Raw genomic sequence first — 56455 nt, 5'->3', positions numbered from 1 at the left:
GCGCGGGCCCGTCCGCTGCCATTCGACCTTGGTCGGGGGGGGGGGCGGGGGTCTGCCGCGATCCTGCCCCAGCCGCGGTCGGGGGCGTATTGGCCATTGGTCTAATAGGAAGGCCGGGGGGGCGCGGTTAGCCTCTGCGCACCGAACGAGGGAGGACACGATGATCAGAATGACGCGCCGGGCCGCGCTGGCCTGCGGTCTTGCGGCGATGCTGGCCGGGGTCGCCCCCGCGCGGGCGCAGGATCTTCCGGTGCTGACCGTGGCGGCGCTGGAAGGCGGCACCGTGAACTGGGAACTCGACACGATCCGGCATTACGGTCTGGACCGGGCGAACGGGTTCCGGCTGCAGGTGCTGGCCGTCGCGGGCAACCCCGCCGCCGAGGTGGCGCTGCAGGGGGGCGCGGCCGAGGCGATCGTGACCGACTGGTTCTGGGTTGCGCGGATGCGTGCCGAGGGCAGGGATTTCACCTTCATCCCCTATTCGCGCGCGGTCGGCGGGCTTTTGGTCCGGCCGCAAGCGGGGATCGTGGATCTGACGGATCTGAAAGGGAAAAAGATCGGCATCGCGGGCGGGCCGCTGGACAAGAGCTGGCTGATCCTGCGCGCCTATGCGCTGCAGACGTTCAACCTCGATCTGGCGGCCGAGACCGAGCAGGTCTTCGGCGCGCCGCCGCTGATCATGGAGGCCGCGCTTTCGGGCGAGGTCGATGCGGCGATCAACTTCTGGCATTTCGGCGCCAAGATGCAGGCGCGGGGGATGGAGACGCTGGTCTCGACCTCTGACGCGGCGACGGCGCTGGGGCTGGATCCGGAAACGCCGCTTCTGGGCTATGTCTTTTCGGAGAAACTCGCGCAGGACAAGCCCGCCGCGGTGGCCGGTCTGCGCGCGGCTTCAAAGGCGGCCAAGGCGTTGCTGGCAAGCGATGACGCCGCCTTTGCCCGGCTGCGCGAGATCATGAATGCGACATCCGACGCGCAATATCTGGCGCTGGTGGCGGGCTATCGGGCGGGCATTCCGACCGAGGCGCCGGTCGATGCGGCCGCGGCCGACAAGATGCTGAAGCTGATGGCCGGGATTGGCGGCGAGGAGCTTCTGGGCCCGGTCCGGGACCTGCCCCCGGGCACGTTCCTGACGAACTGATGGCCAGCATGGCGCGCAAGCCGCAACCCGTCGCGGGGGGGGCGATCACCGCCCCTCCTGTCGTGCCGGGCGGGCGGGAATGGCGCGCGGTCGGGCGCGTGGCGGTCTCGATCCTGGCGGCGCTGCTGCTTTGGGCGGCGATCGCGGCGGTGCTGGGCGATCCGTCCCATGCGCCCGGGCCGCAGCAGGTCTTGCCGGAACTGGCCGAGGGGATCGTTTCGGGCAAGATGCTGCCCGATCTGGGCGCGACGCTTTTGCGGGTGGTGACGTCCTTCGGGCTGGCGATGCTGGGGGGGACGGTCCTGGGGATCGTGCTGGGCCTGTCGCGGCGGCTGAACGACTGGTTCGACCCCTGGCTGACGATCTGGAACAACATCCCGGCGCTGGTGCTGATCGTGCTGTGCTACCTCTGGATCGGGTTGAACGAGACCGCGGCGATCACCGCCGTCGCCTTGAACAAGGTGCCGCTGGTGGCGGTGATCCTGCGCGAAGGCGTGCGGGCGCGCGATCCGGCCCTGTCGGAAATGGCCCGCGTCTTCGGCATGGGCTTTGTGGCGCGCCACCGCCACATCCTCATTCCGCAGCTGATGCCGCATCTGATCGCCGCCGCGCGGGCGGGGCTTTCGCTGATCTGGAAGGTCGTGCTGGTGGTCGAATTCCTGGGCCGCTCGAACGGGATCGGCTTTCGCATCCATCTGAATTTCCAGATGTTCGACATTGCCGGGGTGCTCGCCTGGGCGGCGGCTTTCGTCTGCGTGATGCTGGCCGTGGAATGGCTGATCCTCGCGCCGCTTTCGGTGCGGGCGAACCGCTGGAGGCGGGAATGATCGCGCTTGATCTGACGGAAAAGCGCTTTGGCGAGACGGTCATTCTGGGCGCGCTGCGCCTGCGGGTCGAACCGGGCGAGGTGCTGGGCATCGCGGGGCCCTCGGGGTCTGGCAAATCGACGCTGCTGCGCATCCTGGCCGGGGTGGACACGAAATTTCGCGGCGCGCTGCAGGGGCCAAGCCGCCGCGCGATGGTGTTTCAGGAGCCCAATCTGATGCCCTGGCGGCGGGTGGTGGACAATATCATCCTGCCGACCGGGGTCGATGCTGCAACCGCCGAGGCCTGGCTTTCGCGCGTCGGTCTGGCGGGCTATGGCGCGCATTGGCCGGGGCAGCTGTCGCTGGGGCAGGCGCGCCGGGTGGGGCTGGCGCGGGCCTTTGCGGCGCGGCCTGAGCTGCTTATTCTGGACGAGCCTTTCGTGTCGCTCGATGCCGGGCGGGTCGAGGAACTGCTCGAGCTGACGGCAGATCTGATCGCCGAGACGCGCCCGGCGGTGGTGCTGGCCTCGCATGCGGCGCTGGAGCTTGATCGGCTGGCGACGCGGCGGGCGCGGCTGACGGGCCGTCCGGCGCGGCTGAGCGAGGGGTGAGCGCGGTTTCGGGCGGATCAGGAAAGGCACTGCCTTTCCCCGCCCGTATCGCAACAGCCGCGGCACGACCGTTTCCCCAAGCGGGACAGAGGCCTGCGCTCCGCCCCGGCGGCGCGAATGCGCCCGCCATGGGCGGGGCGGGCGCAGGCCGAGGGCCTTTGGGGCCCTCGGCGGTCAGGGGGCCAATGTCCCGCGGGGCCTCGGCGATGGCCTCGGCCAAGGCAAGTCACTCCCCCCTCGGCGGCCGTGTCCGCGCCGGTTCATAGCCCCAAAGCGCCAGCGCGAAGAACACCGCCGCGGCCCCCGCCGTCACCGCCAGCGACAGCGCATTGCCTTGCAGATAAAGCGAAAACCGGATCAGCTCGACCGCATGGGTAAAGGGGTTGAGACGGCAGATCCAGGCGAGAGCGGGCGAGGCCTCCTGCATCTTCCAGATCGGGTAAAGCGCCGAGGACAGGAAGAACATCGGGAAGATCACGAAATTCATCACCCCGGCGAAATTCTCCAGCTGCCTGATCCGGGCGGACAGAAGCAGGCCGAGCGATCCCAGCATCAGCCCCGAAAGAAGCAGCGCGGGCAGGGCGGCCAGATAGCCGAGCGGCGGCAGATGGATGCCGTAAACCCAGCCGATGCCCAGAAAGACCGCCACCTGCACCAGCCCGACCAGCGCCCCGGCGACCAGTTTCGCCCCCAGAAGGAACCAGCGCGGCCAGGGCGCGGTCAGCATCAGCCGCATCGTGCCGCTTTCGCGGTCATTGACCAGCGAGAGCGCGCTTTGCATGGCGGAAAACAGCAGGATCATCCCGCACAGCCCCGGCGCGATGTAGGTTTCATAGGTGATATAGGTGCGATAGGGCGGAATGATCGACATGCCCAAAGCGGCGCGAAAGCCCGCGGCAAAGACGAAGAGCCACACCAGCGGGCGCACCAGCGCCGCCAGAAAGCGTTCGCGCTGGGTGAGGAAACGGGCCAGTTCGCGCGACAGGATCGCCCCCGCGGCGCGCAGGGCTCTGGTGGTGGCGGCCCTCATGCGGCGGTCCTTGTGTGCGACAGGAACCAGTCGGGCAGGGGCGTTTCGCCCCGCAGCGGCCCGACCTGACCCGTGGCGGCCACCCGGCCGCGATGCAAAAGCACCATCGCATCCGTGTCGCGCAGCTCATCGACCAGATGCGTCGCCCAAAGCACGCTGATGCCGGTTGCGGCCAGATCATGCACATGCGCGGTGATCGCCGCGCGGGCGGGCGCATCCAGCCCCACCGTCGGCTCGTCCAGCAGCAAAAGCCGCGGCCGGTGCAGCAGCGCGCGGGCAATCTCCATCCGCCGCCGATGCCCGCCGTTGAGCTTGCCGACCTTTTCCCCCGCCCGTTCCGCCATGCCAAGCCGGGTCAGCGCCTCCTCGATCCGGGCCTCGGTCTCGGGGCGCGTCAGCCCCTGCAGCGCCGCGAAATAGCGCAGGTTCGCCGCCACCGTCCGGTCCAGATCCTGCGTCGGCTGCTGGAACACCACGCCGATCCCGGCCAGCGCCGCGCGCGGGGCGCGGCCCATGTCCACCCCCGCCACGGTGACGACGCCGGGGCGCGGCCGGATCAACCCGGTCAGCACCGCCATCAAGGTCGATTTCCCCGCCCCGTTCGGGCCGAGAAGCGCGCAGAACCGCCCCGCGGGCAGGGTGAAGCTGACGGCGTCGAGCGCGGTCTTCGCGCCCCAGCGGTGGGACAGTCCCGCAACGGAAAGGGCAACGGCGGGGGCGGGGCTAGTCAATGGTGATCGCCAGCCGCTGATCGGCCCCCTTTGCGCCCGGGATTTCAAGCACATAAGACCCGGGCTTCACCGCGACGAAGCCGATCTCCATCGTGCCCGCCTGATCGAATTCGATCGAATGCAGCCCCATCGGGCGGATTTCCAGCCCCTCGATCACCACCTCGTCGACCCAGATCGCGCGGAAGAAATCTCCCCCCGAAAGCCCGATCTCGCCCGAGCCGTCGGCGGTGATCTCGACCTCGTAATAGCGGCCCGATTTCAGCGCCCAGGGCCCGCCCAGGGGCTCGCCGACCGACAGCACCACCTCGGGCAGGGTCTGTTTGTTCGGTCCCGCCAGAAGCCCGGCGGGGGCGTCGTCATCTTCGGCCAAGGCCGGGGTGGCCAGGGCAAGGGCCAGCAGCAGCGGGAACAGGCGCATCGGATCTCCTTATTTCGGGGTCGGGCGGGCGGCGGCCCCCCAGGGGAAGCGGCCGACCTTGATCGTGGCGAGGGGCTCAAGCGAGGCGAGGTCGATCACCGTCACATCGCCTGAAACCCCGTTCGTGGTGAAAAGCCGGGTCTGATCGGGCGAAAGCGCCATGTGCCAGACGCGGCGGCCGACCATGATGTAGCGCTCGACCTGCAGGGTCTTCGCATCGACCACGGCCAGATGATTGGCGGGGCCAAGCGCCACGAAAACCCGCGTCGCATCGGGCGAGAACCTCATCCCCACGGGCTGCAGCTTTTCCGGCCGCACGCCCGGAATTTCAAAGGAAATCTTGCCCTTCTCGGTCTGCGTCGCGGTATCGAACACCGTCACCGTGCCGCCGATTTCGGAACTCACCCACAGTTCGGCGCCATCGGGAGAAAATTCCGCATGCCGCGGGCGGCTGTCGACCAGCGTGTTCGCGACGATCCGATGCGTCGCGGTGTCGATCCAATGCGCCATGTTGGTGGTTTCCGAGGTCGTCACCTGCAGCTTGCCGTCGGGGGAAATCCCCATCCCCTCGGGCTCGACGCCGACATCGATCTGCGCCACCACGGCGCGGCTTTGCGTGTCGACGACGGTGGTGATCGCGTCATCCTCGTTCGCGATGTACAAAAGCCGGTCATCGGGGGCGAGCACGAATTGCTCGGGGTCCTCGCCCGAGGGCAGGTCATGCAAGATCGCCCCGGTGTCCGGGTCCATCACCTGCACCGCGTCGCTGTCCGAGGCGCAGATGTAGAGCCGTTTGAAATCGCGTGAAAAGGTGATGCCGCGCGGGCGTTCGCCGGTGGGATAGGTTTTCGTGACCGCCAATGTGGCGACGTCGATCACGCTCACCGTGTCGTCGGATTCGTTCGTCACCCAGATTTCATCGGCCATCGCGGGCGTGGTCAGCAGGGTCGTCAGCAAAAGGGCGCGGATCATGGCGTGGCTCCGAAGGCTTTGCACAGGGTTTCGGGGCGGTCGCTGCCCAGCGTGTCAAGCTCGTTCGTCTGGTGCAGGAACCCTTCCAGCGGGGCCATCGCCACCACGGCGCGCTCGGTCACCAAGGGCATCGGCTGGCGCATCTGCCCGTCCCAGGGGCGGAAGCTGACGGGCTGGCCCAGAAAGGCGGCGATCCGCGCCTTGTCCGAGATCAGGAAGCTGCGCAGCGTGGCGGGATCGGCGGTGCCCGCCCGGGTGCGCGCGTCCGAAATCGCGGCGATGGCGACCCAGGCCGAGAAATCCGCGTCCTGCATCGGGCGGCTTGCGGTCTGGCGAAAGCGCACTTGCAGCTGCGCCGCGCCGTAATCCTCGACCACCTCGGTCCAGCCTTTCGCCGTCAGCCCCTCGGAGCCCGCGACCGGGCGGGGCAACCAGGTGTTGAAGGGGATGTAACGGGCGAAATCGCCGCGTTCGTCGGCCACAAGCAGCAGGTCATGCTCGGGCAGGTCTTGCGTGAACAGGGGCACTTCGGCCGCGCCGGACCGGCGCATGTCGGCGGTGAGCGGCCAGTCCTTTTCGCCCGCAAGCGTCAGGCCGAATTTCGTCAGGCTGGCTTTCAGCGCCACGGCAAAGGCGCGGTCCTCGGGCTGCGGGCCGGTGATCAGCGCGAGGCTCTCCCAGCGTTTCGCCCGCAATTGCTGCGCCAGCGCATCGGTCCGCATCGCGGTTGACGGCAGCGTGTGCAGCACATTTCCCCGGCAGTCCTCGTTGCGCAGCCGCGGCTCGGGCGCGGCGGTGTTGAAGATCAGCGCCCCCGCCGCCTCGGGCAGATCGGCGAGCGCGAGCAGATCGGCGGCCGGTGCGCGCACGATCAGCACCCGGGCGCCCGCCGCCAGCGTCTTTTGCGCCGCGGCCAGGAAATCGCCTTCGGGGGGCACGACGGTTTCGTGCAACTCCCAGTCGATCTTGAGGAATTTCCCCGTCGTCGCGATATCGGCAAGGCTGAGCCGCGCCCCCGCAAGGCCCAGATCGGGCGGATCGCCGGTCAGGTTCGACAGCACCGGCGGCGGCGTCAGCTGCCGTTCCAGCCAGTCCAGCCGGACCGTCTCGGCGGCGAGCGGCGTGCAGGCCAGCATCAGGGCTGCGGATGCGACAAGGTTTTTCATGGTTTCCCCCCGGGCTCAGGCTTCCCGCCCCGGCGCGCGGGCGCAATACGACCAAGGTCTAAGGCGGGCGCATCGGGCCGCGTGCTAGCCTGCGCAAAAGCCCGGAGGGGATGATGCGAAAGATGCTTCTGTGCGCCGGGCTGATGCTGGCGCTGGCTGCGCCGGTTCAGGCTGAGGAGGCGGGGGCCGAGGCGGTCGGGCAGGGTGATCTGAACCCGCCCGAGATGAGCCTGGATCGTGTGTTGCGCGATGTCGGGCGGGGCGAGACCTCGATGACCCATTGCGCGAGCGGGTATTTCATGACGAAATCGGGCGATCATGGCGCGGCGCGCGCGGTGTTCGGGCTTTGTGCCGAACGCGGCTGGACCGGGGCGATGACCTGGATGAGCCAGCTCGACGACAACGGGCTCGGCGGTCCCGAGGATCCGGCGGCGGCGGCCGAATGGAACCGGCAGGCCGCTGCGGCGGGCGATCCGGTCGGGCTGTTCAACCGCGGTCTTGATCTGTTGCGCGGGCGCGGCGTTGCGCGCGACCCGGCGGCGGGGCGGCAGTATGTCGATCGGGCGGCGGCGGCGGGTCTGGGCGATGCGCAACGGCTGCAGCGCGCGGGCTACGATTGGCGCGAAGTCACCCCCGATGCCGACGAGGCGCGGTACCTGCCGCAGGGCTGAGGCGCCGGTTTCGGCCTTCCCTGCGACCAAAGTCCAATGGCGCGTTTGATGCGGATCAACCGAGGGTGCGGCAAGCGGAATAGACTGGCGCCGAATGATCAGGAGAGTTGGCCATGAGAAAACGTTTCATCCTTGCCGCCGTGCTGGCCGCGGCCCTTGCCTCTGGCGCGCAGGCGGACCCGACCGAGCGCATCAAGATCGACGCCGGGCGGCAGTTCTTCGACGCCAACTGCCACCGCTGCCATTCGGTCGAGGCCGACAAGAAAAGTTACGGTCCGCTGCTGGAAGGCGTTGTCGGGCGCCGCGCCGGGTCGTTCCCCGGCTATCCCTATTCGAAGGCGCTGCAGGCGGCAGGCTTCGTCTGGACCAAGGGGGCGATCCGCGCCTGGATCGAGGCGAATGACCAGCTCGTGCCCGGCACGAAGATGCGCCATGTCGGCATCACCGATCCGACGGTGCAGGATTTCATCGTCGAATATCTGGCCAGTTTGAAGCCCTGAGACGGCTTCGGTTCGGTCCCGTTTCGGGCGGATCAGGAAAGGCATCGCCTTTCCCCGCCCGTGTCGCAGCGGCGGTGACAAGACCGTTTCCCCGGGCGCGACAGAGGGCAGCGCCCGGCCCGGCGGGCGAGAAGCGCCCGCCATGGGCGGGGCGGGCGCTGCCCGAGGGCCTTTGGGCCCTCGGCGGTCCCGGGGCAAAGGTCCCGCAGGCCTCGGCGATGGCCTCGGCCCGTCGGCGCCACGGGGGTCGTAAGACCAATGGACAATACCCGCCGCCGCCGCCCCCGCCGATACTTCGCGAAGCCGTGATCAGACCTTTGCGGGGCGGCGCGGGACAACAGGGAGGAATACGACAGATGAACCGTTTCGTTCTGGCCGCGGTGGTGGCCCTGACATGTTTCGGCACCGCGCAGGCGGGGGGCGTGACCGAGGACGATCTGCGCAATGACCAGCAGACCGCGGGCGACGTGGTGACGAACGGCATGGGGCGCGATCTGCAGCGGTTCAGCCCGCTTGCCACGCTCAACCGCGACAACGTCAAGAACCTGATGCCCGCCTGGGCCTTCAGCCTGGGCGGCGAGAAGCAGCGCGGCCAGGAAAGCCAGCCGATCGTCTATGACGGCGTCATGTATATCACCGGGTCCTATTCGCGGCTTTACGCGATCGACATCCACACCGGCAAGGAACTCTGGCAATACGACGCCCGCCTGCCCGAGGGCATCCTGCCCTGCTGCGACGTGATCAACCGCGGCGCCGCGATCTATGGCGACAATGTCTATTTCGGCACGCTCGACGCCCGCATCGTCGCGCTGGATCGCAAGACCGGCGACGTCAAGTGGAACAAGAAGATCGCCGATTACAAGGAAGGCTACAGCTACACCGCCGCGCCGCTGATCGTGAACGGGCTGGTCATCACCGGCAATTCGGGCGGCGAATTCGGCATCGTCGGCGAGGTGCAGGCGCGCAATGCGGAGACGGGCGAGCTGGTCTGGACCCGGCCGATGATCGAGGGGCATGTCGGCACGCTGAACGGCAAGCCCTCGACGATGACGGGCACGCTGAATGCGACCTGGCCGGGCGATCTGTGGAAGACCGGCGGCGGCGCCACCTGGCTGGGCGGCAGCTATGATGCCGAGACCGACACGCTGATCTTCGGCGCGGGCAACCCCGCCCCCTGGAACAGCCATCTGCGCAATGCGGGCACGCCGACCGAGGGCAACAAGGGTGACAACCTTTACGCCGCCTCGCGCGTGGGGATCGACCCGGCGACGGGCGAGATCAAGTGGCACTTCCAGACCACCCCGCGCGAGGGCTGGGATTTCGACGGCGTGAACGAGGTCGTGGGCTTTGTCGACAAGGACGGCAACAAGCGCTTTGCCACGGCCGACCGCAACGGCTTCTTTTATGTGCTCAACCGCGCGGACGGCAAATTCGTCAACGCCTGGCCCTTCGTGAAGAACATCACCTGGGCCAAGGGCATCGATGAAACCGGTCGCCCGATCTACAACGAGGACAACCGCCCCGGCGCCCCCGATGCCGCGGCCGAGGGCGGCAAGGGCCAGCAGATCTTTGCCGTGCCGAGCTTCCTTGGCGGCAAGAACTGGATGCCGATGGCTTACAGCCAGACCACGGGCCTGTTCTACGTCCCCTCGAACGAATGGGGCATGGACATCTGGAACGAGCCGATCACCTACAAGAAGGGCGCGGCCTATCTGGGCGCGGGCTTCACGATCAAGCCCCTGTTCGAAGATTACATCGGCTCGCTCAAGGCGATCGACCCGAACACGGGCGCGGTGAAATGGGAATACAAGAATGACGCGCCGCTTTGGGGGGGCGTGATGACCACCGCGGGCAAGCTGGTCTTCACCGGCAACCCCGAGGGCGAGTTCATGGCGCTGGACGCCGAGACCGGCGAAAAGCTCTGGTCGTTCCAGACCGGCTCGGGCATCGTCGGCCAGCCGATCACCTGGGAACAGGACGGCGAGCAATATGTCTCGATCATCTCGGGCTGGGGCGGCGCGGTGCCGCTTTGGGGCGGCGAAGTGGCCAAGCGCGTCAACTATCTGAACCAGGGCGGCACGGTCTGGACCTTCCGGCTGCCGAAACAGCTCGCCTCGGTCAACTGAGGGGAGCCTCACAGAAAGGGGGCGTCCGGGGGACCCCGGGCGCCCTTTGCCTGCGCCGGGCCAATGCGACCATTGGACAATACGGGGGCGGCGCTATGATTGTTAGGGTGGAGAGACACTTATCGCCCAGGGGGCGGAGAGAGACAGGACAGGCCCGATGACCCCGGAACCCGCCGCCGCCGCCAGCCCGCGCACCGATTTCCGCTCGGCGCTGATCGTCGATGACCACCCGCTGTTTTGCGACGCGCTGGCGATGACGCTGCAGGCGGTGGCCGGGATCGAGGAGATCGCCAGCGCCGACAGTCTGGAAACCGCGCTGATCCGCGTCGAGACCGCCGCGGGGGCGCCCGCCGACGTGCTGGTGCTGGATCTGAACCTGCCCGATGTGAACGGGCTGGACGGGCTGATGCGGCTGCGCCAGGCCGCGCCCGACATGCCCATCGTGGTGGTGTCCTCGATCGACGATCCGCGGGTGATCCGCGCCGCGATCTCGGCGGGGGCGGCGGGCTTCGTGCCGAAGCATTCGCGCCGGGAATTGTTCCGCGCCGCCTTTGCCGCCATCGCGCGCGGCGAAATCTTCGTGCCGGAATCGACCGGCGACAGCCTTGCCACCGGCGACGGCATGAGCCCGCAGGACGAGGCCATTCGCCGCCTCAGCCTGCTGACCCGGCAACAGGCGAACATCCTGGAACAGATCTGCGCGGGCAAGATGAACAAGCAGATCGCCTATGACCTGTCGATTGCCGAAACCACGGTCAAGGCGCATGTGACGGCGATCATGCGCAAGCTGGGCGTCTATTCGCGCACCCAGGCCGTGCTGCTGGCGCGCGAGGCGCAGATCAATGCGCCCTTGCCGGAAGGCTGGCGCAAGCCGTAGGATGCGCGCGGAAGTTGAAATGCCAAAGCGGCAGGAGGAGGCTGCGATGGATCACCCCGACAGCGGTCTTTGGCGGGGGCCTGCCGCTGCCGTGCCCGTGCGTGCGGCGGTCTCGGCCGCGCTGCCCGATCCCTTGCCGCGTCTGGCGCGGGCGCTGGGCCCCGGGCCTTTCGCGCAGGTCTTCCTGTTCGTCAGCCCCGAGGCCGATCTGGCCGCGCTGGCCGCCGCGGCCCCCGCGGTTTTCGGCGCGGCGCGGGTCTGCGGCTGCTCCACCTCGGGCGAGATCACCGCAAAGGGCTATGACAGCGGCCAGATCGTCGCCTTTGCCCTGCCCGCCGCCGGGTTCGAGGTCGAGCAGCTGGTGATCGAGCGGCTGGATGCGCTGGATCCGCGGACGCTGATTGCCGAGGCCCTGCGGGCGCGGCAGGCTTTGGGGCGCCGCGCGCCGGACTGGACCCATGAAGCGGCGGTGCTGCTGATCGACGGGCTTTCGGGGCAGGAAGATGCGCTGGTGGCGGCGCTGTCGGGTGGCTTGGGCGCGGTGCCGGTCGTCGGCGGCTCGGCGGGGGATGCGGCGCGGTTCCGGACGGCCCCGGTCTTTGCCCGCGGCGGTCTGCACGAGAATGCGGCGGTGCTGACGCTGATCCGCTCGGCCTGGGAATTGCGGCCGTTCAGCTTTGCGCATCAGCGCCCGACGGCGCGGCGGATGGTGGTGACGCGGGCCGATCCCTCGCGCCGGCTGGTGGCGCGGATCAACGACGAACCGGCGGCGCAGGAATATGCCCGCGCGCTGGGGCGGCTGCCCGAACAGCTGACGCCGTTCCTGTTTGCGGCGCATCCGCTTCTGGTGCGGGCGGGGGGGCGGCATCATGTGCGCTCGATCCAGCAGGTCGAACCCGATGGCGGGCTGACCTTCTTTGCCGCGATCGACGAGGGGCTGGTGCTGACCTTGGCCGAGCCGGTCGACATGGTGGCGCATCTGCGCGCGGAGCTGGCCGGTCTGTGCGCGGGCGGGCGTCCCTCGGTGATCCTGGCCTTCGACTGTTTCTTTCGCCGCCTTGAGGCCGAGGGCCGCCAGCTTGGCCGCGAGATCTCCGAGGTGTTGCTGCAGCATGGCGTCTGGGGGCTGTCGACCTATGGCGAGCAGGTGGGGGCGATGCATGTGAACCAGACCATCACCGGCCTGGCCTTTTACCCGCCCGAGGTCGGCAGATGAGCCCCGATGACCTGCAGGCGGCCCGCGCGCTGGTCGATCCGCGCGATCCGCCCGAGCGGCAGACCGAGAAGCTTCTGACCATCGTCGGGTCGCTGATCCGCCATGCCGAGGAAACCCCGAAGGATCGCGGCGCCGCCTGGGTGCAGTTCGAACGCGCCGCGATGCTGGAAGAACAGGTCCGCGACCGCACCCGCGATCTGGAACGGGCGCTGGATCTGCTCAATGCCTCGAACGCGCGGCTGGCCGAGGCGCATCGCGAAACCGAAGCGGCGCGGCTCAACCTCGCCTCGGCGATCGAGACGGTGCAGGAGGGATTCGCGCTGTTCGATGCGAATGACGTGCTGGTGATGTGCAATTCGCGCTTCAACGCGCTGTTGCCCGACATCCGCGCGCAGATGCAGCCGGGGCTGACCTTCACCCGTTATGTCGAGATCGCCGCCGGGTCCCGCCATCTGGGCATGCCCGACGGGATGACGCGGAACGACTGGGTGCGGATGCGGCTGATGCGGCATCAGCAGCACCATTTCATCCTGACCCAGCAGATGGGCGAGGATCGCTGGGTGCAAGTGTCCGAACATCGCACCCGCGAGGGCGGCACGGTGATCCTGCAGACCGAGGTGACCGATTTCATCCGCCGCGAACGCGAGGCGCGGGGGCGACGGCTGGACGATCAGGCCGCGGTGCTGCGCCCGACGCTGGAACATCTGAAGATCGGCGTCTGTCTGTTCGACGTGCGGCTGCATCTGCTGGTCTGGAACGAGCGGCTGGCGGAATTCCTGACCCTGCCGCGCAACCGGCTGTGGCGGGGGATGCATTTCGATGCGCTTTTGGAACAGGTGCGGGGCCAGTTCATCTTTCCGGGCGGTCATTCGGCGCGGCAATTGTCGGATTGGGTGCGGCGCGCGCGCAGGCTCGAGACCTTTCAGATCGAGGTCACCCGCGACGGCGGTCAGGTCTACGAGATCTTCGCGCAGGAATTGCCCGATGGCGGCTTCGTGGTGTCGCTGGAGGACATCACCGAGGTGCGCTCGACGCTGGCGGAACTGAGCCGGGCGAACGAGACGCTGGAGGCCCGGGTGACCGAGCGCACCTGCGAGCTGGAAGATGCGCTGGCCAGCGCCGAGCGGGCGAATGCGTCGCGCGCGCGGTTCGTGGCGGCGGCAAGTCACGACCTTCTGCAGCCGCTCTCGGCGGCGAAGCTTTATCTGGCCAGCCTTGGCGATGACGCGCTGACCGCACCGGCACGGCGGACGCTCGACAAGGCGCAGAACGCGCTGCTGTCGGTCGAGGGGATTCTGGGCGCGCTTCTGGACATCTCGCGGCTCGAATCGGGGCGGGCGGCGATCGACCCTGCGGCCGTGCCGCTTGGCCCGGTGTTCCGGCAGCTGGCCGATGAATTCGCCCCGGCGGCGGCGCTCAAGGGGTTGCGGCTGCGGGTGCGCCCGACCGAAGCGGTGGTGTTTTCCGACCGTGCCTATCTGCGCCGGATCCTGCAGAATCTGATCTCGAATGCGATCCGCTACACCGCGCGGGGGTCTGTTCTGGTGGCGGCACGCCGACGCGGCGGGCTCTGGCGGGTCGAGGTGCGCGATTCGGGGCAGGGCATCGCCGAGGAACATCAGGACCTGATCTTTCGCGAATTCCAGCGCATCGACGCCCATGCCTCGGCTTCCGAGGGGATGGGGCTGGGGCTGGCCATCGTCGAACGGGCGGCGGCGCTTTTGGGTCATCCGCTCTCGTTGCGCTCGGCGCCCGGGTGCGGCGCGACCTTTTCGCTCGATCTGACCCAGGCGGCCCGGCCGGTCACGCGCGCCGAACCGGGGCGGGCGGTGCCGCTTATGCGCGATGCCGAAGCCGGAGAGCTGGTCGTGCTGCTGGTCGAGAACGACCCGGATCTTTCGCGCGCGATGGTGCAGCTGCTGGAGAAATGGGGGGTGAGCGTGCTTGACGTCCCCTCGGGCGAGGAGGCGCTGGCGCTGGTCGCGGCGACCGGGCTGGTGCCCGACCGCTGTCTGATCGACTATCAGCTCGGCGCGGGGATGAGCGGGCTGGACTGTCTGGCGGCCCTGCGGGCGCGGCTGGGGCCGGTGTCGGCGCTGATCGTCACCGCCGACCGCAGCGAGGCGCTGGGCGCCGAGGCCCGGGCGCTGGGCGTGGCGATGCTGCAAAAGCCGATCCCGACCGAGGCGCTGTCAGAGTTCCTCTTTGGCGCCGGATCGGCCGGGCAGCCCCTTACGCCTTGACGATCCAGCCGCCGCCGAAGATCCGGCTGCCTTCGGTTTCGTAAAAGACGCAGGCCTGACCGGGGCTGACGCCTTCTTCGGGCTCGATCAGCTCGACCTCGGCCGTCGTGGCCGAGAGCGGCCGCAAGATCGCCGGACGCGGCGCCCGGGTGGAGCGGATCCGCACCGAGACCTCCCAGTCCGGGCGGCTCTCGAAGGGGGCATCGCCGAGCCAGTTGATCTCGGCCACCTGCAGCACCCGCGTGGCGAGCGCCTCTTTCGGGCCGACGATCACCCGGCGCGCGTCGGGATCAAGCTTCACCACGTAAAGCGGATGATCGCCGAGGCCCCCGATGCCCAGGCCGCGGCGCTGCCCGATGGTGTAATGGATCACGCCCTTGTGATGGCCCAGCACCTTCCCCGCAAGATCGACGATCTCGCCCGGATCGGCGGCACCGGGGCGCAGCTTCTCGATCACGCTCGCATAATTTCCGTTCGGCACGAAGCAGATATCCTGGCTGTCGGGCTTGTCGGCGACAACGAGACCGAATCTGGCGGCGAGTTTGCGGGTCTCCGCCTTCGACGGCAGATGGCCCAGCGGGAATCGCAGGAAGGCCAGCTGCTCGGGCGTGGTCGAAAACAGGAAATAGCTTTGATCGCGCATCGGATCGGCGGCGCTGTGCAGCTCGGGCCCCTGGGCGCCCAGCTTGCGCTGGATGTAATGGCCCGTCGCCATGCAATCGGCGTCGAGATCGCGGGCGGTTTCCAGCAGATCCTTGAACTTCACCCGTTCATTGCAGCGGATGCAGGGCACGGGCGTCGCCCCGGCCAGATAGGCATCGGCGAATTCCTCGATCACGGCTTCGCGGAAAGTGTTTTCGTAATCAAGGACATAGTGGGGGAAGTTCATCGCCTCCGCGACGCGGCGGGCATCGTGGATGTCCTGCCCCGCACAGCAGGCGCCCTTTTTCGCCAGTGCCGCGCCGTGATCGTAAAGCTGCAACGTCACGCCGATGACATCGTAACCTTCCTCCTTCAGCATCGCGGCCACGACCGAACTGTCGACGCCGCCCGACATGGCAACGACCACGCGGGTCTCGGCCGGCGCCTTGGGCAGGCCCAGCGAATTCAGGGGGAGATCTTTCGGCATCGCAACAGTCCTTTAACCAGACCTGCACGAATATAGGAAAATGCGATCTACTCTCAACCCTTGGCTAAACCCAGCGTTAAGGCCCTCGGCGCATTCTGCCCCCATGAAGACGAGGGGGGTGAGCCCATGTATCTGAAAAAAGTGGATGGTCCGCGCGCAGTTACGCTGCCCGACGGGACGATTCTGACCCGGGCCGATCTGCCGCCGAAAGAAACGCGTCGTTGGGTGGCGTCGCGCAAGGCGATCATCGTGCATGCGGTGACGCATGGGCTGATCGGGCGTTCGGAAGTGCTTGAACGTTACGGCTTATCGGAGGAAGAATTCGATATCTGGGCCGAAGCGGTCAAGAAACACGGCATTGCAGGGCTGAAAGTGACGGCGATCCAAAAGTACCGACAACTTTAAGTTGCAAATAAACAGAATCCTGCGACAGTAACTACGTGTTAACCATTTGGTGCCAAGGTCGAACGTGATCGAGGGATTAATGCGGAGAACCCAGGATGCGGATTTTGTTGGTGGAGGACGACCCGACGACCTCTCGCAGCATCGAGCTGATGCTGACCCATGCCAACCTCAACGTCTACTGCACCGACCTCGGTGAAGAAGGCATCGACCTTGCGAAGCTTTACGACTACGACCTGATCCTGCTCGATCTGAACCTTCCCGACATGAACGGGCTCGAGGTGCTGCGTCAGCTGCGATTGGCGCGGGTCGATACGCCGATCCTGATCCTGACCGGTGCCGATGACACCGAGAACAAGATCAAGGGCTTCGGCTTTGGTGCCGATGATTACATGACGAAGCCCTTCCATCGTGAAGAGCTGGTGGCCCGGATCCATGCGATCATCCGCCGCTCCAAGGGGCATTCGCAGTCGATCATCCGCACCGGCAAGATCTCGGTCAACCTCGACGCCAAGACGGTGGAAGTGGGCGGCAAGCCGGTGCATCTGACCGGCAAGGAATACCAGATGCTGGAGCTGCTCAGCCTGCGCAAGGGCACGACGCTGACCAAGGAGATGTTCCTCAATCATCTTTACGGTGGCATGGACGAGCCCGAGCTGAAGATCATCGACGTCTTCATCTGCAAGCTGCGCAAGAAGCTGGCCGAAGTGACGGGGGGCGAGAACTATATCGAGACCGTCTGGGGCCGGGGCTATGTGCTGCGGGACCCTGATCAGGGCGACCTTGACCGCCGCATGGTCGTGGGCGCCTGAGCAGCGGCTTCGCACTGGACGCTCCTTGCGGCTGCCCCTAAATGGGACAGCCGGAGGAAAGACATGATGAGCGCAGCACCGTTTTCTGACCTGGACAGCCTGACCCGCGCCGAGGCAGAGGCAGAATTGAACGCACTTGTTGCGCAGCTCGACGCGGCGAATCATGCTTACCACACCCTTGATACGCCCGAGATTTCCGATGCCGACTATGACGCGCTGAAGCGGCGTCTGGCGGCGATCGAGGCGCGGTTTCCCGATCTGGCGCAGGCGGACAGCCCGACGACGCAGGTTGGCGCCCCCGTGGCCGAAGGATTCGCCAAGGTCGCGCATGAGATTCGCATGCTCAGCCTGGAAAACGCCTTTCTGGATGCGGATGTGGCGGATTTCGACGTCAGGATGCGCAGCTATCTCGGCCTTGGGCCCGAGGTCGCCTTGCCCTGCACCGCGGAGCCGAAGATCGACGGGCTCTCGCTGTCCTTGCGCTATGAAGACGGCGTTCTGGTGCAGGCTGCGACCCGGGGCGATGGCGAGCTGGGCGAGAATGTCACCGAAAACGCCCGCACGATTGCCGATATTCCGCAGCGCCTGACCGGGGCGCCCGCCGTGCTGGAAGTCCGCGGCGAGGTTTACATGAGCCACGCCGATTTCGCGGCGTTGAATGCGCGGCAGGCGGACCGGGGCGACAAGAGCTTCGCCAATCCGCGCAATGCCGCGGCAGGCTCGCTGCGCCAGCTCGACGCCCGGATCACCGCCTCCAGACCGTTGAAATTCTTCGCCTATTCCTGGGGTGTTCTGTCCGAACCGCTCGCCGATACGCAATTTGGCGCGATCGAACGGCTCAAGGATCTCGGGTTTCAGACCAATCCGCTGACCCGGCTTTGCGCCGATACCGCCGAGATGCTTGCCCATTACCGCGCAATCGAGGCGCAGCGGGCGACGCTTGGCTACGACATCGACGGCGTCGTCTACAAGGTCAACGATCTTGCCCTGCAGGCGCGGCTCGGCTTTCGGTCGACCACGCCCCGCTGGGCGATCGCGCATAAATTCCCCGCCGAACTCGCCTGGACCCGGCTGGAAAAGATCGAGATTCAGGTCGGCCGCACCGGGGCGCTGTCGCCGGTGGCGCGGCTGGCCCCGGTCACCGTCGGTGGCGTCGTCGTCGCGAATGCGACGCTGCACAATGAAGATTACATCGCCGGGCTCTCCTCGAAGGGCGAGGTGATCCGCTACGGCAAGGACATCCGCGAGGGCGACTGGGTGCAGGTTTACCGCGCCGGGGACGTGATCCCCAAGGTCGCCGATGTCGATCTGTCGCGTCGCGATCCCGCCACACAACCCTTTGTTTTCCCTCATCTTTGCCCGGAATGCGGCTCCGAGGCGCTGCGCGAGGAAGGCGATGCTGTGCGCCGCTGCACCGGCGGTCTGATCTGCCCGGCGCAGGCGGTGGAGAAGCTGAAACACTTCGTCTCGCGCGCCGCTTTCGACATCGAGGGGCTGGGCGCAAAGCAGGTCGAGGCCTTTTACAAGGATGGCTGGATCCGCGAACCGGCCGAGATCTTCACCCTGCAGGCACGCTTCGGCGCGGGCCTGCAACAGCTGAAAAACCGCGAAGGCTGGGGCGAGAAATCCGCGCAAAACCTGTTTCAGGCGATTGAAGAGAAACGTAAAATCCCGCTTTCCCGGCTGATCTTCGCGCTTGGCATCCGCCATGTCGGCGAAAGCTCGGCCGCGCTTCTCGCCACGCATTATCTGAGCTGGGAGCGGTTCGAAGCCGCGATGAGCGCCGCGCTGCCGGACAGCGCCGACTGGCAGGAATTGCTCAGCATCGATGGCGTGGGCGAGACTTTGGCCGCCTCGGTGACCGCGGCCTTCCATCCCGGCGCCGAACGCGACGCGATCGACCGGCTCGTGACGCATCTGAGCGTCGAGCCCGCCACGCCGCGCGCAAGTGACAGCCCGGTGGCCGGTCTGACCGTGGTCTTCACCGGCACGCTCGACCGGATGACCCGGGCCGAGGCGAAAGCGCGGGCCGAGGCGCTGGGCGCCAAGGTCGCGGGCTCGGTTTCGGCCAAGACCGACATTCTGGTGGCCGGTCCGGGTGCCGGGTCGAAGGCGAAGAAGGCCGCGGATCTGGGCGTCAAGGTGATCGACGAGGAGGCCTGGATCCGCCTCATCGGGGCGACATGACCGGGCGGCCTGCCGCGCTCTTTCCGCTTTTCGCCGCGATCGAGACCCTGCCGGGGATCGGGGCGAAGACGGCCAAGGCCCTGGAAAACCTTGGTATTACCCGCCCGCGTGATGTGCTGTTCACGTTGCCGCAGGCCGTGATCGATCGCCGTCCGGTGAGCTCGATCCGCGATGTGACACCGCCGCTGACGGTGACGGTCGAGGTCGAGGTGCTGACCCACATGGCCGCGCGCAACCGCGCGGGTCCCTCGCGCGTGCTGGTGCGCGATGGCGCGGGGGGGGAATTCACCCTCGTCTTCTTTCACGCGCGTGGCGATTATCTGGAGAAATTGCTGCCCAAGGGCGGGCGGCGGCTGGTCTCGGGGCGGCTTGAGCTGTTCGACGGCTTTGCGCAGATGGTACATCCCGATCACGTCCTGCCGCTGGCCGAGGTCGAGAAACTGCCGCGCTTCGAGCCGGTCTATCCGCTGACGGCCGGGGTGACACAACGTGTCATGGCAAAGGCGGCCGAGGGGGCGCTGACCCGCTTGCCCGAGCTGCCGGAATGGATCGACACCGCGCTAAAGGCCCGCGAAGGCTGGCCCGACTGGGCCGCGGCACTGCGCGCGGCGCATGCGCCCGAGGCGCAGGCGGACACCGGGCCGACCGCCCCCGCGCGCCAGCGTCTCGCCTATGACGAGCTTTTCGCGCATCAGATGACCCTGGCTCTGGCCCGCCGTCAGGCCCGGCATCCGAAGGGGCGGATCACCGAGGGCACCGGGGCGCTGACCGGCAAGGTGCTGAAATCGCTTCCATTTCAGCCCACCGGCGCGCAGTTGCGTGCCAGTCGCGAGATCGCTGCCGACATGGCGACGCCAAGCCGGATGAACCGGCTGTTGCAGGGCGATGTGGGCGCGGGCAAGACGCTGGTCGCCTTCCTTGCGCTGCTCACCGCGGTCGAGGCGGGCGGGCAGGGCGTCTTGATGGCGCCGACCGAAATTCTGGCGCGCCAGCATTTCGAGGGGCTGGGCACGCTGGCCGCGGCGGCAGGCGTCCGGATGGAGGTTCTGACCGGCCGTGACAAGGGGGCGGAGCGGGCGCGCAAGCTTTCGGACCTGCTTGAGGGGCGGATCCAGATCTTGCTGGGCACCCATGCGGTCTTTCAGAAAGACGTTGTTTTTCAGGATCTTCGGCTGGTCATCATCGATGAGCAGCACCGCTTTGGCGTGACGCAAAGGATGGAGCTGGGCGCCAAGGGCGAGATGGCCGATGTGCTGGTGATGACGGCGACGCCGATCCCGCGCTCGCTTGCGCTGGCGCAATATGGCGACATGGATGTGAGCCTGCTGGATGAAAAACCGCCGGGGCGGCAACCGGTGACGACGGCGCTGATCTCGACCGCGCGGATCGGCGAGGTGGTGGCGCATCTGGCGCGTGCCGTGGCCGAGGGGCGGCAGGCCTATTGGGTCTGCCCGCTGGTCGAGGAAAGCGAGCGCGTCGATCTGGCCTCGGCCGAGGAGCGCTTCGCGCATCTGCGCATGGTGCTGGGCGACGGCACCGTCGGGCTGGTGCATGGCCAGCTGCCGCCCGCCGAAAAAGACGCCGCGATGGCGGATTTCGTGGCCGGCAAGACCCGGGTTCTGGTGGCGACGACGGTGATCGAGGTGGGGGTGAACGTGCCTGCCGCTTCGATCATGGTGATCGAACGGGCCGAGACTTTTGGTCTGGCGCAGCTGCATCAGCTGCGCGGCCGGGTCGGGCGCGGGGCGGCGAAATCGACCTGCCTCATGCTGTATCAGGCGCCGCTGAGCGAGGGCGGCGAGCGGCGGCTGTCGATCCTGCGCGACAGCGAAGACGGATTTCGCATTGCGGAAGAAGACCTTGCGATGCGGGGTGCGGGCGATGTGATTGGCACGGCGCAATCGGGTCTGCCGCGGTTCCGCATCGCCGATCTGGAACGGCAGGCCGGATTGATGGCGCTGGCACAAAGCGATGCGCGAACGTTGCTGGCGATGGACCCGGGGCTCGTCAGTCCGCGCGGGCAGGCGGCGCGGATGCTGATGTGGCTCACCGAGCAGGATCGGGCGATCCGGCTGATCGAGGTCGGTTAACTGTTCTTAAAATGTTCTTGACGCATCGGGCGGAACATGAGAACAAAATGGCAACAGGAAGGAGACCTGAGATGCAGCACCGTCCGACCCCGTTTTTCGCCCGTGAGACCGCCGAATTGGCGCAGGATATGCTCGGGGCGCTGTCGCTTTGCGCCACTTTCCTTGCCGTGCTCTACCTGCCCGGCCTGTTCTGACCTTCACTGCCACGCGCTTTCGCGACCCTGACGTCACATCACGGCCGCCTGTCCCCAAGGGCTTTGCCCGGAAAGCGCTTCCTGCGCCGCCATCTTCGGATGGCGGCGTTTTTTTACATCCGATAGGCCAGACGCAGCCCGCCCCAATGCCGCCCCGAAACGAAGATCGGCGCCGAGAGATCCTTCATCAGCACGAAATTGCCGCCACCCATGTCGCGCCGGTAGATCTGCAGCAGGAAGGGCGCGGTCGATTGCCCGGCCCGCAGCCCGACGCGGTCGTTGAAAATGCGCCGGTTGCGGCAGTTCGCAGCGTTCCAGACCGGGTCCGACCCCTGCGGCTGCGAGAATTTCCGATTGTGCGTCGGCAGATAGCCGTTGCGATCGACGGCGGCGCAAAACACGATTTCGGGCGAGAGGCTCAGCACCCGTTCCTGCACCGCGGGCAGGACGGCATCGGTGAAGCCGGTGAAGGGCGCCATCACCTGCGCCGGATTGCTGCCCGCGATCGGGCTGTAACGCGCCTCGAACAGCGTGCCGACACCGATCCGGCCAGCGGAAATGCCCGCCTCGAACAATTGGCCCACCTCTTCGGCGGCGGATTTCACCGCCTCGATGAAGGTATTGTCGGCCAGCGCGCCGCCCAGCTCGACCGCTTCCTGCACGATGGTCTCGCCCGCGATGATCAGGGTCCGGGTCTTTTGCGTCGCCGCGTGCACCTCGGTCGAGGTTTGCTGCATGCCATCGGCCATGCGGCGGAACGCGGGGCCGAAGGAGGCGTTGGCGCTGTTCACCTCGGCGGCGCGGGTGGCGATTTCGGTCACCGCCGCGCGGGTCTGCGTCAGCCCGCCGAGCATCCGCCCAAGCGCCGCATCGGTGCCCGAGGCCCCGGTCAGCACCGCATCGGCATCGGTCGAAATCGCCCCGGCCTCGTCATGCAGGGCGCGGATCGAGCCGGTCAGCCCGCCCACGGCACTGCCGATCCCCTCAGAGGCGGCGGCGGTCTTGCGCGACAGCTCGTTGATCGCCTCGGCCACGACGGCAAAGCCGCGGCCCGCGTCGCCCGCCCGGGCCGCCTCGATTTTCGCGTTGATCGCCAGGATGTTGACCTGCATCGCCACGGATTTGATGCCGGCGTTTTCCGCCTGCACCCGGGTCAATGTCTGGTTCAGCTCCTCCATCCGCGCGATCGCCGAGCGCACCCAGCTGGCGATCGTCTGTGCATGGGCCGAGGTTTCGCGCAGCTGCGCCGCCGTCTCCTCCACCATGCCCAGCGTGGCATCGGCGCTTTGGCCGACGCGCTGCGCACCGTCCAGCACCCGGGCATTCGCGTCCTGCACCGTCTCGGCCGCCGTTTGCGCGCTGCGCAACAGCGCAAGCTGCGAATCCGCAAGCTTTTCCAGCGCCTCAAGCGCACCGGCCACCTCGGCGACGTCCCGGCCCAGGTCGAGCGCGTCGGTCGCGATGCGGGTGATGCGCCCTTCGGAGCTGGTCGGAAGGGACGGGGAGGAAGCGGGCTGGGTCATGCAAGGTCCGGATGAGTTTCAGCCCACCATCGCATGCGCCCCTTGCACAAGAGTTAAGGTCCGTTCTCAAACTGCCGACAAGGCCGCCAAAGTCGCTTCGGGCGCGAGCAGAATCGAGGCATGACGGTTCGGATAGTCGCGCGCGGCGGTCAGGACTTCGTAGAGCGCGAAGGGCGCGGCGGGCACCGCGCCACCCCGGAGCATCGCGGCCAGAGCCTCGCACAGCGCCGCCACTTCGGAGTGCGAGCGCCCGATCACTTCGGCGCCGAAAATCGCGGCCGAGGCCTGGCCCAGCGCGCAGGCATGCACGCTCTGCGAAAAGGCGGCGATGCGCCCGCCCTCCAGCCGCAGCGCGACCGAGACGGTCGAGCCGCAAAGCGGCGCCCGTTTCGTCGCGCGCAGCGCCGGATCGGGCAGCGGGTCGGTGTGCGGGATCGCGGCGGCCAGCGCCAGCACGCGATCGGCATAGAGTTTGAAAAGATCGGCATCGCTCATGGCTTTTCCCCGCAGGCTGCGCAGGTTAGATAGACCGGGACACGCAGGGAGGAAAGCATGGGTTTCGATCCGCAGAGCCTGAAATACGATGCGAACGGTCTGATCCCGGCGATCGCGCAGGAGGCGGGCACGGGCGAGGTGCTGATGATGGCCTGGATGAATGCCGAGAGCCTGGCGCGGACGCTGGCGACGGGGCAGGTGACCTATTGGAGCCGCTCGCGGCAGGCGTTCTGGGCGAAGGGCGAAAGCTCGGGCCATGTGCAGAAGCTGGTCGAGCTGCGGATCGATTGCGACCGCGACTGTCTGTTGCTGCTGGTCACCCAGGCGGGTCCGGCCTGTCACACCAACCGCCGGTCCTGTTTCTACACCGCGCTGCGCGGCGGCGCAGAAGTCGAGATTCTGACGCCGATGGAGGGGTGACCCCGGGCCTCGGGCGCGGTCCGGCTCTTGCCCGCCGGTAAACCCCTTCGAAGTCAAGATGGTGCGGGTGAAGGGACTCGAACCCCCACGCCAAGGCGCCAGAACCTAAAATTCACGAACTGCGCGGAAGAACAAGGCACTGGCGTTTTTGTTTCGCAAGACAGAGCAGGAACGCAAGGTGAATGTGCGAAACCGCCGTTCTGCGCGGCGAGCGCGTGAAATCCGGTCTGGCAGGGCCTGGCACGCGGCACCGGGACAACCGTCCGGTCGCCATCCTTGATTTTCGGGTGGCAAAATGCTACCTTCCTTGCGTAGGGAGGACCCGATGGCGCAATCCGTGAAACTTGCCGATGATGTCATGGCCGCCGTTCGCCGCGAGGCGGATCTGCACAGCCGCTCCGTGGCGGGCCAGATCACCCATTGGCTCCGCCTTGGCAAGGCGATCGAGCAGTCCGGCGCTTATGATCATGCGCGGGTGACGGCGGCGCTGGACGGGCGCCTTGATCCGGTTGAACTGCGCGAGGAAGAGGCGATCGCCTGGCTTGATGCCTTCACGGAAAAGATGTCAGCCCCAGCGCCAGCGGAGCAGGCCTTCTTTGCCGAGCGGCGCGAGCTTGGCCGGGGTGTCGGCCTTGATGCGGCGGGAAATCTTGTTCATGCAGGGCCTGACGGGGCAAAATGAGACCCAGTCTCGTCCTGCTTGCCGGTCCGAACGGCGCGGGGAAATCCACGCTCTATCAGACCCGTGTCGCGCCGAGCTTTGCTGGCCCCTTCATCAATGCCGATCTGATCCAGCGCGACGAGCTGCGAGACCTGTCGATGGAAGCCTCCTACCGCGCCGCCGACATCGCGGCCGAGCGCCGGGCAGAACTGCTGGAGGCCAACCGCAGTTTCGCGACAGAGACGGTCTTTTCGCACCCCTCGAAGCTTGCGATCATCACCGAGGCGCAGGCGCGCGGTTACATGGTGATTGTCATGCATGTTGGGGTGGAGGACCCGGAGCTGTCCGTTGCCCGCGTGCGCGCCCGCACTAGGGAGGGCGGCCATGATGTGCCCGAAGCGAAGATCCGTGACCGCTACACGCGCGGCCAACCGCTGATCCGGGAAGCCGTGCTGCAGGCCGACCGGGGCATGGTCTTTGACAACTCCCGCCTGAACCAGCCCCCGCGTCTGGTTCTGCTGTTTGCCGCCGGACGTCTTGCTCGGGCCGAGGCGCTGCTGCCGAACTGGGTTCTCTCCGGCTATGCCGCCGATCTGGTTTTCTGAGAGGGGCGTTCGTTCCGCGGACTTGCGCTCGATCATGGCGCGGGGCACCGGGCGTGCATAGGATGGCCTGAGCGTTCTGGCCTCGGAGAAACTTGGGCATGTCGGTCAGCGGCATGGTTTGTGCTTCGCGGTCGTTGATCGGGAGGTTGGCAGATGACAAAATCGCCCCGTGGTCCGTCCTCGATGCCCAAGGATCTGTCTGCGCCGGTCGTGCCAACGGGTCCGGTCGCCCCCGTCACGCGCGCGTCCGATCAGTCGGACTTCGCCATGGAGCATCCCCACCAGAACCTTGACCGGGCTGCGCGCGCCGCCAGGGCCCGGATGAGCGCGGGCATTTCTGCCCATTCCTTCATTGAAGCCTGGACAGATTGGGCGCAGCACATGAGCCAGGCCCCGGGCCGCCAGCTCGAACTGATCGAACGCGCGCAGCGCAACGCGCTTGCGCTGATGTCGCATTTTTCAGGCACGCAGGGCGAGGAGACGCCGCCCTTCGCTCCCAAGCCCTTCGATCACCGCTTTCGCCACCCCGGCTGGCAGAAGCCGCCCTTCAGTATCTGGCAGCAGTCCTTTCTGGCCGCACAGGATTGGTGGGATTTTGCGACCGACCGTCTGCGCGGCCTGCGGCCCGAGGATGCCGACCGCACCCGTTTCATGGCCCGCCAGATGCTCGATGTGATGTCGCCCTCGAACTTTCCGGCCCTGAACCCCGAGATCCTCGAGGCCACCGTCCAGTCTCAGGGGCGCAATCTGGCCGAGGGGGCCGTCAACTTCGTGCATGACGCGATCAAAACCCTGACCCAGTCCCGCGATCCCGCCCCGGAGGGCTACAGGGTCGGCGAGGATCTGGCCTGCACGCCGGGTCGGGTGGTGTTTCGCAACGCGCTGTTCGAACTGATTCAGTATGTGCCCCGGACCGCCGAGGTTCAGGCCGAGCCGATCCTCATCATTCCGGCCTGGATCATGAAATACTACATTCTTGACCTGTCGCCCCGGAATTCGATGGTGAACTACCTTGTCGGACAGGGCTTCACGGTGTTCGCGATCTCGTGGTGCAATCCCACGGCCGAGCAGGCGGAGCTGTCGCTGGAGGATTATCGCAAGGAGGGCGTGATGGCGGCGCTGGCGGCCGTCAACACCATCGTGCCGGACCGCAAGGTTCATGCCGTGGGATACTGTCTTGGCGGCACGATCCTGGCCATTGCGGCGGCCACCATGGCGCGGGATCGGGATGACCGGCTGGCCTCGATCACGCTGATGGCGGCGCAGGTTGATTTCGCCGAGGCCGGCGAGCTGCTGCTGTTCGTCGACGAAAGCCAGGTGGCCTTTCTGGAAGACATGATGTGGGATCAGGGCTATCTTGACCGGCCGCAGATGGCGGGCACCTTTTCGGCGATCCGGTCCGAGGATCTGATCTGGTCGCGGGCGGTGCAACGCTACTGGCTGGGGCGTCAGGAGGTGCATACCGACATGGGCGTGTGGCTGGCCGACACCACGCGGATGCCCGCCCGGATGCATTCCGAATATCTGCGGGGACTGTTTCTCGAAAATCGTCTGAGCGCGGGGCGTTTCGCCGTCGAGGGGCGGGTGATCGCGCTCAAGGACATTTCGACTCCGATGTTCGTCGTGGCGACCGAGACAGACCACATCGCGCCTTGGCGATCGGTCTACAAGACGCAGCTTTTCACCGATTGCGACGTGACCTTCGTCCTGTCCAGCGGCGGCCACAACAGTGGAATCGTGAACGAACCGGGTAATCCGCGCAGCCGTTACCGCGTCTCGCACCGGCCAGAAGCGGCCTTCTATGTCGGGCCAGATGACTGGCTGGAGGCCAGTGCCGAAAGATCGGGCTCATGGTGGCCGGAATGGGCGGGCTGGCTTTCGGGACAAAGCAGCGGCGTGGTGACGGGACGCGCGAAGCTTGGGGCCCCCCAATTCGGTCTGCCCGCGCTTGAGACGGCGCCGGGGTCTTATGTGTTCCAGACGTGAACGTGGCAGGCCTCGCCCTGCCAAAGACCGGGTTTCCTGTTGAACCGCAGGCGAGTCAGATCCCGCTTGTGGAGTGATCGACGTCCCAAACGGCCCCCGCTGACCGAGGCGGCTTGCATACAGTGGCGGTCGGAGGCCGAGCACGTGTTGTGACCCATGATAATTCGTCGCGCCAATCAATCCTCCTTGGGCAGCAGCGGGAACGGAATGATTTCCGCTCCGACCTCGGGTCGTTCTTCGTGGTCGATTCCGGCCAGAATGCGACGGATCCAGTTGGCATCAAGTTCCCTCTCGCGCAGCAGAACCCTCGCAAGGCGATGAATATACTTGAAATTTTGCGACAGAAGCTGCATCGCCTCGGTTTCTGCCGCCCGAAGGCGCGATTCCATTCGGCCCTGCAGGCGCGGATCTGCCAACAGTAGCGCGGACGCATCAATGTCAAACCAGGTCAGACCATCGTCAGACAGATGCCATTGCCGCTCAAGTTGCATGGCAAGGCGGGTTGCCTGGGCAAGATCACTTTGCGGGCCTTCGCCCGCGCCACTCGATACGTCGCCGAAAACGAGGATCTCCGCCATCCGCCCGCTCAACAAAAACGTGAGTTCCGCAGATGCGGTGTCGATCGTGTGAAACTGCCGCTTGGGGCTGATCACGGCGCCGCCCTGCGATGTCAAGCGCACCGAGATCGGCATCGGGCGCCGCAGCAGGTAGCCCGCCAGCACGTGTCCCGCCTCATGAACTGCCATTCGATGGTCGAGACCCGGGTCGAGACGCGGCGCCAGATTGTCTGCTGCGGCGTGTAGCTGCTCGATCATGACGGGTCCGCCCGTCTCTCGAGCCGCACTGGCCGCGGCGCGCAACAGGGCGGCGATATCGGCGCCCGAAGAGCCCAGAAGGCGCCTTGATAACATGGAACGCTCTCTCTCGCTGATGTTCGCGGGCGGTTGCAACTTGGTCAACCCATCCTCGAGTTGCGTCGAAATTCCGCGCAGGTCGGGCAGTTTCATCGCGATTTTGGCATCGAGCCGCCCGCTACGGATGACGGCCGGATCGACATCGTCGGGGTGGTTGGTGGCAGCGAGAACGATCACGCCGGGCGTTTCGGCAAGTCTGGTCAGTTCGGTCAACAGCCCGTTGACGACCCCGCGCAGGTAGCGATCATTGTGGTCGTTGCCACCGCGACGTGAAAACGAGTCGATTTCGTCGACGAATAGAACGCTCGGGGCAAGACGGATCGCCTCAGTTACTTTGTTGTGCAGCGCGGCGAGCATATCGCCTTGGTGGCCATGCCGTTGACACTCTGCATAGGAAGTCGTGATCAGCGGAATGCCCGCCGTGCCCGCCAAAGCCGCGGCTGCCAGCGTCTTGCCGGTTCCGGGAGGGCCGTAAAACAGAGCCGATGCCGTAACCTGAGACCAGGCGAGCTTTCCCGCACGCCACATATCGAGATCTCCGGCCATCCGCCGCAGCCGCGCCACCGCCTCGGTCTGGCCATGGATGTCATCGAGCGTGGTCGCCGCGTCCCCGTCGATGCGGTTTCCCATTTCGGCAAGGCGCAGGACGACATCCTTGGCGTGCTCGGCACGGAATGCCGTGCCAATGCCCTGAGCCGAAAGCCGCCCGAGCGTTTCGGGCTTGGGCAGCAGGCTGCGGAGCGCGTCGGCGTCGAAAGTCTCGGGATGGGTATGGTGAAGCACCGTCAGCAAAGTTTCAGGCGACGGTTTCGTCAGCGCCATGTTCAGCACGGTCACCTCGGCTAGGCTCCAGACCCATTGATTTCGCGGTTTTGGCGTGATTCAGGCTCCGCAAGGAGACCTGATCGATGAGCAATCTTTACTGGCTGACGGAGGCGCAGATGGAGCGTCTCAAACCGTTTTTCCCCAAGAGCCATGGCAAGCCCCGCGTCGATGATCGTCGCGTCCTCAGCGGCATAATCTTCATCAATCGCAATGGGTTGCGGTGGTGCGACGCACCAAAGGACTACGGCCCGGCAAAGACCCTTTACAACCGTTGGAAGCGCTGGAGCGACAATGGGGTCTTCGCCCGGATCATGGTGGGCCTGGCCGCCGAGACCGCCGAGCACAAGACGATCATGATCGACGCGACGTATCTGAAGGCGCACCGCACGGCATCGAGCCTGCGGGTCAAAAAGGGGGGCGCGGACGCCAGATCGGGCGCACCAAGGGTGGCATGAACACCAAGTTGCACGCTGTCGCGGATGCGAAGGGGCGGCCGATCGGGTTCTTCATGTCGGCCGGGCAGGTGAGCGATTACACTGGCGCGGCGGCGCTGCTGGGCGACCTTCCGAAAGCAGGCTGGCTGCTCGCCGATCGGGGCTATGACGCCGATTGGTTCAGAGAAGCGTTGAAAGACAAGGGGATAAAGGTTTGCATCCCAGGCCGGAAGTCTCGCAAGAAAGCCGTGAAATACGACAAGCGGCGCTACAAGCGCCGCAACCGCATCGAGATCATGTTCGGCCGCCTGAAGGATTGGCGGCGCGTCGCCACGCGATATGACAGGTGCCCGGAAACCTTCTTCTCTGCGATCATGCTCGCCGCAACCGTCTTGTTCTGGCTGTGAAACTCAATGAGTCTGGACCCTAATCGGCGGATCGGGCACCTGTGAAATTGACAACATCCTAATTCAAGGTGCCGGCGCTGCGTCGGGGGCGGCCCCGGTCACTCTCGCGTCGAAACCTGATGATGATAGCGTCAGTGGAGGAGATGATGATGCTCCTTTTGCCTCCGACATTGAGGGACCTTCCGACCCGATTGATGATGACTGGACCAATTTCTTTGGCAACAATGATCTTATGAACAAGTATCTCGATCGCCATGAATTGGCTGGCGTCGCTGAGATTGACATCTCTGGTTTCAGGGGGTCTGATGTTCCGCGTTGACCGATCGACGAACCGCATTTCACGCCTGCCGCGCGCCCGTTTCTCGGAATATGGCCTGCGCGAGCGGGATCATCTGCAGGAATGGCTGGCCCATCAACCCGATGCGCTCGATGAGCCGCTTCTGGTGATCCAGAAGGAATTCGACGGGTTCGCCGATACCCGCGAACGGCTCGATCTGCTGGCGCTTGATGCCGAGGGGCAGCTGGTGGTGATCGAGAACAAGCTCGATGACTCGGGGCGCGACGTGGTCTGGCAGGCGCTGAAATACGCCGCCTATGTGTCGAGCCTGACCAAGGCGCAGATCCTCGACATCTATCAGAGCTACCTTGACCGATACGAGGGCGGGGGCGACGCGGCGCAACGGATCTGCGAGTTTCTGGGCCTCGAGACGCTGGACGAGGCGGTGCTGAACCCGGGGCATCGGCAGCGGATGGTGTTCATCGCCGCGCATTTCCGCAAGGAGGTGACGGCAACCGTGCTTTGGCTGCGCGAACACGGGATCGACGCGCGCTGTCTCAAGGTGGTGCCCTATCCCTATGGCGAGGAGTTGTTCATCGACATCCAGCCGGTGATCCCCACGCCCGAGGCGGCCGATTTCATGATCTCGATGGCCGAGAAGGAAACCGAGGAGAAATCGGCGCAGGTGGCGCAGCGCAAGACAGAGAAGCTGCGGCAGGAATACTGGACGATGGCGCTTGAGGCGTTGCGCAAGGCAAATGTCGGTCTTTATCAGAACATCAGCACCTCGGATGCTCACTGGTTGACAGCAGGTTCCGGGATCGCGTCTTGCGGATATGGTCTGATTTTCCTGAAACGGGAGTTGCGGGTCGAGCTGAGCTTCAGCCGTTTCGAAACAGCCGAGAACAAATGGCTGTTCGACAAGCTGATGGAACGCAAGGATCAGATTGAAGCCGCATTCGGGCACCCGATCGAATGGCTCAGGCTTGATGCGAAAAAGGCCTCGCGCATTCAGTTCAGCTATCCCTGCGATGGATATGACCGTGAACGGTGGCCGGAATACATCGCCTGGCATGTGGCGCATATGCAGAAATGGGAAAAGGCGTTGCGGGGGCCGCTCAACGATCTGAACCAGGCCTTCAAGCTGCGTGAGGGGACGAGTGATGGCGTTTCTGTCTGAGGCCGACCTTGATCGGTGCTGATGGAGGATCTTGCCGGACAGGGCTTCACCCCCCTGCACGGATCAGTTGCCAGCCCCGATGCCGCCCCCGCGCTGCGGGGCAGTTACCATCAGACGATCCTTGCCCCGGTGCTGCTGGCGCAATTGGCCCGGCTCAACCCCGATCTGCCGGAAAGCGCGCTGATCGATGCGGCAAACCGGGTGCTCGATCCGGTTTATGCGACCGATCTGATGCAGGAAAACCGTCGCCTGCACCGGCTGATGACCGAGGGTGTCAAGGTCACACATCTGCACGGCGGGGAGGAGCGCGGCGCCGTGGTGCGGCTCATCGACTGGGAGGATGCGCAAAACGACTGGCGGGTGATCAATCAGTTCGACGTGGTGGGCAAGACCGCGCGCATCCCCGATGTGGTGGTGTTCCTGAACGGGCTGCCCCTGGTGGTGATCGAGCTGAAGGGGACCGGCGGCAAGGATATTTCGGCGGCGTTCAACCAGATCGAGACCTACAAGACCGACATTCCCGAACTGTTCCGCACGGCGTTGATCTCGGTGATCTCGGACGGGGTGAAGGCGCGGTATGGGTCGCTCTCGGCCAGTTTCGACCGGTTCATGAGTTGGCGCACGGTGGATGGCGTGACCAAGGTGGCGCCGAAATCGGGGCTGGAGCTGCCGGTCTTGCGGCGGGGGCTGCTGAACCGGGCGGTGCTTCTGGAGATGCTGCGCTGGTTTGTGGTGTTCGAGGACGAGGGGCGCGGGCCGGTCAAGAAGGTGGCCGGGTATCAGCAGTTCTTCGCGGTGAAAAAGGCGATGGCGGCGATTGCCGAGGCGCGGGGGGGCGATGGCAAGGCGGGGGTGATCTGGCACACGCAGGGCTCGGGCAAGTCGCTGTTGATGACCTATCTGGCGGGGCGGGTGATGCATCACGGGGCATTGGAGAACCCGACGCTTCTGGTGCTGACCGACCGCAACGATCTGGACAATCAGCTGTTTGCGACCTTTGGCCGGTGCAAGGATGCCTTGGGCGAGGAGCCGGTGCAGGCGGACAGCATCGCCGATGTGAAGGCGCTGCTCGATCGTCAGGTGGGAGGCGTGGTCTTTGCCACGATCCAGAAATTCCGCCCCGAGACCGGGGAAGGCTTCGGGCAGATCACCGCACGTTCGAACGTGATCGTGATGGTCGACGAGGCGCACCGCACGCAATACGGCTTTGACGCCAAGGTGACCGCAACCGGAGAGTTGCGCCATGGGCTGGCGTGGCAGTTGCGGCAGGCGCTGCCGCATGCGGTCTATATAGCGTTTACCGGAACCCCGGTCGAGTTGGTCGGCGCCAACACGCGCGGTGTTTTTGGCGATTACATCGACGTTTATGACATCGCACAGGCGGTGCAGGACGGCGCGACGGTACCGATCTATTACGAAGCCCGCGTGGCCAAGATCGAGCTTGACCCAGAGGCAGCGGCCGATCTGGACGCCGATTTCGGCGAAGCGACCGAGGGGTTGGCGGCGGCGGATGCCTCGGCGATGGCGCGGAAATGGTCCCAGATCGAGGCGCTGGTGGGGGCCGAAAAGCGGCTCGATGCGGTGGTGGCCGACATTCTGGCGCATTTCGACGCAAGGGTTGCGGCGATCGACGGTAAGGCAATGATCGTCTGCATGAGCCGCCGGATCTGTGTCGAGGTTTACGACCGCATCATCGCCGCCCGGCCCGGCTGGCATGGCGACACCGACGACACCGGCGCGGTCAAGGTGGTGATGACGGGCGCGGCCAGCGATCCCGCGTCGATGCAACCGCATATCCGCTCGAAAGCCCGGCAGGAAGCGATCCGCAACCGCGCCAAGGATCCTGCCGATCCGTTGAAGATCGTGATCGTGCGCGACATGTGGCTGACCGGGTTCGATGCGCCCTGCATGCACACGCTTTACGTCGACAAGCCGATGAAAGGGCACGGGCTGATGCAGGCGATTGCCCGGGTGAACCGGGTGTTCAAGGGCAAGCCCGCCGGGCTGGTGGTCGATTACATCGGATTGGCGGCGGAGTTGAAGGCGGCGCTGGCGCATTATTCGCAGTCGGATCAGGCGCAGACCGGGGTGGACGAGGCCGAGGCGGTCGCGGCCTTTCTCGATGCGCTTGATGTGGCGCGGGCACAGATGTTCGGCTTCGATCATGCCCCGGCGCTGACCGGCACGCCGAAAGAGCGGCTGAAGACCCTTGGCACGGCGATGGAGCATCTGCTGGCGAAATCGCTGAACGATGAGGGCGCCAGCATTGGCCGATTCCACGATGCGGTGGCGGCGCTGGTACGCGGCTACAAGTTGGCCTCCGGCAGCCCGCAGGCGACGATCCACGCGGCCGAGGTGGCATTTTTTGTGGCCCTGCGCGGGACGCTTGAAAAGCTCGACATCGGGGCCACGGGGCGGCGAGCCGACGCCTCGGATTTCGCGATCCAGCAACTGGTGAACACGGCGCTGGCCTCGACCGAGGTCGTCGACATCCTTGAGGCCTGCGGCTTCGAGCGCCCCGACATCAGCATCCTGTCGGACGCGTTCATGATCGAACTCCAGACCATGAAACAGAAGAACCTGGCGGTTGAGGCACTCAAGAAGCTGCTGAATGGCGAGATTTCGGCCCGGACGCGCTCGAACGTGGTCAAGCAGGAGGAATTCGGGGCGCGGCTCGAACAGGCGATCGCGCGTTATCACAACCGAGCCGTCGATGCGGTGCAGGTGATCCAGGAACTGATCGAGATCGCCAAGGATTTGCGCGACGAACCCGAGGACGGGCTGACCGTGGACGAGCGGGCCTTTTACGACGCGCTGGCGCAGAACAAGAGTGCGGTCGAGGTGATGTCGAACGAGAAACTGCAGGTGATCGCGGCGGAACTGGTGCGGATCGTGCGCTCGAACGCCGGGCCCGACTGGTGGCGACGCGAAAACGTGCGTGCCCGGATGCGGGTCGAGGTGAAAAAGATCCTCGCCCGCTTCGGCTACCCCCCCGACCTGGCCTCGGACGCGGTGCGGACGGTGTTGAAACAGGCCGAGGCGCTGGCGAAAAGTTTGGGTTAGGGCGGCAGCCTCGGCGCAGCAAGCCGCCCAAGGGAGGTTCCGCTTCCTGGCGGGAGAGGTGTCTGGGCCGAAATCGAGGCCCGCCAGCGGGAGGCCCCGCAGTCTCAATCCGCTTACTGGCGGGAGAGGCGTCTGGGCACGATTTTTACGGAAAATCAGTCTCTTATGCGTCTCAATCCGCTTACTGGCGGGAGAGGTGTCTGGGCGTGACGACGTTTAGCACCGTTTACGAGTGGGCGTCTCAATCCGCTTACTGGCGGGAGAGGTGTCTGGGCTCGCTGCTCGTGTCCAAAGCCCTGGATGGGTGTCTCAATCCGCTTACTGGCGGGAGAGGTGTCTGGGCCCATGATGGCCGACTGGGAAGAGGAGGCCGCCGAGTCTCAATCCGCTTACTGGCGGGAGAGGTGTCTGGGCTCACCCTCTGCAAACCCATGACCCGAAAGCGCTTTTCGGTCCGCTTTCCAACCTTGCCGTGCTCCTGTCCCTCGAAAGGCCGCCGAAGGCCCCGGTTTTGCTGTCTTTTTGCTCCTTTTTCCTTTATCTTCAAGATCATGGCGGCATTTCCAACGCTGAATCGCCGATTTGAGCCGTTTTCACCGCCACACCCAGAGCTTGGCAGGCGAAAACGACCCTGTCCAGCCGCGAAATTCCCGCGCGCAGGACAGGGCGTCGCAGGGGCGTTCAGCCTTTCAGCGCCACCGCCAGAAGTGCGCAGACAAGGGCGCAAAAGCCCGTCCAGCTGACGGCGCGGCGCAAGAGCGGGCCGATGCTGTCGGGGCTGTCGATCCCCTTGCGCCGGATCAGCCCCTGCACGAAAAGCCCGATGCCATAGGCGATGGCAGCCCAGAACATCAGCTCTGCCAGACCCCAAAGCCAGGCGGTGCGGGGGCTGGCGGGGGCGATCTGTCCCAGGAAATCCGCCACGATGTTCATGCCGGCAAAGCCGGTGGCCAGTGTCGCGGGCAGGAACAGCGTGGCAAAGCGGGTCAGCGCCTCTTGCGAGCGGCCCATGTCACGCTGCTCCTCGGCCAGGGCGAAATCGGACGCCGCGCTCAGCTCTGCCTCGACATCGGCGCGCAGCCCGTCCAGGTTCATCGAGGCGCGCAGCCGCGTGTTCATCTCGCGCGCCTGCAGGTGGTTCGAGACATCGGTGAACAGGAAGCGATGCGTGAAGGACAGGAAATCCTTGCGCACGCGCAAGAGCTTGTCGCGGAAGTCGGGGGCGTCGGGGGTGATCGCGAGATCGGTGACGCGGCGCGAAAAGGTCAACAGGGCGGCGAATTCCAGTTGGGCGATGAAATTCATCCGCCGGTAATGGCTGCGGAAATGCGTCTGGATGACGTCTTCGAAGAAATTATCGGGGGGGGGGATATTCGCGCCGACCAGCGCGTAATGATAGCCCGCGAAACTGTGGCGGGTGCAGCTGGTGCTTTGGGCGCAGGGGGCGTGGCGGTCGTAAAACAAGGTCTCGGCCTGCGCGCGCAGGAAGGGACCGTTGAAGGGCATAGGGTCTTTCCCGGCGCCATCGGCGGCGGCGATGCGGAACCAGTCGCCCTCGGAAATGCTCTCAAAGGCGGCCTTGTCGGGCAGGGCGAGGAAGCTCATCACCGGGATGCGCTCGTCCAGCACGTGGCGCCAGACCGGCAGGCCGCTTTCGCGGTTCTCGCCTTGCAGGCACAGAGGCGCAAGAAGGCTGCGCCACCACGGAAACAGCCGCAGGGCGGGCTTTTCGTCGGGTTGGGGCGCCTTCAGATGCGCGACATGTTCGGTGCGTGATTCGGCCTCATGGCGGGTGCCGCCCAGGGTGACGGCGCGCGGGCACAGGCCGGGGGTGGTGTCGTCATACCAGAAGCCCGGAAAGGCGCGGCGGCCGTGGTCGATGAGGTCAAGCGCGCGCGCCAGCGTCATCGGCGCGACGGCGACCAGTTCCAGCGTCAGGATCGCGACGCCAAAGGTGAAGAGGTCAATCTCCAGCGTCTTGATGGTGCAGGCGACATCGCCCGAGCCGAGATGAAAGACCATCTCCTGGTCGATCATGTCGGGGCGGCAGAAGCTGTAATGCTGGTTGTCGCGATCCTTGGCATAAAGGAAATCGCGCACGAAATCATGGAAATAGGCGGCTTCTTCGTAGCTGTGCGGGCCGGGCTCGTCATTGAAGGTGGTCCGGGCAGGGGCCCAGCCATGGGCAGCCATCTGCTTCAGAAGGCGTCGCATCTGCGCCTCGGGGCCGCCCGCCTGATCCGGGTCAAGAAGCGACAGCGGCAAATGCAGGATCTGGCGGAATTGCGACAGCGGAATGGCGGTGCTGGGCGTCACCTCGGTGGGCTGCGTCATCTTTTCATGCCTCGGGTTTTCTGTTGCTTTTCGGAATCGGGGTAAACACTCTGAAGACAATTATCCGGGGGCTTTTGCGCATGAGTAGATACCTTCATGTCGAGGGGGTCAACTTCGACCAGACGCTTTTCGACACATCGGACATTTCGACGATCCGGGGCGCGTCGCGCGCCTGCGAGGATATCGTCAGCCATTTCCGCGACCAGATCGGCGAGAAGGCGGTGCTGGCCTGCGGTGCCTCCAAGCTGATCGCGAAGACGGAGCTTCTGTTTGCCGATCTGGTGGCGGGTTTGCCCGAAGATCTGAAAACCCTTGCCGGTCAGCTGCATTTCGCGCGCGGCGCGGGGGCCAGTCTGGCCGCGGCCGAGGCGGAGGCGCGGCTCTCGCAGTTGCGCAGCTGGACCGCGCCGCGGCCGTTGACCGGCGCCGTGCCCTGTGCGCTCTCGAAGACCCAGCCCGCGGTGGTGGATATCGGCAAGAAGGGCCTGGTGAGCCGGTCCGTCGCCGATCGGCGCGACTACGGGCGGCAGCATCGCAAGGCGGTGGCGGCGCAGACCGCGTTTGATCCGGCGCCGGATTTCGAAACGCTGATCCGGCTGAGCGACGGTGATGTGCCGCTTTCGGCGCAAAACAAGATGGCGGTGGTGCATGCTGATGGCGCGGGCTTTGGCGCGGCGCTGGTCAAGTTGCAACAGGAAAAGGGGGCCGAGGCAGGGCTGAAGAGTTTCTCGGACCGGGCGCAAGAGATGCAGGCAGGGATCATTGCGCAGGCCGTCATCTGGGCTGCCGGTTGGAGCGGGGACGTTCTGCAATTCGAGGTGCTGCTGGCGGGCGGCGACGATCTGATGTTCGTGTTGCCGGCATGGAAGCTGTTCGATTTTCTGGCAGGCTTTCATGACTGGACGGCCGATGAGGCGATCGAGGGCAGTGCGGTGCATTTCCGCCTTGGCGCGATCATCGCCGATCGCAGCACGCCGATCCGGCAGATGACCGGTCTTGCCTTCGAGGCGGTAGATGCGCTTCGGGCCTCGGGTCTGCCGGGCAGCCTCTGTTCGATTGACGTTTTCGAAAGCGCTGCGCCGCCGATGGACGGGCTTTCGGCCCATCGCCAGCGACTTTATGGCGTGGGTCACGATGATGCGATGCAGGCCTGGCCCCTGGCCGAGGCGGCGGATCTGGCCGCGGTGCTGCGGTATTTGCGGACAACCGAGGACAAGGATGTGATCCGACGCAGCCAGATCTATCGGGCCTTGCGCGACCTTCCCGATCTTTCGGCCGCGGCGGCGGAGGTGGCCAAGCGTCTCGACCATTACACCGAGCGCACCGCCAAGGCCTCCGCTCTGCGCTTGCCGGGGGTGGCGTCGGACAATCCGGCCCTGCATCTGGCCGTTGCAGCGCAGCTTTGGGATTATTGCGGGGAGGCGGCATGAGCGTGCAGATCGACTGCGACGTGACGGTGCGGTTGCGCGCGCCGTTCCTGTTCCCGGGGCTGAGCCTGAACGGCTGGGGCTATGATGCCACCGCCTTGCGCGATGCGCAGGGGCATCCGCTTCTGCCCGCCGATCAGATCAAGGGGGTGCTGCGCGCGGCGCTGGCGGGGATGCTTGCGGATGCAGGCAAACCGCTGACGGCGCTTGAGGCGATCTTTGGTCAACCCGGCCCCGATCAGGCGAATCTGCGCGGGGCACTGGTGTTTTCCGATCTGCGGGCCGAGGGGCTGTCCGCCGCCGGAATGCCCTCGACACGGGTCGAGATCGACGACAAGACGCCAGATGCCCCCGGCACGGTGCGCGAAGGGCATCTGGTGGTGACCGAACTGGTGGCGCCGCCCGGGGCCGAAGTGCAGTTCGTTGGCAAGATCTACGGTCATGCCGAAACCGAGGCGCAGGCGGTGGAGTGGATCACGCTTCTGCGCGCGGCGGCCACGCATATCAGCGCCATCGGCTCGATGAAGAGCGCGGGCTTTGGCGAGGTCGTGTCGGTCGAGCTGTCCAAGCCGAAGATGGTCGCCTTGTCCGCCGCGCCGGTGGCCCCGCCTGCGGGGCGGGTGGCGGTGGCGCTGGCTTTCGATCGGCCATTTCTGGTCGATGCGCAGCGCGTGGCCGACAACGTCGTCGCCAGTTCCGAAACCGTCCCGGGCGGGGTGCTCAAGGGGGCGCTGGCCGCCGCCTTGCGCGCGCTTGGCCACCGGCCCGAGGAGGACGCCGATTTTTCCGCCCTGTCGATCGCCCATGCGGTCCCGGAGGGGGCCAGCCGCGCGGTGCTGCCGCTGTCCTGGGTCTGGCTGCCCGACGAGGCGCGTTTTGCCGATGTGCTGGCGGACCCGGGTCTGGCGCGCGGCGAGAAGCGGTTCGTCACCAGGCCCGACTGGAAGACCGCGCAGCTCGAGGACGCGGAGAAGCGGCGCGGGGTGAAACGGGCCGATCTGAGCCTTAGCGACCGGGCGCATGTGCGCATCGACCCCGAGACCGGTGCGGCGGTCGATCAGGCGCTTTTCTTCACCACGCTGGTTGATCCGGGACAGACCCGCTGGCTGACCGAGATCGACTTCGGCGCCATCCCCGCGTCGCAGCAGGCACTTTACTGGGGTACACTGGTGGCCGGGCTTGACCGCCTCGGCTCGACCTGCGCGCGGGCAACGGTTCACGTGCTGGGGGCGGCACCCGCTCTGGCGCCGGTTGTGACGGGCGACTGGCTCGTGGTGGTGGAGACCGAGGCGGTGCTGGGCGATCCGGCCGAGGGACCGCCGGCAGAGGTCTATCGGGCCTATTGGCGCGATGTGGCGGGGGCCGAGATGACCGGCTTCATGGCTGCGCAGGATCTTCGCGGCGATTATCTGGGCATGCGGGGGGCAGGTGTTTACCGACCGCATTTCGTCACCCTGCCGGGCAGCGCCTTCCGGCTGCGCGTCACCGATCCGGCGCAGCTGGCTGAACTTGTCCGAAGGGGGCTGCCGCCGCGTCTGGGCAAGACCCGTCCCGGCTGGCGGGACTGTCCGTTCCAGCCGGAAAATGGCTGGGGCCGCATCAGCATCGAAAAGGTGGGCGCATGAGCGAGGGGCTTTCCGACATCCGCTTGCGGCGGCTTGATCTTTCCGGGCGGCTGGTGTGCCTGTCGCCGCTTCACGTCGGCTCGGGTCAGGTCGAGACCATCACCCGGCAGCGCGATGGCGAAGAAGAGAGAAGCGAGATCGGTCTTTTTGCCATGGCCGATGGCGGGGTGCCCTGGCTGCCGCCGACCGCGCTCAAGGGGCTGATGCGTCGCCTTGACCGGGGTGGTGACAAGGTGATGACCGACAGCCTCTTCGGCCAGATCAAGGAGGACGACAGCGGGCGGATGGGGGCGCTGCTCTTCCGTGGCGGTCGGATGCTGAAGGCCGGTCAGGCGATCGGCAAGGGAAGCCGCAAGGGCAAGGAGGGGCAAAGCTCTGTCCGGACCCGCACGGCCATCGACGCGGGCCGCGGCATCTCCGAACGCAACAAGCTCTTCAGCCGCGAAGTCGTGGGCGAAGGGGCGGAATTCGAATTTCGCCTGCGTCTGGAATGCCGGGCCTCGGCCTCCGCGTTCGAAGCGCGCGTGGCGCGGACGCTGGAGATCCTGGGCCATTTCTCCCGCGCGGGCGAGGCCTGCCTTGGTGCTGATACCAAGCTTGGCTTTGGTCGTCTGGCGCTCAAGGATGATCGTGTCACGCTCACCCCCTGGACGACAGAGCCGACCGGTGCGCTTGTCGAAGGCAAAGGCACGGTCCGGTCGCTGACCACCCCGGCGGGCGCCGTGACACCTGATTTCAGTCTGACGCTGCGTTGCGATTTCCCCTTCCTGATCGCCGACAGCCACCACGAACGCGACAAGGACAAGAAGGAACCGCATCTGATCCCGCTGCGGCAGGGGACAAAGGCGGTGATCTCGGCCAGCTCTGTTCTGGGTGTTTTGCGCAGCCGGGCCGTCTGGTTGGCCGAATTGGCCAAGATGCGCGGGGCTCCCGTGGCCGAGGGGGTGATGCTCGAGCTTTTCGGCAGCGAAAAGCGCAAGGGGAGGTTGTCTTTGCGCCTTTCCGAGGACGCGCATGGGGCGCCCGACCGCGTGACCTCGGTCAAGATCGACCGTTTCACCGGGGCGCCGATCGAACAGGGCCTGTTCGAGATCGAGGCCGAAACCGCGACCTTCCGGCTGGAGTTCCGGCTAGCCGAGGTCAGCGATGCGGCGCGCGACTTCCTGCGCGTTCTGGTCGAGGATGTCCGTGCAAACGGACTCGACATCGGTCACGCGACGACGCGCGGCTATGGCTGGTTCCGGGTGCAGGAGGGGGTGAAATGAGCTACGTTCACGAAGAACTGCAGGATATTGCCGCCGAAAATCCCCGCCTTGAGGATTACCGCCGCGAGGCGAAAGCCTTCCTGGCAAGCGAGGGGGTGACGCTCAGCGCCGAGGAGATCGACAAGGTCTTCGAAGCCTATCAATCCCGCCGCCCGATGCCGACCTCTCGGCCATTGTCCGGGCGTGGTGGTGCGCCCGCGCGCGGCCCGGCCACGTCGCCCCGCGGGGCTGCGCCGATCCCGCCCGAAGACTGGCACGCGCCCTTCCGTTTCGTGGCGCTGTCGCAAAAGATTGCTCCCCCGGAAGACGCTGTGAAAAAGGCCTGGTCCGAGGGACACTTGCACGACAGGCCGCTTCAGGACGGGCTTTGCGCCACCCTCTCGGTCACCTGGGAATTCGATGGCCCGATGCTGATTGGCGACGGCGGCGACCCGATGCGCAAGGAGGGGGACACGCCGCGCTTTGGCCCGCTCAAGGTCGCGGGGCAGTATGTGCTGCCGGGCTCGTCCCTGCGCGGGCTCTTGCGATCGACCCTTGAGATCGCCGCGATGGGGCGGCTTGAACAGGTCGATGGCCACCGCGCCTTCGGCATGCGCGACTTTACCCACAAGCTTTTCAAGGACGACACTCGCCCTGAAGTGAAGGGCGGCTGGCTGCAAAAATCCTTGGGCGAGGACGGCAAGCCGATCTACGAGATCACGCCCTGCAAGATCCATGAAATCAGCATCCGCGAGATGCGACAGGGCCGCAGCTCGGGGATGGACCACGCCCGCTGGATCTGCACCGACATGGTGGGGAAATATGCCGAACTGGGCATGTGCGCCCGCCCGCAGCCCCGCGACGAAGCCCCGGTGATCGACTTCACCAAGGCGCAGGGCTTCATCAGCACGGGGGCGCATCTGGTTCGCCGCGACCCGAAAGGCCAGATCACCGGCGTCTTCGTCTGCGCGGGCAAATCCCCCACGATCAAGGCCACTGACGAGACCGCCCGCAAGCTCGACCAACAAGCGAAGCAGCGCGAAAAGGGCCAGGCGAAGAAGGTCGAATATGTCTTCGAGACCCGCGCCTCGGACCGCAGCTTCACCCTGAGCGATCAGGAATGGCGCGATTTCCTCGACATGAACTCGACCATCACCCGCGACAAGCCGCGTCCCGCGGGCAACTGGAAGGAACTTTTCCCGACGCTGGAGGCAGGCAAGCCCGTCCCGGTGTTCTGGATCGGCACCCCGGGCGAAAGCGATTTCGACTTCGGTCTGGTCAAGGTCTTCAAGCGCCGGATGAAGCACCGGCTGCGCGACCTGATCCCCGCGCCGCATGGGCAGACCTGGGACACCCCCGATTTCGTGCAGACGCTGATGGGCTTCGTGCGCGAACCCGGGCCCGAGGCGACGCCCGCCGAAGTTGCCGCAAGTCACGATCAGCGCCACCTGCGCTCGCGTCTTTCGGTGGGCTTTGCCAAGCTTGTCGGTCCCGCGCCGCAACTCATGTCGGAAAACACCGTTCAGGCCGTGTCCAAACCCTCGTTCGGGCCGTTCTACCTGCGCGGCACGCCGCTCAAGGACTGGAACGAACCGGTCAAGATCGCGGGCCGCAAGCGTTATCCGGCCTTTGGCGGCTCGGGCGCCGATGTGGTGAAAAACCTGCGCGCCCTTGTCACCAACGACAACCGCAACATTCAAAGCCACCTGACCTTCCTGTCTCCCGCGAAAGGCAACAAGCTGCGCTTCACCGGCGAGATCCGGGCGCACAATGTCACCCCGGCCGAACTGGGCGCGGTGATCTGGGCGCTGACGCTGGGCGGTGATCCGGCGCTGCGCCATGCGATTGGCCGGGCCAAGGCGCAGGGCGCGGGGCAGGCCCGGGTGGCGGCACTGTCGCTGCATGTGGTCCGCAACGATGGCGCGCCAATCAGCGAAAGCCCCGCCGCGTGGGAGGCCGATTTCGTCGCCACGGGCACTGGCACCGGCACGCCCCTTGCCCCCTTCGTGCAGGCCTTTGGCGCGGCGATGCGCAAGACCGACCCGCAATGGCCCGACATCGCCCCGGTGCAGGAGCTGCTGGGTGCCGCCGATCCCAAGGGCAAGGGCCACGATCAGCGCGGCTACATGGGCCTTGGCCGCGAGGCGCCCAGCTACCCGGCGTTGCGAAAGACCGCCTATGACTCTGGCAAGGGCCATTCGGGTCCGGACTGTCTGCTCTCGCCGCCGCGGCGCAGTGCGAAAACCGGTCGCAAGGAGGGGTGAAGGCCGCGCTTTACAGCCCGGCACCGGGCTGTCACTCTTCTCCGGGACGAGCTTCTACGCCCGAAAACTGGCCGAAAATCGCGATTCGACGTTGGAAAGTAGATCATGTCTCTGAAGCAAAAGGAAAAAGGAGGAGAAAGACGCGTGAAAAACGGGCTTGCAAGGGCTGTTTCGGAGTGTCGGGCACATCACGGTTGGAAAGCGGACCCAAAAGCGCTTTCGGGTCTTGGGTTTGCAGAGGGTAAGCCCAGACACCTCTCCCGCCAGTAAGCGGATTGAGACACCGTAAACGGCCGCGTCGTTTCGGCGTTGCTGGCCCAGACACCTCTCCCGCCAGTAAGCGGATTGAGACTCGATGCCGACATTGGTCTTGATGACCTTGTGCGAGCCCAGACACCTCTCCCGCCAGTAAGCGGATTGAGACCCCTGCTCGGTGGTCACCACCACCATCCCCAGAGCCCAGACGCCTCTCCTGCCAGTAAGCGGATTGAGACCCATTTAGCCACGGGCGCAGAATGTGCTCGTAGTTGGCCCAGACACCTCTCCCGCCAGAGGGTGGATTGGCATCGGTCTGTGCGGCATCTGTCCGGGGTCGGTCAGACCAGCCAGTAATTCCCCGGCGGCTCGATCGGGGCGGCGTCGCCGTAGGTGCGGGTGCGGGTTTCGCCGCTCGCGCCGATGGCATAGACGCGCAGGCTGTCGCCGGGGGCAAGTTCGGCCGCGACGCGTTGGGCCAGCGCCGCCGCGCGCTGCTCGCTCAGCCGCGCCTCGAAGACCGAATATTGCACCCGCGTCGCGGCCCCTTCCAGGATCCGCGCCACCCGGCGCCGCTTGCGGTCTTGCGACACGTCATAGGTGAAGACCATCAGCATCTCGGCGCGCGGCATGGCAGACCCTTTTCGGTGCGGATTTCGGGTCTCAGTCTGCCGCGAAACGGGGGGCGGCGAAAGCCCTTGCCGGGCGGGCGGCCCTGCGGCGGTCTGTCGTGGCGCGGGGCAATCTTGAGGCTGGACAGGGGGAATTTCGCCTGTCAGGCTGATCTTGAAAGAGGGAAAATCGGGCAAAAGTGCCGATTCACCGTTGGAAAACCTGTCATGACCTTGAAAACCAAGGATAAAGGAGGAAAAACACGCGCAAAAACCGGGCTTGCAAGGGCTGTTTCGGCATGTCGGGCACATCACGGTTGGAAAGCGGACCAAAAAGCGCTTTCGGGTCTTGGGTTTGCAGAGGGTAAGCCCAGACACCTCTCCCGCCAGTAAGCGGATTGAGACGCGTTGTGTCCCGCGAGGTGAGCGTCGTACTGGGCCCAGACACCTCTCCCGCCAGTAAGCGGATTGAGACGCAGCGGCGCCAGCGCCGCCTCCACTTCCTCCAGCCCAGACACCTCTCCCGCCAGTAAGCGGATTGAGACGCGGTCGTGGTGCCCAGATCGGTCCCGCCGCGCCCAGACACCTCTCCCGCCAGTAAGCGGATTGAGACTTATTGAGGGTTGCACTCATCTCGAGGACATGCCCAGACACCTCTCCCGCCAGTAAGCGGATTGAGACTTTCTCTCCATTTCCGCCATGGCGGCATGAAGCCCAGACACCTCTCCCGCCAGTAAGCGGATTGAGACAACGCCCCCCATGCGGCAAAAATCACGCAGAGGAGAAAGCCCAGACACCTCTCCCGCCTCGCAGCGGGGTCAGTAGTCCTGCATCTGCGGCAGGTAGGGCATTGTTTCCGGGCTGCGGCAGTGGCGGGCGAGCGCGCGGGCCTCTTCGAGCATGATCCGGCGCAGGGCGTGGCGCTGTCCGGTCTGGCTCGAGCTGATCACCCGTTCCAGCGCCTCCTCGTAGCCGGTGATCAGCGCGCGCCGACCGGGGGTGAGGATGCGCAGGCTGTCGCCCTGCGGCTCGAACATCTCGGCGCGCAGGCGGCGGCGGTTGAAGAGGCTCACCGCCAGCCCCTCGGAGAGGGTGGCGCGGAACACCTCCATCAGGTCATAGACGGCGGCGTCGCCCCGGTCCTGCGCCTGATGCAGCACGCCAAAGCCGGGGTGCAGCCCCGCGCCGATCAGCGCCGCGCGGATGTCGCGGGCCAAAAGCGCGGTCAGGTAATTGATCGCGGCGTTGAGGGGCGTTTTCGCAGGACGTTCGCGCAGGAACGGCCCCTTGTGCGCGGTGCAGAGCCGCGCCAGCGCGGGCCAGTAGATCCGGGCGGCCCGCCCCTCATGGCCGCGCAGGCTGTCCAGATCGGGCATCGGCGCGGCAAGGCCCCGGATCGCGCGGCCAAGGGCGGCGATGGCGCGGTCCACCTCGGTCGCCTTGGCGGAGCGGTTGAGCACGGCAAGCCGCGCGCGCTGGTTGCGCAGCCGCGCCCCGACCAGAACCCGCGCCAGCGCCAGACGCCGTTCGGGATGCAGCACAAGCGCGGCCTGTGCCAGCTGCAACTCCGCCTCGGCGGGCTGCGGCGGGGCAAGATAGCCCTTGGTCTCGCCATGGCCATCGAGAAAGGCAAGCGTGGTGTCGGTGGCCAGCGCATGACGCCAGACCGGGTCATCGACCACGGCGCCGGGGCCCAGTTCGATCCGGTTCACCCGCGCGGGCGGCAGCGACAAAAGCAGACTGCCGCCGCCATCAAGCACGGCGAAACTTTCGGCGCGCAGGCTCAGGCGGCGTTCCGGCTCGACCAGATAGAGCACCCGGGCGCCCGGATCATAGCCCGCCGCCACCGCTTCGGCCGTGGCCGCGTCGGCCTCGGCCAGTTCGCGCATCACGGCGCTGGCGTCAGGGTCGGGCTCGTCGGGGGCGGGCAGCACGAGCGAGCGGACGAAAAGCTGGCCCAGAAACTGAAAGCCGCGATCGAACCCGACCACCCGCGTCTCGCGCGAGACCATGCGCAGGCCGTGACCGGCGACGAACTCCTCGGCGAGCGCGCGGGCTTCCTCGGCCCCGGCCTCGCTGCGGGCGAGGATGACGAAATCATCGGCAAAGCGCACGATCCGGGCAGCGCCGCTGTCGAAACGGTCGTCGAGCCCGTCGAAGAAGAGGTTGGACATCCGTTGTTGCGCCGCACCTTTTCGAATGCCAAGGTGAGGGCATGTGGGTCGGAAATCTGGCCAAACAGGCCCGAAAATCGGCTTTCGTCGTTGGAAATCATGCCAGACCCCTGCGGAATAAGGGAAAAAACGAGGTGAGAGACACAGGAAACCAGAAAATCGGGCCCGAGTCGAGGGATGCGGCAGGTCACGGTTGGAAAGCGGACCGAAAAGCGGCTTCGGGTTTTGGGTTTGCAGAGGGTAAGCCCGGACACCTCTCCCGCCAGTAAGCGGATTGAGACACCATCCCTCGATGGAGGGTAATCGACGTCACGATGCCCGGACACCTCTCCCGCCAGTAAGCGGATTGAGACTGAAGCCACGACGGCTTGGCGACTACATCGGTGTGCCCGGACACCTCTCCCGCCAGTAAGCGGATTGAGACTGCAGCATGGGCTTGTTCGCGACGTTCTGTTGCCCAGACACCTCTCCCGCCAGTAAGCGGATTGAGACTCGAAGAAGGCGGGCAGCCCTTCGAGACGAGCCATCGCCCAGACACCTCTCCCGCCCGTAAGCGGATCAGCCGAGCGGCGTCAGCCGCACCCTTCCCGCGCCGATGGTGGTGTCGGCGCCGATGTGCAGCGCCTCGGCCAGAGCGAGCAGGCGGCGCAGCTCGGGCGGGGGGGCGGCAAAGGCGATGCGGCCGGAAAAGCCCGGACGCGGTTTTGTGCCCCGCGCCAGCGCCCGGCGCTCGCCCGCAACGGCCGGGGGGGCGGCGCGCAGGGCCTCGGCCAGTTCTGCCTCGGGCAGATCGAGCGCGAACCCATGCCACTGCGCGATCCCCTTGGCGCGTTTGGCAAATCCTGTCAGCAGCGAGGCGGGATCAAGGCCCAGCCCGGCGTGATCGGCGCGCAGGCGCTGGATGATCGGAGTTTGCGTGCGCAAAGCCAGCGCCCCCGCTGGCGGCATGGCAAGCGTCAGCTGAGTATGGGACACGGCGGTGACCGGCATCGGCACCCGCCCCGCGCGGCCCAGATCAAGGCCGCCGCGCAGCCCGGCAATCAGCGCGGCGCGAAACTCGGGCGCCCAGTCGCAGGCGGCCCCGAACAGGCGCAGCGTGATGGCCAGATCCGCGCCTTGCGCATCGGCGCGCAGGACAAAAGGTTTGGGCAGCTCGAAGCCCGCATTCAGCGCGCCTTGCGGGTTGTGAAACAGATCATAGGCGCAGGGCGGATCATAGGGGCAAGGCGCCCCCGCCAGCGCCTCGGGCGAGGCGGAAAGCGCCAGCGCATGGCCCATCGCGCCGCGCACCCGGCCGAGCGTGGCCGTGCCCTGTGCAAGCCCGCCATGCCCCGCGATCTGAACGACGAGGTCGCGAGCACACAGGGCGGAAAGGAAATCCGTGAGCGAAATCGGCTGCATGGCGCAGTCTTTCGCCGCGCGGAGGCAAAGATCAAGCCCGGCGTGTTTGCCGCGGCGAAAGGCCATTGCGAGGGCGGAAAAATGCGCTCAGGAAGGGGGAGAAAAGAAAAACCCCCGACCGGGGTCGAGGGCCTGCTGGCGGCGTACCGCTTCGCGTGGATGTTTGCGAGGTAGCAGATTGAGCGAAAAAGATCAACAGGAAACAAGGGCCGCGCGCGCGGCGCTTTATATCGACGGGTTCAACCTTTATCACGCGATCGACCGGCTGGGGCAGCCGCATCTGAAATGGCTCAGCTATTGGCGGCTGGGGCAGGTGATCTTGCCGCAAAAGACGCAAAAGCTGGTGCGGGTGGTCTATTGCACGGCGTTCTATCCCGGTTCGGCGGGCAAGCGCTGGCGGCACGAGCAGGTGATCGCGGCGCAGCGGGCCGAGGGGGTGGAGGTGGCGCTGGGTCATTACGTGCATGAGCGGATGATGTGCCGCAATTGCGGGGATCGCTGGGAGAAGCCGACCGAAAAGGCGGGGGATATCAACCTGGCGATCCATCTGATGCATGACGCGTTCGAGGATGTGTTCGACCATGCCTATCTGCTGACGGCCGATTCCGATCAGGCGGCGACGGCGGCGATGTTCGCGCGGCGTTTCCCCGAGAAGCGGCTGACGACGGTGGCGCCGCCCGGCCGCGACCCTTCGGTGCATATCCTGCGCCATGCTTCGGGCGGCAAGATCAAACTCAATGCCGGGCATCTTGAGCGCGCGGTGATGGGGGCCACGGTTGGCAAGGCGCGGCGGCCCGACGAATACGCCCCACCCGAGGGCTGAGGCTCAGCGGCCCTGCACCAGTTCGAGCCAGACCTGCGCCATCGCCTCGGCATCGGGCCCCGCGCGATGCGGATGCGGCAGCGTGGCGAGCAGATCCTGCGCGCGGCCAAGCGCCTCTGCGCCGAAAGTATCGCTGACCGCATCGTCGAAATGCAAAAGCTGCACCGGGCGGCGCAGCAGCATGGCCAGCCATTTGCCGTCGAATTCGGGGCAATCGGAAAGGACATGGGCCCCAAGCTGCGCCTCGACCGCCTCGGTCACAAGATCGGCGGCGGGAGCGGTGTGCAGCCGCTCTCGCGCGATGCCGTGAATCTCTGCCGAACGCGGATCCCAGTCGGCCTCGCTCCAGCCCGGGCGGGGTTGGATGAGGCAAGACCATGTGTCGATGCCGATGGGGCCGAGCCGGGACAGGCCGATTTCGATGGGCCATCCACTCAGGCTCGAGGCTTCGATGTCGAGAAAGACAGGGGTCATGGTGGGAATTGTCCCTTGGCGATAACGTGGAAGGGATAAGATGTGCCGCTTGCGAGGGCGCGGTTTACTCCCCGGTTTGGCCTTCTGGCCTGAGCTTCTCGAATACCTGAAGCAGCGCGAACAAGCCTCCGTAAGAAAGCTGCATCGCCTTTCCGCGTTCCTGGGGGTTGCTGATTTTCTCGATCCACCCGAGGCCGCCGTTGCCGCTGACGCCCTCGGAAAGCAGGTCACAGTGCCGCGCGGCGCTTTGATAGCTCATTCCGAGCGCGTCGGAGAGGACCTTCAGGCTGATGGGAATATCGCTCGACTCGTTTGATGTCCGGCGCGCAATGTAAAGAAACGTGAGGAGAGTCCCGACCGTGATGTCCGGCTTGATCGCCCGGAATCCATTCAGCAATTTTTCCATTTCGTTCCAAGTGATGTGTTCGCGATCGAGAAAATCCCGGATGTGCTCCGGCATGCCGTCACGCGTCGGGCTGAAAAAAAGGAAAAACACGGCAGGCCTCCTCTCATGCAATTATGTGATCGCATAAAATAAGCATTGACGCAAGCTCGCCTGCCGTTTTATGTGAACGCATATTGATGCGGGGTTTGCGGTTCCCAACGCTGAGAAGCCATCGCGCAAGAGATCGCAAAGCGATCACTGGTCGGTGCGAGGCACGCCCCGCGGGCTCCGAACGAGCCCTTTGGGTCAAGAGATGCCGCGCCGGAAAGATAGGTTTTCCCTTCGAAGCTTTGAGTGGCGAGAGGGGGCTGTGGTTGCGTGGTTACCGCGCGGGATGAGATGACGGATTTGACGATGGCCGGTCTGACGCGTTCCAATCCTTTCAAAATCGCTTTGAACGCACGCGAAGCGGCGAACGCGCTTTCGTTGACGCTGCCAGAGTTTGAGCGACTTGTTGCCTGCGGCAGCCTGCCGCGACCGGTGTTTCTCAGCCCGGAAATTCCGTGCTGGCGCTGTGCGGATATCGATGCTGCACTTCATGGCACGAATGTCGAGCATGAGGAGTTCGAGCCGTGAGACGACCTGACCTGCCATACCTCGAGTTCAAGACCGTCAAGGGGCGAGACTACATCTACTTCCGAAAAGGGAAGTTCCGTCGTCGTTTGCCGTCCAACCCTGATTCCGAGGATTTCTCCCGCGAGTACTGGGCTTGTCGAAGCGGCAAGCGGAATAGCTCGACGAGGACGACATGGGATAAGCTGATCATCAGCTACTATGCGTCGCCCGGTTTCCGCGGATTGAGCAAGGGCACCCAGGCAAACTATCGGCGCCATTGCGAGGCGATCCGCGAGAAGAACGCGACCAAGGACATGCGGGCCTTTCGGCGCAAGGATGCCTTGGCTGTGCAGGCGGCGCTGCAGGACACTTGGTCAAAGGCAAATGAAAGGATCGCGGTTCTGTCGATCCTGTGTCGCCATGCCGTCGATCTGGAATGGATCGAGCGAAACCCCGTCGAAGACATCCCCAAGCTGAAAGGGGGCGAATATGCCGCTTGGCCCGAAGACAAGTTGCGCGCCTATGAGCGGTATTGCGACGAACACGGCCTTGCGACCGCGCGGACGATCTATGAGTTGATGATCGGCACCGGCCAGCGCATCGGGGATTGCGTCGCGATGGAATGGGCCGACTTCGACGGTGAATTCATGCGCGTCGTGCAAGAGAAGACCGGCGCCAAGATCGAGGTCTTCTGTCCCGAGCGGCTGAGATCCTATCTGAAAGCCCTGCCCAAGACCGGACGGCATATCCTCGCCAAGAACTTGACCGAGCACATTGGCAAGCGGCAGGCGCAGCGCGAGGCCGAACTGGCGCGCGACAAGATCGGCGCGAGGACGGGTGAGGAACGCCTCGTGCAACACGGCTGGCGCTACACGGCGGCCAAGGAACTGGCCGAGGCCGGGTGCTCTGATGCCGAGATCCAGGCCGTCACCGGGCACAAGACCCTTGCGATGGTCGCGAAATACCGGGCTCAGGCAAGCCAGAAACGGGCGTCGAAGGAGGCGCAGCAGCGCCGCGAACAGAACAAGCACAGAACATGAAAGTGCGAAACTAAGTGCGAAACCGGAGCGAAGGCCGCTGGGGAAGCAAGGGCCGGGCCGAAAAGGACCAATGTTCTCAAGATGGTGCGGGTGAAGGGACTCGAACCCCCACGCCAAGGCGCCAGAACCTAAATCTGGTGCGTCTACCAATTTCGCCACACCCGCACTGCCTTTGCTTTTAGCAACTCGTGCGGCCCCTGTGTAGGGGGGGCAACAGGTCGGTGGGCAAAATAGAGTTTTGTTAACCTTTGTCCTCGCCAGACCGCGGGGCCTGTCCTAGGATTCGGATCAGAGCCGCAAAGGCCAGATGATCAGAACCGCCGGAAACCGGCGCGAGAGCAGGAAGACCCGATGGACAGGCAGGCCACGGGGCGCGAGGAAGGCGGGGCCAAGGCGCCCGTGTCTTCCGCGTCCGCGTTCACATTCGATTCCCGTCTGGGCGCCGAGAGCGCGCATGGGGTGGCGGGCTTTGCCATGGGCTCGCGGGTGACGACGATGGACGGGCTTTTGCCGGTCGAATTCCTGAGCTTGGGCGACCGGATCGTCACCCGCTCGGGGATGCGGGTGCTGCGCGGCCTGTCCAGCCTGCCGCTGGTGTCGCGGCTGGTCGGCATCGCGCCCGGGGCGCTTGGCCATGACCGGCCGGGGCAGGCGATGGTGCTGGGCGCGGGCACCCAGGTGCTTTTGCGCGACTGGCGGGCCGAGGTGATGTTCGGCACCGCCCAGGCGCTGGTGGCGGTGGAGCGGCTGATCGACGGGCAGTTCATCACCCGCATCACCGGCCGCAAGATCCGGATTTTCGCGCTGCATTTCGAGGCGCCCGAGGTGATCTATGCCGATGGGGTCGAGATCGGCTGCAATCCCCTGGCCTTGCGCAGCTGAGAAAGGGTCGAAAGAGCGTATTTGCCCCAAGAAGAAGGCCATGGGTTTCTTCTTGGCGAAAATACGCCCTGTCGCGGTCTCAGGCCGCGGCTCAGAGGTTCAGCGCGCGAAAGACTTTCGGCAGTTCCTCGGGCAGGTCCTCGGCGATCAGGCCGGGGCCGAAGCTCAGCGCGGCTGCGACATGCAGCCAGGCGCCGGTGCAGGCGGCCTCGAAGGGCGTCAGCCCGCGCGCCATCAGCCCGGTGATGATCCCCGCCAGAACGTCGCCCGATCCGGCGGTGGCCAGCCAGGGCGCGGCGCGCGCGCCGGTGGCGCTGTGCAGCGCGGCCTCGCCCGAGGGCTGGGCGATCGCGGTTTCGGGGCCTTTCAGCAGCACCGTGCAGTTGATCCGCGCGGCGGCCTGACGGGCGGCCTCGACCCGGGGCAGGGTGCCGTCCTCCAGCGCTTGCGCAAGATCGGGAAACAGGCGGCGGAATTCGCCCTGATGCGGGGTGATCACCACCTGATCGTGCATCGCGTTGAACAGCGGGCCGGTGTCGGCGCTGAAGGCCGAGAGCGCATCGGCATCAAGCACGCTGGGCCGGCGCAGCCAGAGCGCCGCAGGCACCATTTCGAGCGCCCGCGGCAGGCCCAGCCCCGGGCCGAGGCAGAGCGCATTCAGCCGCGGATCTTGAAAATGGCCGCGCAGGGAATAGGCGTCGGGCAGCGGCGTCAGCATGATCGCGGTCAGCTGCGCCGCATTCTCGGCCAGGCTGATCTGCGGACAGGCCAGCGTCACCAGCCCCGCCCCGACCCGCAGCGCGGCGCGCGCGGCCAGACGGGCGGCGCCGCCCTTGCCGGGGCTGCCCGCCAGAATCAGCGCATGGCCGTGGTCGTATTTGTGGGCTGCGGGCGCTTTGGCGAGGCGGGAACGCATCTCCTCGGTCAAGGTGATCTGGCGGAACATGGCCCCTCCGGCGCGGTCGTTTTTTCCAACCCTAGCGCGGGGTGGTGTGAAAAGCGTGAAGATCCGCCCTAAAGGCCGATCGGTTTGACGATGACGCCGATGCCCTCGGCGCGCAGCCGCGCATGCAGCGGCTTTTCGCGGTGGAAGGTGACGGCCAGCGAACAGGGCGCCGAGGGCCAGCCGGCCGAGTCGGGCTGCGCATCGGCATCGCGCCCCGAGGGCAGGTCGATCGCCAGCACCGGCCGCCCCGCCGTGGCGAGCGCGGCGAAGATCGGGCCGAAGCCGGTCAGCGGCCGCGTCAGCCCAAGCCCGAAAAGCGCATCGACGACCAGATCGGCACTGCTGAAATCGGGCGCGGCGGGCAGGGCCGACAGCGTGCCGATGCGGCGCCAGCGGTCGTGATTGGCGCGGGCGTCGGGCGGCAGGCGCTCGGGGTCGCCGTAAAGATAGAGCGTCACCTTCCAGCCGCGGCGGCGCAGGAGCCGCGCCACCACGAAGCCGTCGCCGCCATTGTTGCCCGGCCCGCACAGGATCATCGCATGGCGCCCCGCCTCGGCGGGAGGGCGGAAGTCGGGCCAGGCCTCGGCGATCGCCTCGACCACCGCCGCCCCCGCGCGTTCCATCAGCTCGAGCCCGCTGGCGCGGCCGGAGGCGATGGCAGCTCTCTCAAGGCTGCGCATTTCATCACTCGTCAGGATTTCCGTCATTTGCCGCCCAAACAGTTTACATTTCGCACAATAAATATGCTAACCGCCCAAATCATCATCGCCATTCGGGGAATCCCCGGGCACGACGCACAAGCCAAAAGCTAGCCGATTGCGGGGCGGCGTGGAAAGTGGTGAGACGAGGGCGCAAGATCGAAAGGGGGGAGTCGGCATGAAGAAGGTCGAGGCGATCATCAAGCCTTTCAAGCTCGATGAAGTGAAGGAAGCGCTTCAGGAAGCGGGGATTCAAGGGCTGAGCGTGATCGAGGTGAAGGGCTTCGGGCGGCAAAAGGGCCATACCGAGCTTTATCGCGGGGCCGAATATGTCGTCGACTTCCTGCCCAAGGTGAAGATCGAGATGGTTCTGCCCGACGAGATGGTCGATATCGCCATCGAGGCCATCGTCGGCGCCGCGCGCACCGAAAAGATCGGGGACGGCAAGATCTTCGTCTCCTCGATCGAACAGGCGATCCGCATCCGCACCGGCGAGACCGGCGAGGACGCGGTCTGAGACTTCCGAATTTCGGGCGATGGCCCGGCACCGCAACGGGCCCAGCCCGCACCCCATGCTCAACGAAAGGGTAATTTGCAAATGAGCGCAGTCAAAAAGGCTCTCGAACTGATGAAGGCGGAGGAGGTCGAATATGTCGACATCCGTTTCTGCGACCCGCGTGGCAAACTGCAGCACGTGACGCTTGTCGCCGACCTCGTCGACGAGGACTTCTTCGAGGAAGGCTTCATGTTCGACGGCTCGTCGATCGCGGGCTGGAAGTCGATCGATCAGTCGGACATGAAACTGATCCCGGACGCGTCCTCGGTCTACATCGACCCCTTCTATGCCGAAAAGACCATGTGCGTGCATTGCAACGTGGTCGAGCCGGACACCGGCGAAGCCTATTCGCGCGACCCGCGCGGCATCGCGCTGAAGGCCGAAGCCTATCTGAAGGCCTCGGGCATCGGTGACGTCGCCTATTTCGGGCCGGAAGCCGAATTCTTCATCTTCGACGACGTGCGCTACTCGGTCACCCCGGCCAAGGTCGCCTATCAGATCGACGCGGAAGCGGCGGCCTGGAACACCGACGCCGAAGTCGAGATGGGCAACCTTGCCCACCGCGCCGGCCACAAGGGCGGCTACTTCCCGGTGAACCCGGTCGACGAAGCCCAGGACCTGCGCGGCGAGATGCTCTCGACGATGAAGCGCATGGGCATGAAGGTCGACAAGCACCACCACGAAGTGGCGACCTGCCAGCACGAACTCGGGCTGATCTTCGGCGGTCTGACCGAACAGGCCGACAACATCCTGAAATACAAATACGTCATCCACAACGTCGCGCATGCCTATGGCAAGACCGTGACCTTCATGCCCAAGCCCATGAAGGGCGACAACGGCTCGGGGATGCACGTGAACATGTCGATCTGGAAAGACGGGAAACCGCTCTTTGCCGGCGACAAATATGCGGACCTGTCGCAGGAAGCGCTGTATTTCATCGGCGGCATCCTGAAACACGCCAAGGCGCTGAACGCCCTGACCAACCCGGGCACCAACAGCTACAAGCGTCTGATCCCGGGCTTCGAGGCTCCGGTGCTGCGCGCCTATTCGGCCCGCAACCGCTCGGGCTGCGTCCGTATTCCGTGGACGGAATCGCCGAAAGCCAAACGCGTCGAAGCCCGCTTCCCCGATCCGTCGGCGAACCCCTATCTGGCGTTTGCCGCCCTTCTGATGGCCGGTCTGGACGGCATCAAGAACAAGATCGACCCGGGCCCGGCGTCGGACAAGGACCTTTACGATCTGCCGCCGGAAGAACTGGCCGCGATCCCGACCGTCTGCGGCAGCCTGCGTGAAGCGCTGACCGAGCTCGAGAAGGATCATGAATTCCTGCTGGCCGGTGACGTCTTCACCAAGGACCAGCTGGAAGGCTACATGGCGCTGAAGTGGGAAGAAGTGTATGCCTACGAGCACACCCCCCACCCGGTCGAATACCAGATGTACTATTCCTGCTGATCGGCGGGATGGTTCGGGAAAGGGCGCCTTCGGGCGCCCTTTTCTTTTGCCGGGCAGAAGGGCGTATTTGAGCCAAGAAGAAACCCGCGGCTTCTTCTTGGTGCAAATACGCTCTTTGCCTGCGGCGCTGGAGCCCGGGCGGCGCGGTTGCTCCGGACGCAGCGTCACGGTATGAAACGGCAGCATTACCAAGGAGGCGGGCATGAGCGTGGCATGGGTGTTCCCCGGTCAGGGGGCGCAGACGATCGGAATGGGCAAGGCCTTGGCCGAGGCCTATCCGGCGGCGAAGGCGGTCTTCGATGCGGTCGATGACGCGCTGAACGAAAAGCTGAGCGCCTTGATCTGGGACGGCGAGATCGAGCGGCTGACGCTGACGGCGAATGCGCAACCGGCGTTGATGGCGACCTCGCTGGCGGCGGTCGCGGCGCTGAAGGCCGAGGGATTTGCGGTGACGGAGGCGGCTTTTGTCGCCGGGCACTCGCTTGGGGAATATTCGGCGCTGTGCGCGGCGGGGGCCCTGACGCTGGCGGATACGGCGCGGCTTCTGCGCATCCGCGGCGAGGCGATGCAATCGGCGGTGCCGGTGGGCGTGGGCGCGATGGCGGCGCTGCTGGGGCTGGATTTCGCGACGGCAACCGAAGTGGCGGCCGAGGCGGCGCAGGGCGAGGTCTGTCAGGCGGCGAATGACAATGATCCGGCGCAGGTCGTGGTGTCCGGGCACAAGGCGGCGGTCGAACGCGCGGTCGAGATCGCCAAGGGCAAGGGCGCGAAACGGGCGGTGATGCTGCCGGTCTCGGCGCCGTTCCATTGCGCGCTGATGCAGCCCGCCGCCGACCGGATGGCCGAGGCGCTGGCGGCGGTGACGGTCTTGGCGCCTGTCGTGCCGGTGGTGGCGAACGTGCGCGCCGAGGCGGTCGTCGACCCCGAGACCCTTCGGCAGCTGCTGGTGGCGCAGGTCACCGGATCGGTGCGCTGGCGCGAGTCGGTGCTGTGGATGGTGTCGCAAGGCGTGACCGACTTCTGCGAAGTGGGCGCGGGCAAGGCGCTTTCGGGCATGATCAAGCGCATCGCCAAGGAAACGACGCAGAAAGCCGTCGGCACGCCCGAGGATGTGGTGGCGCTGAAGGGCTGAGGGCG

Annotated in this window: 49 protein-coding genes, 1 tRNA gene and 2 CRISPR repeat arrays; of the genes, 32 read left to right on the top strand and 18 right to left on the bottom strand. The window is 65.8% G+C overall.

The genetic code is table 11. From position 1 onward, the window contains the following. The first annotated feature begins 160 nt into the window (after window positions 1-160). The 3 genes from FBT96_RS04245 to FBT96_RS04235 are packed head-to-tail and all read left to right on the top strand — an operon-like array spanning window position 161 to window position 2558. Window positions 161-1141, top strand: a complete 981-nt coding sequence (locus FBT96_RS04245) for an ABC transporter substrate-binding protein (RefSeq protein WP_136905098.1) — start codon at window positions 161-163, stop codon at window positions 1139-1141. Next, window positions 1141-1968 carry an ABC transporter permease gene (locus tag FBT96_RS04240; protein WP_346655934.1) on the top strand — a complete coding sequence of 276 codons (828 nt, stop codon included), beginning with the start codon at window positions 1141-1143 and terminating at the stop codon, window positions 1966-1968. Before FBT96_RS04245 ends, FBT96_RS04240 begins: the two co-directional genes overlap by 1 nt. After that, on the top strand, window positions 1965-2558 hold the full coding sequence (locus tag FBT96_RS04235) for an ATP-binding cassette domain-containing protein (protein ID WP_136905097.1): 594 nt from the start codon (window positions 1965-1967) through the stop codon (window positions 2556-2558). Before FBT96_RS04240 ends, FBT96_RS04235 begins: the two co-directional genes overlap by 4 nt. A gap of 226 nt (window positions 2559-2784) precedes the next feature. On the opposite strand, the gene FBT96_RS04230 is transcribed toward FBT96_RS04235, so the two are convergent. Genes FBT96_RS04230 through FBT96_RS04210 form a run of 5 tightly spaced genes read right to left on the bottom strand, consistent with a single transcriptional unit; the run spans window position 2785 to window position 6875 of the window. Continuing rightward, window positions 2785-3588 (bottom strand): ABC transporter permease, encoded by an 804-nt coding sequence (locus FBT96_RS04230; protein ID WP_136905096.1) that lies wholly within the window; start codon window positions 3586-3588, stop codon window positions 2785-2787. Then, on the bottom strand, window positions 3585-4319 hold the full coding sequence (locus FBT96_RS04225; RefSeq protein ID WP_136905095.1) for an ABC transporter ATP-binding protein: 735 nt from the start codon (window positions 4317-4319) through the stop codon (window positions 3585-3587). The genes FBT96_RS04230 and FBT96_RS04225 overlap by 4 nt, the downstream gene beginning before the upstream one ends. Then, window positions 4312-4737, bottom strand: coding sequence for a cupredoxin domain-containing protein (locus FBT96_RS04220; protein ID WP_136905094.1), 426 nt, complete (start codon window positions 4735-4737; stop codon window positions 4312-4314). Before FBT96_RS04220 ends, FBT96_RS04225 begins: the two co-directional genes overlap by 8 nt. 9 nt (window positions 4738-4746) lie before the next feature. Continuing rightward, window positions 4747-5709, bottom strand: coding sequence for a YVTN family beta-propeller repeat protein (locus FBT96_RS04215; RefSeq protein ID WP_136905093.1), 963 nt, complete (start codon window positions 5707-5709; stop codon window positions 4747-4749). Further along, complete coding sequence (locus FBT96_RS04210; RefSeq protein ID WP_136905092.1) at window positions 5706-6875, bottom strand: ABC transporter substrate-binding protein; 1170 nt, start codon at window positions 6873-6875, stop codon at window positions 5706-5708. The genes FBT96_RS04215 and FBT96_RS04210 overlap by 4 nt, the downstream gene beginning before the upstream one ends. Before the next feature lie 113 nt (window positions 6876-6988). Here FBT96_RS04210 and FBT96_RS04205 point away from each other — a divergent pair, with 113 nt between their 5' ends. From FBT96_RS04205 to FBT96_RS04180, 6 genes are all read left to right on the top strand, one after another. After that, window positions 6989-7546, top strand: coding sequence for a tetratricopeptide repeat protein (locus FBT96_RS04205; protein ID WP_136905091.1), 558 nt, complete (start codon window positions 6989-6991; stop codon window positions 7544-7546). 113 nt (window positions 7547-7659) lie between these two features. Next, window positions 7660-8046: a c-type cytochrome gene (locus FBT96_RS04200; RefSeq protein ID WP_136905090.1), complete on the top strand. Its 387-nt coding sequence runs from the start codon at window positions 7660-7662 to the stop codon at window positions 8044-8046. Window positions 8047-8402: 356 nt separating this feature from the next. Then, window positions 8403-10172: a PQQ-dependent methanol/ethanol family dehydrogenase gene (locus FBT96_RS04195; protein ID WP_136905089.1), complete on the top strand. Its 1770-nt coding sequence runs from the start codon at window positions 8403-8405 to the stop codon at window positions 10170-10172. Window positions 10173-10329: 157 nt separating this feature from the next. Next, window positions 10330-11049 (top strand): response regulator, encoded by a 720-nt coding sequence (locus tag FBT96_RS04190; protein ID WP_136905088.1) that lies wholly within the window; start codon window positions 10330-10332, stop codon window positions 11047-11049. 46 nt (window positions 11050-11095) lie between these two features. Further along, window positions 11096-12265, top strand: a complete 1170-nt coding sequence (locus FBT96_RS04185) for an FIST N-terminal domain-containing protein (RefSeq protein WP_136905146.1) — start codon at window positions 11096-11098, stop codon at window positions 12263-12265. Next, window positions 12262-14508: a hybrid sensor histidine kinase/response regulator gene (locus FBT96_RS04180; RefSeq protein WP_136905087.1), complete on the top strand. Its 2247-nt coding sequence runs from the start codon at window positions 12262-12264 to the stop codon at window positions 14506-14508. Before FBT96_RS04185 ends, FBT96_RS04180 begins: the two co-directional genes overlap by 4 nt. Here FBT96_RS04180 and mnmA read toward each other — a convergent pair. After that, complete coding sequence (mnmA, locus tag FBT96_RS04175; RefSeq protein WP_136905086.1) at window positions 14498-15637, bottom strand: tRNA 2-thiouridine(34) synthase MnmA; 1140 nt, start codon at window positions 15635-15637, stop codon at window positions 14498-14500. The genes FBT96_RS04180 and mnmA overlap by 11 nt on opposite strands. 126 nt (window positions 15638-15763) lie before the next feature. On the opposite strand from mnmA, the gene sciP reads away from it, so the two are divergent. From sciP to FBT96_RS21410, 5 genes are all read left to right on the top strand, one after another. Then, window positions 15764-16042: a CtrA inhibitor SciP gene (gene sciP, locus FBT96_RS04170; protein WP_013067386.1), complete on the top strand. Its 279-nt coding sequence runs from the start codon at window positions 15764-15766 to the stop codon at window positions 16040-16042. Between the two features lie 95 nt (window positions 16043-16137). Further along, entirely contained in the window at window positions 16138-16851 is a 714-nt protein-coding gene (gene ctrA / locus FBT96_RS04165; protein ID WP_013067387.1) for a response regulator transcription factor CtrA, read from the top strand. Between the two features lie 66 nt (window positions 16852-16917). Next, window positions 16918-19038 (top strand): NAD-dependent DNA ligase LigA, encoded by a 2121-nt coding sequence (ligA, locus tag FBT96_RS04160; protein ID WP_394347658.1) that lies wholly within the window; start codon window positions 16918-16920, stop codon window positions 19036-19038. Then, entirely contained in the window at window positions 19035-21128 is a 2094-nt protein-coding gene (gene recG / locus FBT96_RS04155) for an ATP-dependent DNA helicase RecG (protein ID WP_136905084.1), read from the top strand. Before ligA ends, recG begins: the two co-directional genes overlap by 4 nt. Window positions 21129-21199: 71 nt before the next feature. Then, complete coding sequence (locus FBT96_RS21410; RefSeq protein WP_262985710.1) at window positions 21200-21322, top strand: hypothetical protein; 123 nt, start codon at window positions 21200-21202, stop codon at window positions 21320-21322. Window positions 21323-21435: 113 nt separating this feature from the next. Here FBT96_RS21410 and FBT96_RS04150 read toward each other — a convergent pair whose 3' ends face one another. Beyond that, on the bottom strand, window positions 21436-22845 hold the full coding sequence (locus tag FBT96_RS04150; protein ID WP_136905083.1) for a methyl-accepting chemotaxis protein: 1410 nt from the start codon (window positions 22843-22845) through the stop codon (window positions 21436-21438). 66 nt (window positions 22846-22911) lie between these two features. Beyond that, window positions 22912-23340, bottom strand: a complete 429-nt coding sequence (locus tag FBT96_RS04145) for an iron-sulfur cluster assembly scaffold protein (protein WP_136905082.1) — start codon at window positions 23338-23340, stop codon at window positions 22912-22914. A 57-nt stretch (window positions 23341-23397) separates the two neighbouring features. On the opposite strand from FBT96_RS04145, the gene hisI reads away from it, so the two are divergent. The 4 genes from hisI (at window position 23398) to FBT96_RS04125 (ending at window position 27012) form a co-directional block, all read left to right on the top strand. After that, window positions 23398-23760 (top strand): phosphoribosyl-AMP cyclohydrolase, encoded by a 363-nt coding sequence (hisI, locus tag FBT96_RS04140; protein ID WP_136905081.1) that lies wholly within the window; start codon window positions 23398-23400, stop codon window positions 23758-23760. Window positions 23761-24085: 325 nt separating this feature from the next. After that, window positions 24086-24442, top strand: a complete 357-nt coding sequence (locus FBT96_RS04135) for a TA system antitoxin ParD family protein (RefSeq protein WP_136905080.1) — start codon at window positions 24086-24088, stop codon at window positions 24440-24442. After that, complete coding sequence (locus FBT96_RS04130; RefSeq protein WP_136905079.1) at window positions 24439-25026, top strand: zeta toxin family protein; 588 nt, start codon at window positions 24439-24441, stop codon at window positions 25024-25026. Before FBT96_RS04135 ends, FBT96_RS04130 begins: the two co-directional genes overlap by 4 nt. A 153-nt stretch (window positions 25027-25179) precedes the next feature. Further along, window positions 25180-27012, top strand: coding sequence for a PHA/PHB synthase family protein (locus FBT96_RS04125; protein WP_212635355.1), 1833 nt, complete (start codon window positions 25180-25182; stop codon window positions 27010-27012). Between the two features lie 176 nt (window positions 27013-27188). Here the strand turns inward: FBT96_RS04125 and FBT96_RS04120 are convergent, their stop codons facing one another. Further along, on the bottom strand, window positions 27189-28763 hold the full coding sequence (locus FBT96_RS04120; protein WP_136905078.1) for an AAA family ATPase: 1575 nt from the start codon (window positions 28761-28763) through the stop codon (window positions 27189-27191). A gap of 71 nt (window positions 28764-28834) precedes the next feature. Between FBT96_RS04120 and FBT96_RS04115 the strand changes: the two genes are divergently transcribed. From FBT96_RS04115 to FBT96_RS04105, 3 genes are all read left to right on the top strand, one after another. Continuing rightward, a protein-coding gene (locus tag FBT96_RS04115; RefSeq protein WP_136905077.1) for an IS5 family transposase occupies window positions 28835-29592 on the top strand; the annotation gives its coding sequence in 2 pieces (ribosomal slippage) (window positions 28835-29159 and window positions 29159-29592; 759 coding nt in all). A gap of 305 nt (window positions 29593-29897) precedes the next feature. Beyond that, on the top strand, window positions 29898-31049 hold the full coding sequence (locus tag FBT96_RS04110; RefSeq protein WP_136905076.1) for a DUF4268 domain-containing protein: 1152 nt from the start codon (window positions 29898-29900) through the stop codon (window positions 31047-31049). Between the two features lie 21 nt (window positions 31050-31070). After that, window positions 31071-34112, top strand: a complete 3042-nt coding sequence (locus FBT96_RS04105) for a type I restriction endonuclease subunit R (protein WP_212635354.1) — start codon at window positions 31071-31073, stop codon at window positions 34110-34112. 31 nt (window positions 34113-34143) lie between these two features. Next, window positions 34144-34526: a CRISPR direct-repeat array (repeat unit 37 nt; unit sequence GTCTCAATCCGCTTACTGGCGGGAGAGGTGTCTGGGC). Between the two features lie 267 nt (window positions 34527-34793). Here the strand turns inward: FBT96_RS04105 and FBT96_RS04100 are convergent. Continuing rightward, window positions 34794-36446 (bottom strand): magnesium transporter CorA family protein, encoded by a 1653-nt coding sequence (locus FBT96_RS04100; RefSeq protein WP_136905075.1) that lies wholly within the window; start codon window positions 36444-36446, stop codon window positions 34794-34796. Window positions 36447-36526: 80 nt separating this feature from the next. Between FBT96_RS04100 and FBT96_RS04095 the strand changes: the two genes are divergently transcribed. The 4 genes from FBT96_RS04095 to FBT96_RS04080 are packed head-to-tail and all read left to right on the top strand — an operon-like array spanning window position 36527 to window position 43006. Beyond that, window positions 36527-37876 carry a Cas10/Cmr2 second palm domain-containing protein gene (locus FBT96_RS04095; RefSeq protein WP_136905074.1) on the top strand — a complete coding sequence of 450 codons (1350 nt, stop codon included), beginning with the start codon at window positions 36527-36529 and terminating at the stop codon, window positions 37874-37876. Next, a complete protein-coding gene (locus FBT96_RS04090) occupies window positions 37873-39498 on the top strand; it encodes an RAMP superfamily CRISPR-associated protein (protein ID WP_136905073.1) in 1626 nt (541 codons plus the stop codon). The genes FBT96_RS04095 and FBT96_RS04090 overlap by 4 nt, the downstream gene beginning before the upstream one ends. Next, window positions 39495-40763 (top strand): RAMP superfamily CRISPR-associated protein, encoded by a 1269-nt coding sequence (locus tag FBT96_RS04085; protein WP_136905072.1) that lies wholly within the window; start codon window positions 39495-39497, stop codon window positions 40761-40763. The genes FBT96_RS04090 and FBT96_RS04085 overlap by 4 nt, the downstream gene beginning before the upstream one ends. Beyond that, window positions 40760-43006, top strand: a complete 2247-nt coding sequence (locus FBT96_RS04080; protein ID WP_136905071.1) for a hypothetical protein — start codon at window positions 40760-40762, stop codon at window positions 43004-43006. Before FBT96_RS04085 ends, FBT96_RS04080 begins: the two co-directional genes overlap by 4 nt. A gap of 596 nt (window positions 43007-43602) precedes the next feature. On the opposite strand, the gene cas2 is transcribed toward FBT96_RS04080, so the two are convergent. The 3 genes from cas2 to cas6 all read right to left on the bottom strand — a co-directional run bounded on the left by cas2 (window position 43603) and on the right by cas6 (window position 47447). Further along, a complete protein-coding gene (gene cas2, locus FBT96_RS04075; protein ID WP_023924107.1) occupies window positions 43603-43893 on the bottom strand; it encodes a CRISPR-associated endonuclease Cas2 in 291 nt (96 codons plus the stop codon). A gap of 346 nt (window positions 43894-44239) precedes the next feature. Next, window positions 44240-44621: a CRISPR direct-repeat array (repeat unit 37 nt; unit sequence GCCCAGACACCTCTCCCGCCAGTAAGCGGATTGAGAC). 69 nt (window positions 44622-44690) lie between these two features. Next, window positions 44691-46046, bottom strand: coding sequence for a CRISPR-associated endonuclease Cas1 (cas1, locus tag FBT96_RS21605; RefSeq protein WP_455769539.1), 1356 nt, complete (start codon window positions 46044-46046; stop codon window positions 44691-44693). A gap of 558 nt (window positions 46047-46604) precedes the next feature. Continuing rightward, entirely contained in the window at window positions 46605-47447 is an 843-nt protein-coding gene (cas6, locus tag FBT96_RS21705; protein WP_455769538.1) for a CRISPR system precrRNA processing endoribonuclease RAMP protein Cas6, read from the bottom strand. 178 nt (window positions 47448-47625) lie between these two features. Here cas6 and FBT96_RS04060 point away from each other — a divergent pair, with 178 nt between their 5' ends. Then, a complete protein-coding gene (locus FBT96_RS04060) occupies window positions 47626-48270 on the top strand; it encodes an NYN domain-containing protein (protein WP_136905070.1) in 645 nt (214 codons plus the stop codon). A gap of 3 nt (window positions 48271-48273) precedes the next feature. Here the strand turns inward: FBT96_RS04060 and FBT96_RS04055 are convergent, their stop codons facing one another. Both FBT96_RS04055 and FBT96_RS04050 read right to left on the bottom strand, forming a co-directional pair. Beyond that, on the bottom strand, window positions 48274-48744 hold the full coding sequence (locus FBT96_RS04055) for a 3'-5' exonuclease (RefSeq protein WP_136905069.1): 471 nt from the start codon (window positions 48742-48744) through the stop codon (window positions 48274-48276). 64 nt (window positions 48745-48808) lie between these two features. After that, entirely contained in the window at window positions 48809-49240 is a 432-nt protein-coding gene (locus tag FBT96_RS04050; RefSeq protein ID WP_136905068.1) for a hypothetical protein, read from the bottom strand. Between the two features lie 288 nt (window positions 49241-49528). On the opposite strand from FBT96_RS04050, the gene FBT96_RS04045 reads away from it, so the two are divergent. After that, the gene (locus tag FBT96_RS04045) at window positions 49529-49765 is read left to right on the top strand and encodes a helix-turn-helix transcriptional regulator (RefSeq protein ID WP_169583191.1); all 237 of its coding nucleotides are present in this window, start codon (window positions 49529-49531) and stop codon (window positions 49763-49765) included. Next, window positions 49762-50784 carry a site-specific integrase gene (locus tag FBT96_RS04040; RefSeq protein ID WP_136905066.1) on the top strand — a complete coding sequence of 341 codons (1023 nt, stop codon included), beginning with the start codon at window positions 49762-49764 and terminating at the stop codon, window positions 50782-50784. Before FBT96_RS04045 ends, FBT96_RS04040 begins: the two co-directional genes overlap by 4 nt. Window positions 50785-50866: 82 nt before the next feature. Here the strand turns inward: FBT96_RS04040 and FBT96_RS04035 are convergent. Continuing rightward, window positions 50867-50949 (bottom strand) — tRNA-Leu (locus tag FBT96_RS04035). 186 nt (window positions 50950-51135) lie between these two features. On the opposite strand from FBT96_RS04035, the gene FBT96_RS04030 reads away from it, so the two are divergent. Continuing rightward, window positions 51136-51666, top strand: coding sequence for a Hint domain-containing protein (locus tag FBT96_RS04030; protein ID WP_136905065.1), 531 nt, complete (start codon window positions 51136-51138; stop codon window positions 51664-51666). Between the two features lie 91 nt (window positions 51667-51757). Here FBT96_RS04030 and FBT96_RS21595 read toward each other — a convergent pair whose 3' ends face one another. Both FBT96_RS21595 and FBT96_RS21590 read right to left on the bottom strand, forming a co-directional pair. After that, the gene (locus tag FBT96_RS21595) at window positions 51758-52612 is read right to left on the bottom strand and encodes an NAD(P)H-hydrate dehydratase (RefSeq protein WP_136905064.1); all 855 of its coding nucleotides are present in this window, start codon (window positions 52610-52612) and stop codon (window positions 51758-51760) included. Between the two features lie 68 nt (window positions 52613-52680). Next, entirely contained in the window at window positions 52681-53319 is a 639-nt protein-coding gene (locus FBT96_RS21590) for an NAD(P)H-hydrate epimerase (RefSeq protein WP_136905063.1), read from the bottom strand. Between the two features lie 169 nt (window positions 53320-53488). Between FBT96_RS21590 and FBT96_RS04015 the strand changes: the two genes are divergently transcribed. From FBT96_RS04015 to fabD, 3 genes are all read left to right on the top strand, one after another. Next, window positions 53489-53827, top strand: coding sequence for a P-II family nitrogen regulator (locus FBT96_RS04015; RefSeq protein ID WP_013067397.1), 339 nt, complete (start codon window positions 53489-53491; stop codon window positions 53825-53827). Window positions 53828-53908: 81 nt separating this feature from the next. After that, window positions 53909-55318, top strand: coding sequence for a type I glutamate--ammonia ligase (glnA, locus tag FBT96_RS04010; RefSeq protein WP_136905062.1), 1410 nt, complete (start codon window positions 53909-53911; stop codon window positions 55316-55318). A 202-nt stretch (window positions 55319-55520) separates the two neighbouring features. Further along, window positions 55521-56450: an ACP S-malonyltransferase gene (gene fabD / locus FBT96_RS04005; protein ID WP_136905061.1), complete on the top strand. Its 930-nt coding sequence runs from the start codon at window positions 55521-55523 to the stop codon at window positions 56448-56450. Window positions 56451-56455 lie beyond the last annotated feature (5 nt).

It is taken from the genome of Rhodobacter capsulatus, from assembly GCF_005144475.1.
Classification (GTDB): Bacteria; Pseudomonadota; Alphaproteobacteria; order Rhodobacterales; family Rhodobacteraceae; genus Rhodobacter; species Rhodobacter capsulatus_C.
Note: the sequence above shows the minus strand (reverse complement) of the source record. Positions and strands in the feature narration are given on the sequence as shown.

Bases quoted from the DNA above. Each gene is read 5' to 3' on its own strand.
- FBT96_RS04245 (WP_136905098.1), top strand. From the start codon at position 161: ATGATCAGAATGACGCGCCGGGCCGCGCTGGCCTGCGGTCTTGCGGCG.
- ligA (WP_394347658.1), top strand. From the start codon at position 16,918: ATGAGCGCAGCACCGTTTTCTGACCTGGACAGCCTGACCCGCGCCGAG.
- FBT96_RS04220 (WP_136905094.1), bottom strand. From the start codon at position 4,737: ATGCGCCTGTTCCCGCTGCTGCTGGCCCTTGCCCTGGCCACCCCGGCC.
- FBT96_RS21410 (WP_262985710.1), top strand. From the start codon at position 21,200: ATGCAGCACCGTCCGACCCCGTTTTTCGCCCGTGAGACCGCCGAATTG.
- FBT96_RS04240 (WP_346655934.1), top strand. From the start codon at position 1,141: ATGGCCAGCATGGCGCGCAAGCCGCAACCCGTCGCGGGGGGGGCGATC.
- FBT96_RS21595 (WP_136905064.1), bottom strand. From the start codon at position 52,612: ATGTTCCGCCAGATCACCTTGACCGAGGAGATGCGTTCCCGCCTCGCC.
- FBT96_RS04130 (WP_136905079.1), top strand. From the start codon at position 24,439: ATGAGACCCAGTCTCGTCCTGCTTGCCGGTCCGAACGGCGCGGGGAAA.
- recG (WP_136905084.1), top strand. From the start codon at position 19,035: ATGACCGGGCGGCCTGCCGCGCTCTTTCCGCTTTTCGCCGCGATCGAG.
- FBT96_RS04045 (WP_169583191.1), top strand. From the start codon at position 49,529: ATGACGGATTTGACGATGGCCGGTCTGACGCGTTCCAATCCTTTCAAA.
- cas6 (WP_455769538.1), bottom strand. From the start codon at position 47,447: ATGCAGCCGATTTCGCTCACGGATTTCCTTTCCGCCCTGTGTGCTCGC.
- FBT96_RS04055 (WP_136905069.1), bottom strand. From the start codon at position 48,744: ATGACCCCTGTCTTTCTCGACATCGAAGCCTCGAGCCTGAGTGGATGG.
- FBT96_RS04085 (WP_136905072.1), top strand. From the start codon at position 39,495: ATGAGCGAGGGGCTTTCCGACATCCGCTTGCGGCGGCTTGATCTTTCC.
- glnA (WP_136905062.1), top strand. From the start codon at position 53,909: ATGAGCGCAGTCAAAAAGGCTCTCGAACTGATGAAGGCGGAGGAGGTC.
- ctrA (WP_013067387.1), top strand. From the start codon at position 16,138: ATGCGGATTTTGTTGGTGGAGGACGACCCGACGACCTCTCGCAGCATC.
- FBT96_RS04210 (WP_136905092.1), bottom strand. From the start codon at position 6,875: ATGAAAAACCTTGTCGCATCCGCAGCCCTGATGCTGGCCTGCACGCCG.
- fabD (WP_136905061.1), top strand. From the start codon at position 55,521: ATGAGCGTGGCATGGGTGTTCCCCGGTCAGGGGGCGCAGACGATCGGA.
- FBT96_RS04185 (WP_136905146.1), top strand. From the start codon at position 11,096: ATGGATCACCCCGACAGCGGTCTTTGGCGGGGGCCTGCCGCTGCCGTG.
- sciP (WP_013067386.1), top strand. From the start codon at position 15,764: ATGTATCTGAAAAAAGTGGATGGTCCGCGCGCAGTTACGCTGCCCGAC.
- FBT96_RS04105 (WP_212635354.1), top strand. From the start codon at position 31,071: ATGGAGGATCTTGCCGGACAGGGCTTCACCCCCCTGCACGGATCAGTT.
- cas2 (WP_023924107.1), bottom strand. From the start codon at position 43,893: ATGCCGCGCGCCGAGATGCTGATGGTCTTCACCTATGACGTGTCGCAA.
- FBT96_RS04015 (WP_013067397.1), top strand. From the start codon at position 53,489: ATGAAGAAGGTCGAGGCGATCATCAAGCCTTTCAAGCTCGATGAAGTG.
- FBT96_RS04125 (WP_212635355.1), top strand. From the start codon at position 25,180: ATGACAAAATCGCCCCGTGGTCCGTCCTCGATGCCCAAGGATCTGTCT.
- FBT96_RS04100 (WP_136905075.1), bottom strand. From the start codon at position 36,446: ATGACGCAGCCCACCGAGGTGACGCCCAGCACCGCCATTCCGCTGTCG.
- FBT96_RS21590 (WP_136905063.1), bottom strand. From the start codon at position 53,319: ATGACGGAAATCCTGACGAGTGATGAAATGCGCAGCCTTGAGAGAGCT.
- FBT96_RS04200 (WP_136905090.1), top strand. From the start codon at position 7,660: ATGAGAAAACGTTTCATCCTTGCCGCCGTGCTGGCCGCGGCCCTTGCC.
- FBT96_RS04195 (WP_136905089.1), top strand. From the start codon at position 8,403: ATGAACCGTTTCGTTCTGGCCGCGGTGGTGGCCCTGACATGTTTCGGC.
- FBT96_RS04095 (WP_136905074.1), top strand. From the start codon at position 36,527: ATGAGTAGATACCTTCATGTCGAGGGGGTCAACTTCGACCAGACGCTT.
- FBT96_RS04235 (WP_136905097.1), top strand. From the start codon at position 1,965: ATGATCGCGCTTGATCTGACGGAAAAGCGCTTTGGCGAGACGGTCATT.
- FBT96_RS04205 (WP_136905091.1), top strand. From the start codon at position 6,989: ATGCGAAAGATGCTTCTGTGCGCCGGGCTGATGCTGGCGCTGGCTGCG.
- FBT96_RS04090 (WP_136905073.1), top strand. From the start codon at position 37,873: ATGAGCGTGCAGATCGACTGCGACGTGACGGTGCGGTTGCGCGCGCCG.
- FBT96_RS04215 (WP_136905093.1), bottom strand. From the start codon at position 5,709: ATGATCCGCGCCCTTTTGCTGACGACCCTGCTGACCACGCCCGCGATG.
- FBT96_RS04145 (WP_136905082.1), bottom strand. From the start codon at position 23,340: ATGAGCGATGCCGATCTTTTCAAACTCTATGCCGATCGCGTGCTGGCG.
- FBT96_RS04030 (WP_136905065.1), top strand. From the start codon at position 51,136: ATGGACAGGCAGGCCACGGGGCGCGAGGAAGGCGGGGCCAAGGCGCCC.
- hisI (WP_136905081.1), top strand. From the start codon at position 23,398: ATGGGTTTCGATCCGCAGAGCCTGAAATACGATGCGAACGGTCTGATC.
- FBT96_RS04180 (WP_136905087.1), top strand. From the start codon at position 12,262: ATGAGCCCCGATGACCTGCAGGCGGCCCGCGCGCTGGTCGATCCGCGC.
- FBT96_RS04135 (WP_136905080.1), top strand. From the start codon at position 24,086: ATGGCGCAATCCGTGAAACTTGCCGATGATGTCATGGCCGCCGTTCGC.
- FBT96_RS04150 (WP_136905083.1), bottom strand. From the start codon at position 22,845: ATGACCCAGCCCGCTTCCTCCCCGTCCCTTCCGACCAGCTCCGAAGGG.
- mnmA (WP_136905086.1), bottom strand. From the start codon at position 15,637: ATGCCGAAAGATCTCCCCCTGAATTCGCTGGGCCTGCCCAAGGCGCCG.
- FBT96_RS04110 (WP_136905076.1), top strand. From the start codon at position 29,898: ATGTTCCGCGTTGACCGATCGACGAACCGCATTTCACGCCTGCCGCGC.
- FBT96_RS04080 (WP_136905071.1), top strand. From the start codon at position 40,760: ATGAGCTACGTTCACGAAGAACTGCAGGATATTGCCGCCGAAAATCCC.
- cas1 (WP_455769539.1), bottom strand. From the start codon at position 46,046: ATGTCCAACCTCTTCTTCGACGGGCTCGACGACCGTTTCGACAGCGGC.
- FBT96_RS04190 (WP_136905088.1), top strand. From the start codon at position 10,330: ATGACCCCGGAACCCGCCGCCGCCGCCAGCCCGCGCACCGATTTCCGC.
- FBT96_RS04230 (WP_136905096.1), bottom strand. From the start codon at position 3,588: ATGAGGGCCGCCACCACCAGAGCCCTGCGCGCCGCGGGGGCGATCCTG.